We start from the raw sequence: 55918 nt of genomic DNA on the forward strand, positions 1-55918 counted from the left end.
TCCCGCAAATCTGATGAAACAGCCTTTCCCATGAAGCACCTCCTGCTCACAGAGAATCAAACCGAACATCAAATGGGAACCCGTCGATTCAAATTATTCGCCGGATGCTCTAGTGGATTAAATTTGACATTTGATACCCACGTGCGGCGGACTCGAAATCAAATGTCAAATTTGAAAAATCCACGAGAGTCATAAAGTTGCTAGTGGTCCTTTGATTTCGACATTTGCTTGCCAGGGTGCTCCAAGCGGGATGCAAATGTCGAAATCGGACCACTAGGCGATCAGATCGCAGAAGCGGTCGATCTCAGCTTCCGCGGTCGACCAGCTGGTCACCAGGCGAACCAGGGTCTCGTCATCGCCGACGAGGTCGTGCACCCCATGTGGCGGATTCCAGTCGTAGAACACGGCGCCTTTGCCGCGCAAAGTCTCGGCGAGACCGGAATCGAGAATGGCGAAGCTCTCGTTGGTATGGGTCTCCCACGCCTGTCGCGCGTGCGGGCTCGCGTCGATTCCGGCGCGCAGGCGATCGGCCATGCGATTGGCGTGGCCCGCAAGGTCGAGCCACAAATCGTCCTCGAGATAGGCCATGAACTGGGCGGCGACGAAGCGCGTCTTGGAAAATAGCTGGGCGCCGCGCTTGCGGATGTAAGGAAACTGGCGAGCCTTGTCCGGATCGAAGAAGACGACGGCTTCGGCGCACCAGCAGCCGTTCTTGGTGGCGCCGAAGGACAGGATGTCGACGCCGCGCTTCCAGGTCATCTCGGCCGGCGTCAGACCGGTGGCGACGAGGCCGTTGGCAAAGCGCGCGCCGTCCATGTGCAGCGTCAGGCCGCGGGCATGGGCGATGCGGGCGATCGTCTCGATCTCGTCGCCCGAATAGAGTGTGCCTGCTTCGCCCGGCTGGCTGATCGTCACGGCCATCGGCTGACCCGCATGGACGAAATCCGGCTTGAAGCGGGCAATCTCGCGCTGGAGGTTGAGCGGATCGATCTTGCCGTCGGCCCCGTCGATCGGTGCCAGGCGGGCGCCATGGGTGAAGAATTCCGGCGCGCCGCACTCGTCCTCGATGACATGGGCCTCGCGGTGGCAGAGCACGACGCCGCCCGGCCGGTTCACGGCGGCGAATGCCAATGAGTTGGCGGCCGTGCCGGTGCCGACGAAAAACACCGCCACCTCGCGTTCGAAAATCTCGTCGAAGCGGCGCTCGACGGTCTTGTCGAGGTCACTGGCGCCATAGGCGGCGGCCATGCCGTCGCCATGGGCGGAAAGTGCCGAATTGATCGCCGGATGGGCGCCGGACCAGTTGTCGGAAGCGAAAATCATGGCGGTGCCGTATCGCGCCGCGTCGCCAAGGGCAAGACAGGTTCATGACGAAGCTGGAGATGGCGGCGACCGCTTCCCTTGGCTTGCCGGTGGCGATGACATCCGCTCACCTTCGCGTGTCTGATCTCCGCGAGGACGGATTTGTCGTGCCCAAGCTCGCATCGGGATGCTAGCAGCACCGAATGGCGACCGCGAAATCCATGACGACTGGCAAGGGCCCGGGCATATTTCTCCGCTGGGTGCTTCCGGTGATCGGGGCCGCCGTCGCGCTCGCAACCCTGTTCTGGCTTTACCGGGGCCTTGACGTTGGTCGATTTCTGTCGGCGGTCGCGACCGCTCACATGGGCTGGCTGGTCATGCTGGCGGCAACGATCCTGCTCGAGCAACTGACCCGCGGCTGGAAATGGCGCCAGATCCTGTTCGATCTGAAGCCGATTTCGACCGTCAGGCTGTTCGGGGCGATCATGGCGGGCTACGGGGTCGCGATTGTCGTTCCGCTCGGCGTCAGCCCGCTGGTGCGCTCATGGCTCATCGCGCGGCTGGAGGGGCTACGGATGGCCAGCGTGCTCATGACATCGGCGATCGAGCGATTCCTGGACGGAATCGTCTTCGCGTTGCTCGCTGCTTTCGTGGCGCTGGCCGGCCGAACTCCGGATGTCGACGGCGATGTGAGGATGGGGCTCGCGGTCGCGGGCGGCCTGAACCTCCTGTTGTTTTCCGGGCTGTTGTACCTGCTTTTCATCGGGCGCTCGCCGCTGGGCCGTGAGAACGCTCGGCTCAGCCGCTGCATCGACTGGCTGGCCGCCAGGGGGCGGGGGCGGCTCGACGGGCTGAGGCAGGCGGTTCGCGACGGTATCGTCTGGCCGCGTGATCGCAACCGCCAGATCGGGGCGGTGCTGGCCAGCGTGGTGATGAAGCTCATCGCGGTGACGCATTTCCTCTGGGCCGGTCTGGCGGTCGGTATCGTGCTGGCTCCGCTCGACTATCTTTTCCTGATGATTTTCGCGGGTTTTGCTCTGGTGCTGGCCCGGTTTGTCCGCGTCCCCGGCGGTTTCGTCATCGGCTCCGGCTTCGCGTTGAAGCTGCTCGGGGTACCCGACGAGCAGGCGCTGGCGATGATCCTGTTCAACCACGTTCTCACCATCGCGTTGATGGTCGTGATCGGCCTGTTGTTTCTGTGGCGGAGCGGAATCGATATTCGGCAGGCGCGAGAGGCCGAGTCGAAGGTCGAGGAGATCGTCTGACATCCGCTCCCGTTGCCGACGACGAAAAGCGTCGGCCGGCTCTATGAATCGGCCAAGATGGTGTTCGGCAGGCGCACGGTTACGGTGGTTCCGTTCGAGCCGGAGCCCATAGCCATGGTGCCGCCGATCTGCTTGACGAACGCGTCAACAAAGCGTGAGCCGAGCCCGGAACTTTCACCCGCCGGGGTTATGCCGACACCGTTATCGTGAACGGTCATGACCACTTCGCCGTCCCGCAGCCGGAACCCCATCGTCAGCTCGCCTTTCCCGGCTGGAAAGGCGTGTTTGATCGCATTGGTCGACAGCTCGTTGAGGATCAGGCCCAGCGGGACGGCATGATCGGACTGGATAGAGAGCGGTTCCGCTTCGATGTGGATTCGGATGCCCGAATCCTCAGCGAGCAGGCTCGATCGAATGCTCTTTGCGATGCCATCGAGGTAGTCCGGCATCGACACGGGGCCCAATGCGCTGGAATGGGCAATTACGTCATAGAGTTCGGCAACAGCGCCAATGCGGGTTTGCATGGCGCGATAGCCTTCCCGGCAGGGCTCCGCCGCACGGCGAAGCTCGAAGGCGACGAAGGCGGAAATCAACTGCAGGTTGTTCTTGATGCGATGAGCGAGTTCGCCGGCGAGCATCTCGCGGTGGCGATCGAGAAGTGTGGCGTCGGTCGCATCCTCGAAGACCACCAGCAATCGCGTGACATGATTGCCGGGACGAAAGATCTTCCGTGCGTCGATCTTGAAAATTCGTCGGCCAAGGCCGGGAAATTCGTCCTCGAGCAGGAAGCCGTCGACGGGTGTGTCGTCCGGCACCACGCGATCAAGCAACCGCGTCAGGGCTGTCACATCCCATTGCCCTTGCCCCAGACTTCGTAGTGAACGCCCGACGACCCGATCCGCCGAGGCATCGAACAGTCGCAGGAACGCGCGACTTGCCGTCACGACCGTCATGTCGGACTCCAAGATCACCAGAGGGTCGCGGATCGTGTCGACGATGTTCTGGGCCAGTCGGAAATTCCGCTCCGCCTCCCGTTGCTGCGCGCGTAGCTCGGTGACATCCTCGATGACCAGCAGAAAGAACTCGACATCGTTACCGGGTCGATAGACCTTGCGGGCGTTCAGCCGCATGCTCTTCAGGCCAATATCGGGAAATTCATGCGCGATCTCGTAGCCTTCGACGACTTGGTTCTCGGGGATCAGCCGCTCCAGAAGGTGCCGTAGTTCGGGAATGTCCCACTGCCCGTTTCCCAGATCGAAAAGCCGCTGTCCGATTGTCCGCTCGGGCGTCGTATGGAATGTCGAATAGAAGTTTCGATTGGCGGAGGCGATTGTCAGGGAGGTGTCCAGGACCAGCAGGCCGTTGGTGATCGTATCGACGATGTCGGTGGCGGAAATGGCTTCCATATTGAGATCCTGCAAATCCTGCTTTCCCATTTGCCGCGTCTGCGCTTGTCCAGGCTTGGCCGCGCCAGCTCCATTCACCGTTAGCAGGCTGAACGTCGAATGTCCCTCGGTTTGCCGGGCCCGTTGACCCGGAACCTGGACAGGCTCTTGCCGATCCGCGATCGTTCTGCCATATTGCCGCCGATAGGACAGCACTGCTGTCATAATATGATGCAAATGTGCCGTCCGGGCGCGCGCTTCGCGCCTAAAAGACGCGGCCGGGTTCTATCCTGACGCCAGAGGTCGTGCGACAAGCCGGCTGAAATTGAATGCTCGGGCGGCGGCCGGACGCGGGGACATACCCCGAGGGCCACGCCGAACCGGGCCCAAAAGTGCGGCCGCAAATGGCCGGACGAAGACACGGGCGCGGCTGAACGCCGGCGCCGCGACGACGGGAGACGACGCGATGACGAATCTGTCCAACGCCGAAACCTTCGAGACAGCAGTCTCGACCACCGACGTCGCCGCCGCGATCAAACCGCGCACGGCGCCCGGACGGACGGGGCTCTACGACCCGCGCAACGAACACGATGCCTGCGGCGTCGGATTCATCGCCCATATGAAGAACGAAAAGTCCCACTCGATCATCGAGAAGGGCTTGCAGATCCTCCAGAACCTGACCCACCGCGGCGCGGTCGGGGCAGACCCGCTGATGGGCGACGGGGCGGGAATGCTCGTCCAGATTCCGCATGATTTCTTCAAGGAGGAGATGGCGGCTCAGAGCGTCGATCTGCCGGAGCCCGGTGAATACGGCGTGGGTCATGTCTTCATGCCGAGGGACGCCGAACAGCGGCGCCACATCGAGACGGTGTTCGAGGACGTGGCGCGCGAGGAAGGCCAGACGGTGCTCGGCTGGCGCGACGTGCCGGTGTCGAACGATCAGCTTTCCCAGGCGCCCGAGATCGTCGCGACGGAGCCCGTGCATCGGCAAATCTTTATCGCGCGGAGCGCATCGGTGACCGCCGACGATTTCGAGCGTCGGCTCTTCATCCTGCGCAAGGTCGTCTCGAACCGCGTCTATTCGGAGGCCAAGGGCGAGGACATCGGCTTTTACGTGGTGTCGCTGTCCTCGCGGACGATCGTCTACAAGGGAATGTTCCTGGCCTATCAGCTTGGCCCGTACTACGCCGACCTGACGGACCCGCGCTTCACCAGCGCGCTCGCCCTCGTTCACCAGCGGTTCTCAACCAACACGTTCCCGTCCTGGAAGCTCGCGCATCCCTATCGGATGGTCGCCCATAATGGCGAGATCAACACTCTGCGTGGCAACGTCAACTGGATGGCGGCGCGTCAGGCATCGGTCGATTCGGAGCTGTTCGGCAACGATATCTCCAAGCTCTGGCCGATCTCCTACGAGGGTCAGTCGGATACAGCCTGCTTCGACAACGCGCTGGAGTTCCTGACCGAGGGCGGCTATCCGCTCGCCCACGCCATGATGATGCTGATCCCGGAAGCCTGGGCCGGCAACAAGCAGATGGCGAAGGATACGCAGGCCTTCTACGAATATCACGCGGCGCTGATGGAGCCCTGGGACGGGCCGGCGGCCGTGGCCTTCACCGACGGAAGGCAGATCGGTGCGACGCTCGACCGCAATGGCTTGCGCCCGGCGCGTTACGTCGTCACCGACGACGATCTCGTCATCATGGCCTCGGAAGCCGGAACGCTGGAAATCCCTGAAGAGCGGATCATCACCAAGTGGCGGCTGCAGCCGGGCCGGATGCTTTTGATCGACCTCGAAAAGGGCCGGATCGTCTCCGACGACGAGATCAAACGCGAGATGGCTGGCGCGCACCCCTATCGTGACTGGCTGAAGAACACCCAGATCATCCTGGAAGATTTGAAGCCGGTGGCGCCGCGGGCGTCGCGCTCCGACGTCTCGCTGCTCGATCGCGAGCAGGCCTTCGGCTACACGATCGAGGAGACCCGAACGCTGATGGCGCCGATGGCCACCACCGGCCAGGAAGCGATCGGCTCGATGGGCACCGACACACCGATCTCGGCGATGTCGTCCAGCTCGAAGCTGCTCTACACCTATTTCAAGCAGAACTTCGCCCAGGTCACCAATCCGCCGATCGACCCGATCCGCGAGGAATTGGTGATGAGCCTGGTCTCGTTCATCGGGCCGCGGCCGAACATCTTCGATCTGGAAGGCTCCTCGCGCCGCAAGCGGCTGGAGGTTCGCCAGCCGATCCTGACAAATGGCGACCTCGAGAAAATCCGCAATATTGGCCATACCGAGGATCGCTTCGACACCAAGACGCTCGACATGACCTATGCGGCAGAAAGCGGCGCGGCGGGCATGGCGGGGGCGCTTGATCGGCTGTGCGAACGTGCCGAGGCGGCGGTCGTCGGCGGTTACAACATCATCATCCTGTCGGACCGCCAGGTCGGCCCGGACCGGATTCCGATCCCGGCGCTGCTCGCCTGCGCGGCGGTCCATCACCACCTGATCCGCAAGGGCTTGCGTACGGCGGCCGGGCTCGTGATCGAATCCGGCGAGCCGCGCGAGGTCCATCACTTCGCGTGCCTGGCCGGCTACGGGGCCGAGGCGATCAACCCCTATCTCGCCTTCGACACGCTGCTCGAGATGCACCGGCGCCAGGAATTCCCGCCGGAGGTCGATCCGAACGAGGTCGTCACCCGCTACATCAAGTCGGTGGGCAAGGGGCTTTTGAAGGTGATGTCCAAGATGGGCATCTCGACCTACCAGTCCTATTGCGGCGCCCAGATATTCGATGCGGTCGGCCTGCAGACGGACTTCGTCGAGCGGTATTTCACCGGTACGGCGACGACCATTGAAGGCGTCGGCCTCGACGAGGTGGCGCGCGAGACGGCCGAGCGCCATGCCCGCGCCTTCTCCGACGATCCGGTGCTGGCCCGGTCGCTAGAGATCGGCGGTGAGTATGTCTACCGGATGCGCGGCGAGAGCCACATCTGGTCGCCTGACGCGGTGGCGACGCTGCAGCACGCGGTGCGGACCGATTCCTGGGAGAAGTACCAGGACTACGCCAAGATGGTGAACGAGTCCGCTGTCCAAAACTCCACCATCCGGGGCCTCTTCCGCATCAAGGCCGCCGAGGAGGCGGGGCGTGCGCCGGTGCCGCTGGACGAGGTGGAACCGGCCAAGGACATCGTCAAGCGCTTCTGCACCGGGGCGATGAGCTTCGGCTCGATCTCGCGCGAGGCACACACGACGCTGGCCCGGGCGATGAACCGCATCGGCGGCAAGTCGAACACCGGCGAGGGCGGCGAGGAATCCGACCGGTTCACGCCGCTGCGCGACGGCTCGGCGAATCCGGAGCGCTCCGCGATCAAGCAGATCGCATCGGGCCGGTTCGGCGTGACGACGGAATATCTGGTCAACGCCGACATGCTGCAGATCAAGGTCGCGCAAGGGGCCAAGCCCGGCGAGGGCGGGCAGCTGCCTGGCCACAAGGTCGACGCGACCATCGCCAAGACCCGGCACTCGACGCCCGGCGTCGGCCTGATCTCGCCGCCCCCGCACCACGACATCTATTCGATCGAGGATCTGGCGCAGCTGATCTACGATCTGAAGAACGTCAATTCGGCGGCCGATATTTCGGTGAAGCTGGTATCCGAGGTCGGCGTCGGCACGGTCGCGGCGGGCGTCGCCAAGGCGCGCGCCGACCATATCATCGTCGCCGGCTACGACGGCGGCACTGGCGCCTCACCGCTGACCTCGATCAAGCACGCCGGCAGCCCCTGGGAAATGGGCCTTGCCGAGACCCAGCAGACGCTGGTGTTGAACGGCCTGCGCTCGCGCATCTGCCTGCAGGTCGACGGGGGTCTCAGGACCGGTCGCGACGTCATCGTCGGGGCGCTGCTCGGCGCCGACGAGTTCGGCTTCTCGACGGCGCCGCTGATCGCTGCCGGCTGCATCATGATGCGCAAGTGCCACCTCAACACCTGCCCGGTCGGCGTCGCGACGCAGGATCCGGTCCTGCGCAAGCGCTTCAAGGGCACGCCCGAGCATGTGATCAACTTCTTCTTCTACGTGGCGGAAGAGGTTCGCATGATCATGGCGGAGATGGGCGTGCGCCATCTGTCCGAACTGATCGGTGAGTCGCAATTGCTCGACCGCAAGGAGATGATCGACCACTGGAAGGCCAAGGGGCTCGACTTCTCCAAGGTGTTCTTCAAGCCGGACGCGCCGGCCGAGGAACTGCGCTGGACCAAGCGTCAGGAGCACCCGATCATCGATATTCTCGACCGTAAACTGATCGTCGAGGCCGAACCGGCCCTGACGGCGCGGCAGATTGTGGTGATCGAAACGCCGATCACCAATGTCGATCGCTCGACCGGGGCGATGCTGTCGGGCGAAGTCGCCAAGCGCTACGGCCTGAAGGGGCTGCGCGACGATACGATCACGGTGAAGCTCAGCGGCACCGCCGGACAGAGCTTCGGCGCGTTTCTCGCGCGCGGTATAACCTTCGAGTTGACCGGCGACGGCAACGACTATGTCGGCAAGGGGCTCTCGGGCGGCCGCATCGTCGTCAAGCCGCGCGCCAACTCCCGCGTCGTGCCGGAGGAGTCGATCATCGTCGGCAATACCGTGCTCTATGGCGCGATCTCGGGCGAATGCTATTTTCGGGGCGTCGCCGGCGAGCGCTTCGCGGTCCGCAATTCTGGCGCGATCGCGGTTGTCGAGGGTGTCGGCGATCATGGCTGCGAATACATGACCGGTGGCCTTGTGGTGATCCTTGGCGAGACCGGCCGTAACTTCGCGGCCGGCATGTCGGGCGGCGTCGCCTATGTCTACGATGCGGTTGGCGACTTCGCCGAGCGCTGCAACATGGCGATGGTCGATCTGGAGCCGGTGCCCGAGGAGGACGATCTCCTTGAGAAGCTGCATCACCATGGCGGCGACCTTGCCTATAAGGGCCGTGTCGACGTTTCCTCGGACATGACCGGCCATGACGACGAGCGGCTGTTCCAGCTGATCTCCAATCATCTCCATTACACCGGCTCGGGCCGGGCGGCGGAAATGCTGGAGAACTGGGAGGTTCACCGGCCGAAATTCGTCAAGGTGATGCCGGTCGAGTACCGCCGGGCGCTGCAGGAGATGGAGCGCATGCGCATGGGCGTGGCGGCGGAGTAGCGACTTTCTCAGCGTCTTTCCATCCAGCCGACGAACCGGTGTTGTCGCGTGTGCCAGAGCCGCACGGCACCGTCGGCAGCCCCCCGGATGGTCGACTTTCCACGGGAAATGCGGCATCAGCGCAGGCAAAGTGGCTCCGGCTCGGCGGCGCCTGTATTCAGATTGAACCGGGTCCGGAGTGGGGCGACAGCGCGCTCCTCGGGCTTCGTTCCAGGAAGTGCTCCCGGCTTGAGACGAGCTGGAAGAATGGAGTGACGGCATGGGCAAGGTAACCGGATTTCTCGAGATCGATCGGCAGACGCACAAGTATCAGCCGGCATCCGATCGCATTCGCCATTTCCGCGAGTTCACATTGCCGATGTCGGACGAGGAAGTCGGCAAGCAGGCGGCGCGCTGCATGGACTGCGGCATTCCCTATTGCCACGGGCCGACGGGCTGTCCGATCCACAACCAGATCCCGGACTGGAACGATCTCGTCTACCAGGGCGACTGGGAGACGGCGATCCGCAACCTGCATTCGACCAACAATTTTCCCGAGTTCACCGGCCGTATCTGCCCGGCGCCTTGCGAGGAAGCCTGTACGCTGAACCTCGAAGACGTGCCGGTGGCGATTAAGACGGTCGAACAGGCACTGGCCGACAAGGCGCACAAGCTTGGGCTGATCAAGCCGCAACCGGCCAAGACCAAGACAGGCAAGCGAGTCGCGATCATCGGCTCCGGGCCGGCGGGTCTTGCCGCCGCGCAGCAGCTTGGCCGCGCTGGCCATGACGTGCATGTATTCGAGCGGGAATCGCGTCCCGGCGGCCTGATGCGCTACGGCATTCCGGACTTCAAGATGGAGAAGCACTGGATCGACCGGCGCGTCGCGCAGATGGAAGGCGAGGGGGTCACCTTCTTCTGCGGCGTCAATGTCGGCAAGGACAAGCGGGTCGAGGAACTGACCGCCGAATACGACGCGGTGCTGTTCTGCGGCGGCGCCGAGCGCCCGCGCGACGCCGGGATTCCCGACGAGGGGCTGACCGGTATCTACGATGCGATGCCCTATCTCGTGCAGCAGAATCGCCGGGTCGCCAATGAGAATATCGCCAGCGTCGGCTGGCCCAGCGAGGAGATATGGGCCGGTGGCAAGCATGTCGTCGTGGTCGGCGGCGGCGACACGGCATCGGATTGCGTCGGCACGGCCTTCCGCCAGGGCGCGGTCAAGGTGACGCAGCTCGACATTCGCCCGCAGCCGCCGAAGACCGAGAATAAGCTCGAAGTCTGGCCCTATTGGGCAACCAAGATGCGGACTTCGTCGAGCCAGGCGGAAGGCGCGATCCGCGAATTCCAGATCGCGACGCTCGCATTCGTCGGCGAGGACGGCATTCTGACCGGCGTCGAGTGCGCGGAAGTCGACGAGCAACGCAAGCCGCTGCCCGGAACCGAGTTCGTCATCAAGGCGGATCTCGCCTTCATCGCCATCGGCTTCGCCGGTCCGTTCATGGACAGCTTCATGCGCGACGCGGGCGATGCCCTGGCGACCCGCACCGACCGGCGCGGCAACGTCTCGATCGCGGCCGACGACGACCGCTATCTGACGTCGGTGGACAAGCTCTACGCTGCTGGCGATACGCGGCGGGGCCAGTCCCTGGTCGTCTGGGCGATCCGGGAGGGCCGGCAGGCGGCGCGGGCGATCGATCTCGACCTGATGGGCGAGACAACCCTGCCGCGGTGACGGCGAAAAATGGCCTCGATACCCTGTGATCTATCGCGCGCGTCACTCGCCGCGCCGCGCTTCGTTGATCGCAGTCAGTTGGCCGGGGCGTCGCCCTTGGCGGCCTGGTTATCGTCGGCCCAATCCTGGATGATCGCATCGACGATCGACGGCATTTCTTCCGGCGGCTTGATGCCCTCGGAGGCGCGAACGGCGTTCAGGTCCAGCGAGCCGCGATAGGCAATCGGCGGCCCCTCCGGCACCACGGCGCGGGTCTTTTCGTTCCAGGCGAAATTGTCGGCGCGGCCTTGCACGTCTCCGGTTCCGTTGCCGGCGATGAGGCGGTCGCGCGGCGATGGCTCCAGCGTGAAGCCGCTGGTCGCTCCGCCGCCCAGAAGCGTTTCGGCCCCAGCGAGTGCCGGGTCATCGATGGACATGGGCGCCGCGCTCACCGCGTTGGCGGCATTGCCGAGCGGCGGCAATTGCATGTTCGGCAACTGTTCGTCTGACAGGCTGATCAAGGGAGAGGCGGAGTTCTTCAAGACGCGGGCGATGGCGCGCTCCACGAAAAAGGCCATCTTGTCGTCGCCGGCGTCGGTCATAGTGATGCCGTCGGAATTGCGAAGCTGCACCTGTTGGCCGCTGACCCCTGGACCCGAATAGACGAAGCTGCCATTCGCGTCGACGAAGCCTTCCCAGATATCGACGAACTGGCCGGAAACCTTCGTCGCGCCCTTGCGGTAGAGATCGTTGAGAAAGACCATGTCCTCGCTCATCCGCTCAAATTTGAACGACGGCATTCCGACCCAGATCAGAGGCACATTGCGGTTCTTCACGATCTCGGCGATTTCACCGATGCGCTTTTCGTACTCCGTCGTCCAAGTCTCGGATCGTGGCGACAGCGTTCCCGATCCCATTTCGATCGGCTGCCGGTCGTTGGACCCGATCATCATGACGAGCACCGCCGGCTTTTCTTCGTCGATGATCGGACCCAGATTGTTCGGCCAGTCATAGAAGTCGTCACGCACCAGCCCGGACGAGCCGTTGATCCGGGATTCGACCGTGACCATTTCGTTGTCATCATAGATCGCGTTGAGGCCATCAGCGAGGGAATCGGCAAGGAAATCGCCGACTACCAGCACCTTCTGGGCATTGGCGTCCTTGGGTGTCTGCTCGCTCTCGGCGACCTGCGAGATACTGGCAGGCGTCGTCGCCTTCTGGCTCGCACGTTGCGGCTTTTTGGGTGAACTCGGTCGCGCCTTCCGCTGAACCTTGGCCTTTCTGCTGGCCGTGGCCGGTTTGCGCGCCGAGGGTTTCTTCTTACGGATCACCTTCTTGCGAATGACGCGGCGTTCCGGCACGGCGCGCGTACCACCGCCGAACAGCATCTCCAGGACGGTCCGTGGGCGCTCTTGGGCCGAGGCGGTGCTTGCGGGTGCCAACCCGGTGATCAGGATCGCGAGACCGGCCAAGCTTGCGACGAAGGCCAAGCGCGCCCGCCGCCATCCTGCCATCGTCGCCTGCCGTGCCATCATGGGGCCTCTACTTCCCGCTCTGGGGTCAGTTGCGTCGGAGGAACTCCAACAGTGCCTTGGACGCATTGCCATCCTGCGCCATGCCGGCCCTACCTTGTAACGACATGATCGCCGATTTCGATCCGGAACCGATCTTACCATCGATCTTGCCGTCATAAAGGCCTCTGGAGGCAAGATGCTTTTGGAGTTCGTAGCGCTCCTGGCTGGAAAGCGGCGTGTAACCACGCGGCCAGTCGCGATAGAGCCCACCATATCCGCCGATCCGGTCGCCGAGCATGCCCACGGCGAGCGCATATTTGTCGGCGTTGTTGTAGCTTTTCAGGACGAAGAAGTTCTTCGTCATCAAAAACGCCGGTCCGTTGTCGCCGGCCAGACGAACCAGATTGGCATTGTCCGAGGGATTGGGGAAACCCTTCCCGTTCGGCCGCAGAAATCCAAGGCTTTGCCATTCACCCAGGCTGCGGTTGTCGCGCTCGAGCTTGCCCCGATAGCGGTCCGGAACGACCACTTCGTAACCCCAGGTCTTGCCAGGCTGCCAGCCATTCTTGCGCAAGAGATTGGCAGCCGTGGCGAGCGCGTCGGGGACCGATTCCCAGATGTTCGCGCGACCGTCGCCGTCGATGTCAGCGGCGTAGGCGAGGTAACTGGTTGGGATGAACTGGGTGTGGCCCATGGCACCAGCCCATGAGCTGATCAGCTTGTCCGGAGCGACTTGGCCGGCCTGGGCGATCTTCAACGCCGCGATGAGCTGCTGACGCGCGAATTTGCCGCGGCGCTTGTCGAGATAGGCAAGCGTGGCAAGCGAGCGCGGCAAGCTCTTCATCACGTCGTCGCGGGTGAGAATCTGACCGTAATTTGTCTCCATCGACCAGATCGCCAAAAGGATGTCGCGATCGACGCCGAAACGCTTTTCGATGCGATCGAGCCAGCTGTCATATTTGGCGCGCATCGCATGGCCCTTGGCAACCTGCTCGTCGTTGACGCGGTTGTCGACGTAGTCCCACACCGTGTCCTTGAACTCAGGCTGGTAGCGCGCTTTCTCAAGAACATCCGGATCGGGCGACGTGACGCCCGCGAACGCGGCGCGATAGACGTTGCGGCTGACGCCATTCTTCGCGGCAACGCTCTCGAAATTCTGGATCCACCGCTGGAAACCGGCATCGGCGAAGGCCGGGGCCGCGAGAAAGATCGAGACGACCACCGCGACGAGGGCCGATCCGAGCCATCTCAAGCGGGGTCCGGTCATTCGTTGCATGTGTCTTCTCCTTGGTCATTTCATTCGGCTGAGCGAGGTTGGAAGACTACGGCGAGGTCGTTAAGAGTTCGTTCACCACTCCGCAGGGTCGCGAACCGGCGGTCGACTGGTTTTGCCGAGTTGTTTCGCTATTTCACGGCGAAAAGGCGGCGGGATGCTCAAATAACGACGTCCACCCAGCGGCCTATTCGCGACATGTCGCCACGAATCCGAGGACCAAGCCATCATGAAAAAAGTCAGAAAAGCCGTCTTTCCTGTCGCTGGTCTTGGCACGCGCTTCCTGCCGGCGACGAAATCCATTCCGAAGGAAATGCTGACGGTCGTCGATCGGCCGGTCATCCAGTACGTCGTCGATGAGGCGTGGGAGGCCGGGATCGAGCACCTGATCTTCGTCACCGGCCGCAACAAGGGGGTCATCGAGGACTATTTCGACATCCAGGTCGAGCTTTCCAACACCCTGGCCGAACGCGGCAAGTCGGTGGAACTGGCGCTGCTTGACGATTTGCAGCCGAAGCCAGGCACGGCGAGTTTCACCCGCCAGCAGGCGCCACTCGGCCTCGGGCACGCGGTCTGGTGCGCCCGCGAGCTCGTCGGCAACGAGCCGTTCGCGCTGCTTTTGCCGGACATGATCATGCAGGCGGAAAAGGGCTGTCTGGCGGCGATGGTCGAGCTTTACGAAACCGCCGGCGGCAATGTGATCTCGGTCGAACAATGCGATCCGAACGAGACGCAGAAATACGGCATCGTCGGCGAGGGCGAGGCGGTCGGGGCCGGTTTCCGTGTCGACGGCATGGTGGAAAAACCCCAGCCCGCCGACGCGCCGTCGAATTACTACATTTCGGGCCGCTACATTCTGCAGCCGGAAATCTTCGACATCCTGAAGACCCAGGAAAAAGGCGCCGGCAACGAAATCCAGCTCACCGACGCAATGCTGAAACTGGCGGGCCGCCAGGAATTCTCGGCGTATCCGTTTGCCGGCCGGACCTTCGACTGCGGGTCGAAGGAAGGTTTTGTCGAGGCCAACGTCGCCTTCGCCCTGTGGCGCCCGGATATCCGGGAAAAGGTGATCGATAATATCGAACGGCTGATTCATACGGTGGAGCCGAACGGCGAGGCCGTCGCGGCAAAATAGTGGATGTCGCTCGTCTGGCCTCTTAGCGCTGCAGCTTCACACCGAGACGAATCGTATCGGCGCTGTAGTCGCCGCCAGGCGATTGCGCATAGACTTCCTGATGGTTGTAGAGGCCGGTGAAGGCGAGGGTTCGGTTGAGCCAGTAGGTGATGCCGGTCTCGCCGGTCAGGGTGGTCTCGTCGGCCTGGGGAAGCGTCGAATCGCTGTATTCGGCGCTCAGGGCCGCAGTGAGGTCGGCCCGCGCCGTCAGCACGCGCCGCAGGCCGATGGACCCTTCGTAGGATGTCGTGGTGGACTGGCCTGTGGTGTCAGGATCGAAAGCGGTGCGGGCGGCGATCGTGATGTCCGTCCCGCGTCGCGGCGACCAGACGAGATTGGCGTCGAGGGTTGGCGTGCCGGTCGCCTCGACGGCCGGATCGTCCGGCAGGTTCCAGGCGTAACCTGCGGCGATCTCACCAGTCAGCTTCTCGGTGAGGTTCAGCGCCAGACCCGCGCGCAGCGAGGGAAGCAGCGAATCCCGCTCGACATCGTTCGGCCCCCCGTTGTTCGAATCGTCGAACAAACGCCAACCGACGCTGCCCTCGATGAAGGGCGTGAGCGCCGGCGACAGTTCGTAGCCTGTTCTCAACCCCGCCGTGAGCGTCGTGTAGCTCTGGTCGGGGGAACCCGAGGGCAGGCCAAAATAGGCCTCGCGGGCGGCGGTTCCGGTGCCGGTGACGCGCAGCCGGCCGAAATCGCGCTGAAGTTGCGCCGAGGCCGAGGCGTTGAGGACCTCGGGGCGGTCGGAATTGCGCAGGGTGGTGTCGATTTCGCTAACATCCTCGCGGCGATACGCCACCGCGCCCCTCAGCGTTGCGGTCGTGACGCGGTCGAGGTCGAACCGCAATCGACCATCGACCGCCGCCTCCGGGTCGTCGCGGGTCTCGCCGGAGAAATTTCGGCGGAAGGTGAGACGCGAGTTCAGCTCCGCCTCGTCATGCGACCAGTCGGACAGGAGCCGCGCCGAGATGGTCGTCTCGCTGAAAACGCCGCCTTCTCCGCCTGCGATCTTGTCGAGATTGGTCGAGGCGCCAAGGGTCTGGATCAGCTCGGGATAGAGTATCAGGCTGCCGGCGCGGATGCCGACGGGCGCAAAGGGATCGGCCTCGTGGCGGCGGATAATGCGGCCGATGGCCTCGGCCGGCCGGTTGGTCCGCAGGCTGGAATCAGCGGCCAGAGCTTCGCCGGCGACGCCCGCGGCGAGCGGCGGGTTGCTTGGTTGAAGGCGGGTCGACGGACGGCGGTTCTGCCGGCGCAGTTCGTCTTGCGCGGCTTGATCTTTCGCAGCGTCGTCAACGCGGACGGATCGCGAATCCACGGGCTTGACCGGTTCGGCCGGGCGCGCGCGAAGGATCGTAGTGTCGAGTGCGTCCGCCTTGGTCGCAGGTCCGTCGAACAGGTTGAACTCCCGGATCGACCTCGGGGGCTCGCTGGCCGGAGGCTCCAAGGCCTCGTCGAGCAACGGACGGTCTCGCGGACGCAATGTTGGAGCCGGGGCATTCAATTCTTGGGACGCGCTGCCGAGGGTGCGGGTATTGGTTCGCAAGCCATCGAGACCCCGCGATCCGAGCAGTTCCCCATCGGTCCGAAGTTCCGGCATGGAAAGCGTCTGCCCGAAAGCCGCCACCGGGCCTAGCCCGGATGGGAAAGACGAGGCAAGGCCAAGAGCGGCGGTGGCCAGCGTCAATCGGAATCGGTGGAATGTCCAAACCATCGCGGCGTCGTCTGCACCTTCTGCGAGCACGCGCGGCAAAACCCGAGCTTGCCGATTGGTAAATTTTCATGGTTAAGAAGGCGTTACCGGGGGGGGGGGCGCACCCCGTCGTGGACTTGGAATGCCCGCACATGTCATCATCTGGCCCCAACGGTCTGCGATCGACGGTGATGGAGCCGTTATGGCGGAGCCCGACAGGAGCATGCGACGAACGTGATTCCCAAACCCGAGCCTGACAACGTCGGCGCGCGCCTCGGCGCGCAGTCCGCCGTGCGCACGATCGAGACCGAAGCCGAGGGGCTGATGACGCTGGCGGGTCTGTTGAAGACCGGCATGGCGGCGCCGTTCGAGCGCGTTCTCGATATCATTCAAGGCATCAAGGGCCGGCTGATCGTCACCGGCGTTGGTAAGAGCGGGCATATCGGCGCCAAGATCGCGGCAACCTTCGCCTCGACCGGTACCCCGGCGTTCTTCGTCCATCCGGCCGAGGCCAATCACGGCGATCTCGGCATGATCGGTCGGGACGATGCCATCCTCGCCATGTCGTGGTCCGGGGAGACCGCCGAGCTGAAGGGGATCGTTGCCTATTCACGGCGCTTCCGTATTCCGCTCGTCGCGGTCACGTCCCGCTCCGATTCGACGCTCGGACGCGAGGCCGACGAGGCGCTGACATTGCCGCGGGTCGCCGAAGCCTGTCCGCACGGCCTGGCTCCGACTACCTCGACGACGCTGCAAGTGGCGCTCGGCGACGCCCTTGCCGTCGCGCTGCTTGAGCGTCGCGGCTTCACGCCGGGCGACTTCCGGGTCTTCCATCCCGGTGGTCAGCTGGGTGCGAGCCTGATGCATGTCGGCGACATCATGCATGTCGGCGAGGCGATGCCGCTGGTTCCGTCCGGCACGCCGATGTCGGAAGCGATCATCGTGATGTCGCGCATGGGTTTCGGTTGCGTGGCCGTGGTCGATCCAGATGGGTGCCTCACCGGCATCGTCACCGACGGAGATCTGCGCCGGCATCTGGGCGACGACCTTCTCAGGCAGACGGTCGACGCGGTGATGACCCGCGACCCCAAGACGATCGAGCCGGAAACCCTGACCGTCAAGGCGCTGGACATCGTCAACAGCCTCAACATCACGGCTTTGATGGTGGTGCGCCAAAAGCGACCGGTCGGGATCGTGCATCTGCACGATTTGTTGCGGATCGGCGTCGCCTGACTGCGGGGCACGGCAAACGGCCCGTCAGAGTGGCTGGACAGGCTCCACCGTCAGAACCGATCCCGTCGCGCCGATAATGCGCACGCGGCTGGCCTCGGGCAGATCCGGGCCCTCGACGCTCCACCAGCTATCCTCGATGGCGACGCGGCCGCGACCGTTGACGATCGCCTGGGTCAATACCGCCTCGCGGCCGATCAGACGGCGGGTTCGGCGGTTGAGCAAACCGGATCCGCCGGCCTCGCTTTTCGAGCCGTACCAGCGCCGCCCGAGATAGACGCTGATGGCCGACAGCACGACGAAGGCGAGAACCTGCTGTTCCCAGCCGAACCAGCCGCCGGTGCCGAGAAACAGGGTGTTCATGCCGACGATCAGCGCCGCGATGCCGAAGAAAAGCAGATAAACACCCGGCAGGACGACTTCGAGCGCGAGCAGAACGAGGCCGAGAATCCACCAGCCATAGTCCGACAGTGCCTCGATGATGACGCTCACGCTTCGCTCCGTCCCATCGGCGAATCTGGAGCCCGGTTACCGCTTGCGGGTACGCGCGGGGTAGTTCGCGAAGCGGCCTGGCCGGACTCGCCGAAGGTGGCGCGGGCGACCTCCGCGATGCCGGCGATCGAGCCGATCAGAGACGAGGCTTCCAGCGGCATCAGCACGACACGCTGATTGGGCGCCGAGGCGATCTTGGCGAGGGCTTCGGTGTATTTCTGCGCGACGAAATAGTTGATCGCCTGGATGTCGCCGGCGGCGATCGCCTCGGAGACGACGCGGGTGGCGGTCGCCTCGGCCTCGGCCAGCCGCTCACGCGCCTCGGCTTCGCGCCATGCCGCCTCGCGCTTGCCTTCGGCCTGCAGAATCTGCGACTGTTTCTCGCCCTCGGCCCTCAGGATCGCGGCATTGCGCGAACCTTCGGCTTCCAGGATTTCGGCGCGCTTCTCACGTTCGGCCATCATCTGCCGGGCCATGGAATCGACGAGGTTCTTCGGCGGGTTGATGTCCTTGATCTCGATGCGGGTGATCTTGATCCCCCAACTGCTGGCTGCCTGATCGACAACCCGCAGGATCTTTTCCGAAATCGCGTCGCGGTTCGACAGAAGGTCGTCGAGATCCATCGAGCCCATGACCGAGCGCAGATTGGTCATGACGAGATTGAGAATGGCGTTTTCGAGCCCGGAGACCTCGTAGGCGGCGGCCGCCGCGTCGAGCACCTGATAGAAGGCGACGCCGTCCGCCGCGACCGAGGCGTTGTCGCGGGTGATAACCTCCTGGGTCGGCACGTCCAGCACCTGCTCCATCATGTTGAGCTTGCGCCCGACGCGCTCGATGAACGGCAGGATGATGTTGAGGCCCGGCGTCAGGGTGCGGGTGTAACGGCCGAATTTCTCGACCGTGTAGTTATAGCCCTGCGGCACCGTCTTGACCGTCGAAAACAGGACGACGATCGCGAAGAACAGAAGAACGAGGACGAAAATTCCAGAGCCCGAGAGCATGTCACCTCCATCCGCTCGGGACGGTGTCGCTCGGCGCGGACCCGTATCACCGACCGGTGTGCGACTATCGCGTCAGGCGGTGCGCGACGCAAGCGATCTTCCGCCCATGCGGCCAATCGGGCTCAGTCGAGCCAGCCCCTCAGTTCCCGCCGCACCATCGCCTCGATGACGTCCATGCCCGGTTCGGAATCGTTGAGGCAGGGGATGTGGCTGAACTTCTCGCCGCCGGCCTCGTGGAAGATCTCGCCAGCCTCGCCGGCGATCTCCTCCAAGGTCTCAAGGCAGTCGGAGACAAAGCCCGGATTGAGCACCGCGATGCGCTTGATCCCCTCCTTGGCCAATGCCTCGACGGTCTTGTCGGTATAGGGCTGCAGCCATTCCTCCGGCCCGAAGCGGGACTGGAAGGTGGTCATCAGCCGGCCGGGCTGCCAGCCGAGCCGCTCCTCCAGTAGCCGCGAGGTCTTCTGGCAGTGGCAGTGATAGGGATCGCCCTTGCGGAAATAGCTCTGCGGAATGCCGTGATAGGAGGTGATCACGCGTTCCGGCTCGAAATCGAGACCGGCGAGATGGGTTTCGATCGAGCGGGCGAGCGCGTCGATATAGACTGGCTCGTCGTGATAGGCTGGCACCGTGCGCACGGCCGGCATCCAGCGCTTACCCATCATGTGCTGGAAGAATTTGTCGTTCACCGTTGCCGTCGTCGAGGCGGCGTATTGCGGATAGAGCGGATAGACCAGGATGCGCTCGCAGCCCTGGTCCAGAAGGGCGTCGGTGCGCTCGGCGATCGAGGGCTGGCCGTAGCGCATGGCCCAGTCGACGACGACCGAGGCGTCGCCGGCCATGCGCACCGCCAGCTTCTCGCCCTGGGCCCGCGTGAAGGTCCGCAGCGGCGATTCGTTGCGTTCCTTGTTCCAGATCTGGGCATAGGCGGCGCCGGATTTCTTCGGCCGCGTGTTGAGCACGATGCCGTAGAGGATCGGATACCAAGCGGCGCGCGGCCACTCGATGACCCGCTTGTCGGAGAGGAACTCCTTCAGATAACGCCGCATCGGCTTGAAATCGGTGCCGTCGGGCGTGCCGAGATTGACCAGGAGAACGCCGACCTTCGGCTGTTTGACCTGCGGGTGGCCCGCCGGGAGGGGGCCGATCGCCCGCTCGGCGATCGTCTTGGTCAGGGCAGTCATCGTCGCGTCCTTGCACAGTCTCGCGGGAGCAAAATCTTGCTTGGCTCATCGCCTGGCCAACCGCACGTAGCCGCGACCGTGTCACCCGGTAAACGGCCCCGGTATGGTTGCGGCCTGCGGACGGCCCTCGGTGGAGACCGGGATATAGGAAATTTTGCCGGAGGGTGAAGCGGGTCGAGGCCGTTTGCCCCTGCGACAAATTCCTCAGGCGCGGGCGAGATCGAAGCGGTTGCCGCTGGACGTCGCGCAGGAAAGGCGATTCGCGTCGACCTGATTGCAGTTGGCCGAAACCTGCTGGTTGCGCGTGGTCGATGTGTAGAGCAGATTCACTTGGCCGGGACCGAGATCGGTATAGTTGCCGGAGGCCAGGAGACCGTTGGTCGCCCGCTCGACCGAGGTGAAACGGCCATTTTGGAAGGTTGCCGTATAGGCGACCGGGCCGCCGATCGAAGCCCAGCGCCCCTCGATGCCCTGCGGCTGAGCCGGCAACACTTGGGCCCGCTGCTCGGTCTGGCAGGCGCTGAGAGCAAAAGTCGCGAGCAGGAGCGAAACAGCGAGACGACGCATCAGAAGAACCCCAAAATTTAGGCGCGGCACCCTCCAGGCCGAGAATCAAGCGCCGAACCGAACCCCAACGGGGGCAAACCACGAAACCAGTCGTGAAAGCCTAGTCGTGAAAGCCTAGTCCACGCGTCGATTAAAAGTCTATCGCATTTTGTTCAAATGAATTGCTTTCGATCAAAGGGCCGGAGCGTCGCCGGTGACATCATCCCTGTTCGCACGCACGCAGCAAAGGAGATTACGATGTTCGCGCAACTGGCCGCCCCGAGCCATGTTTTGGCATTTCGGCTGAGTGGCAAGGTCATCGGAGAGGATATCAAGCGTTACAAGGAACTGCTCGAGACGATGCTGGGCTGGCATGGCGACATCAGCCTGTGCGTCGACGTCACCGGCCTTTCGGACATGGATGCCGACGCTCTGCTCGAGGGAATGAAAGCCGATCTCGAATTTTTGTCCCATATCCGTCAATTCAGGCGCGGCGCCGTGATCTCGGACAAGGAATGGCCCCGAGCGGTGACCGGCTTCTTCAGCCCGTTGTTCCCGAACTTCGAAATGAAGAGCTTTGCTCCGGAGCAGGTTGAAGAAGCGCTGAAATGGGCCGCCGAGCTTCCCGCGCTGCCACAAGCCGATACCCCGGCGGTGCGGTTCCTGCCGACATCGCGGGACGACGTTCTCGCTTTCGAGGTCGACGGCGTGATCTCGGAGTCGGAGTTCCCGACCGTACTCGCTGAGATCAACGCCTTGTTCGACCGTCACGACAAAGTCCGCCTGCTCGGTCGCATCAAGCATCTGGGCGGCTTCGATCCGGCCATCCTCATGCAGAGCGGTCTGATCCCCATGAAGCTCGGGGCCATGCGGAAGGTGGAGCGCTACGCCATCGTCGGCGCGCCCGGATGGATGTCCAAGATGATTTCGACGATGAATCCGCTGTTCGATGTCGACATGCGAACGTTTCCGGCGGAGCGGGAGGCGGAAGCCTGGGCCTGGGTCGAGGCCGAGCCAATCTTGTAGCGTAACGTGCTTTGCCGTCGCTTTAGCTGACGGGTTCGGCCTTGCGGGACGGGATGACGGAATGAATCGAACCGATCGTCTCGATCGACCGTATGCGGTTGTCGCTGGTGAAGGTGAACCAATACATGGTCGTCCCGGTGATCAGCGTCCCGGTCTTATCATCCCGGCGTGACCAGTCGCATCGGCTGGCCGCTTCGTCCATCTCGCACACCAGACCGCGCAACTCGTAGGAGAGATAGGTGGTGCGCTTGAACATCTCGTCGAAGAACGCCCGCGCCTGTTCCTCGCCCTGAAGCTCGAATTCGCCCTCCATCCGCCCGAACCAGGGCATGTCAGACTGTTCGGCGTTGCTACGCTGGGACACTTTGGCGCCGGGAGCGAAATGCCGGGCGATCGTCCCGCCCGCTCCCGCCATCACCGCTTCCATCACCTCTTCGACGACCGCGCGCTTCGCGTCGGTATCAGCCATGCTTTGCTCCGGGAGGGACCGGATCCAAGCCCGATCCCTCAAATTGTAGGCATCATACGTCCCGACGCCGCATCGCCGGTCGATACGCATTAGCGCAACCGGACGTTAAATGCTCAGCGAACGAGGATGTTCCGGAACTGCCAGGGGTCTTTTTCGTCAAGGTCCTCGGGGAAGAGGCCCGGACGATCGGTCAACGGCGTCCAGTCGGTGTAATAGCCCTTCACAGGACCGAGATAGGGAGACTGAACCTCGAGGCAGCGCTTGTAGTCCATCTCGTCGGTCTCGACGATGCCGGCTTCGGGATGTTCCAGCGCCCAGACCATGCCCGCCAGAACAGCGGAGGTCACCTGCAGGCCGGTGGCGTTCTGGTAGGGCGCGAGCTTGCGGGTTTCCTCCAGCGAGAGCTGCGAGCCGTACCAATAAGCGTTCTTATCGTGGCCGTAGAGCAAGACGCCGAGTTCGTCGATGCCGTCTGTCAACTCGCTTTCGTCGAGGACATGATGCTCCGGCTGGATCTTGCCGGCCGCGCCAAACAGTTCATGCAGCGACAATACCGCGTCGTTGCAGGGGTGATAGGCGTAGTGGCAGGTCGGCCGGTAGGTCACTTCGTCGTCGCGGTTGCGATGGGTGAAGAAGTCCGCGATCGAAACGGACTCGTTGTGGGTGACGAGGAAACCGTATTGCGCGCCCGGCGTCGGGCACCAGGTCCGCACGCGCGTATTGGCGCCCGGCTGCTCCAGATAGATCGCCGACTGGTGGCCCTTCTTGTGCTTGTTGGCGTTCTTCGGCATCCACTTCTCATGGGTGCCCCAGCCAAGCTCCGCGGGCTGCATGCCTTCCGACAGGAAACCCTCGACCGACCAGGTGTTCCAGAACACGTTCATCGGCTTCGGCGCCTTGGCGAGCTGCGTGTCGCGCTCGGCGATGTGGATGCCCTTGACGCCGGCCTTCTTCATCAGCTTGGCCCAGCTGTCGCGGTCGTCCTGCGCCGGCTCCTCGAAATCGAGGCCGACCTCGCGGGCGACGTCGACCAGGGCCTGTTTGACGAACCAGGAGACCATGCCCGGATTGGCGCCACAGCAGGAAACCGCGGTTGTCCCGCCCGGATTCTTGCGCTTTTCCTTACGGACGGTCTCGCGCAGGGCATAGTTGGTGCGATCGGCGTTGGAGAGAGACTCGTCGAAGTAAAAGCCGAGCCACGGCTCGACCACGGTGTCGATGTAGAGCACGCCGAGTTCACGGCAGAGCTTGATCAGGTCGAGCGACCCGGTATCGACCGACAGATTGACGCAAAAGCCCTGGCCGTCGCCCTCGGTGAGTAGCGGCGTCAACAGATCCCGATAGTTTTTCCGGGTCACGGCCTCGTTGACGAAGCGGATGCCGCGTTCGTCGAGAAGATGCTTATCGGCATCGTTCGGATCGATGACCGTCATTCGCTGTTTGTCGTAGTCGAAATGGCGTTCGATCAGCGGCAGGGTGCCCTTGCCGATCGAGCCGAAACCGATCATCACGACCGGGCCGGTGATCTTGGCGTGGACCGGGTGGTTCTTCTTGGCCATGCGGCATCCCTTTCGATGATTGTTGCGCCGGAACGTTGCGCGAAGCCGCTAGAGCAGTTCGACGACGAATGGAAGAGCGGGGTGAGAGAGCGCGATGATCGAGCGGCATGATCGAAGGGGCGAAACGGCCGTTGTCGACACGGCCGCGAGACCTTCGAGATCACAATTGCGACAGGCCGTACGATGCAACTTCCCGCCGCGTTGAGACAGGCGCTCGACGCACGGCTCGACCGCCATGCGATCGACGACTTGCGGAGCGGGGGCGAACGGCTGTCGGGGCGCTACCGCGCTGAGATCCGCGACGGGCGTCAGCACCTCGATGGCGAGCCGGCGGTGCTCGCCTATCTGGCCGCCCGGATGCCGGCGACCTTCGCCGCCATCCGGGCCAGCCTGGAGGAGGTCGCGCTGCGGCGTCCGGATTTCGCGCCCGAAACCCTTCTCGATATCGGTGCGGGGCCGGGCACGGTGCTTTGGGCCGCCAGCGATGCCTTCGACAGCTTGTGCGAGGCGACGCTGATGGAGGCGAGCGCACCGGCGCTCGCCGTTGGCCAGGCGCTGGCGCAAGAGGGATTGGCGGTGGCGACGCGCTGGGTGCGTGGCGATGCGACAGCGGATCTGGCGGAACGCGCGCCGGCTGATCTGGTGACGCTCGCCTATGTCCTGGACGAATTGCCGCCAGAGGCTCGGGCGCCACTGGTCTCGCGGCTGTGGCGGCTCACGCGCGATGTTCTTGTGATTGTCGAGCCAGGTACGCCGGCCGGCTGGCGGCGCATCCTCGCCGCGCGCGAACAGTTGCTGGCCGAGGGCGCACATCTGCTGGCGCCGTGTCCGCATGCCAAAGTCTGTCCTGTCGCCGCGCCAGACTGGTGCCATTTCGCCCAACGGGTCGCCCGCTCGCGCGCCCACCGTCTCGCCAAGCGCGGGACGGTTCCCTACGAGGACGAGAAATTCGCCTATCTGGCGGTCGCCCGCCAACCGGCCGTGCCGTTGACCGCGCGTGTTCTGGCCTCGCCCCGAAGCGGCAGCGGCAAGGTGCGGTTGAAACTCTGTACGCCCGACGGGCAGATGCGGGAGCGGCTGGTGACCAAACGCGAGGGCGAAATGTTCCGCGCCGCCCGCCGCCTCGACTGGGGCGATGCCCTCGAATGAGGGGGGAACCCGTGGATTGGCGAAACGATCGACAAACCGTGGCATGGGCTGGTCTTCTGTCCGCTATTAGCGTATGATGATCGATCATGACGGAGCCGTTCGATCCGAAAAAGGACCGCCGCAACCGCACGGAGCGTGGTCTTTCTCTCAAACTCGGCTTCGACATCATCGCCGGGCGTGTCATCGAATTCGAGGATACGCGCTTCGAGTACGGGGAGCGTCGAATCGTTTGTTTCGGCCGTATCGATGGTCGGCTTTACGTCTGCGTCTATACGGTGCGCGAAGCAGGTCCCCGGATCATCTCCGTACGCAAGGCAAACCAACGGGAGCGAGCACGCTTTGGCTGACAATCCGACTACTCCCGATGCAAATCCTGACTGGAGCGCGTTCGATGCCGCGCCCCTGGACAGCGCTTTAAAGCTTCAGGCGACGCGCGCGCGCCTGAAACTGAGCCAGCGCGACTTCGCGGCGCTTTTGCGCGTTCCGTGCGCGACGCTCCAAAACTGGGAACAGCGCCGGACCGAGCCGGACGCGTTCGCGCAGCACATGATCAACATCATCTACGACGATCCCGATGGCATGCGGCAGCGCTTGGAGCGGCAAAGCGCGGCCTAAGGCGCCGAACCGTTGCGAGGCTGAGCGAAAAAGCGGGCGTCGCAGTGGGTCGGTCCTTCGCCGGCCGCCCCGATCAATCGTCCATCGCCTCCAATTCGTCGATGAAGCCGGAAATCATCGCCAGACCCTTCGACCAGAAGGCGGGATCGGAGGCGTCGAGGCCGAAGGGCTTCAAAAGCTCGGAATGGTGCTTGGTGCCGCCGGCCTTCAGCATCTCGAAATACTTCTCCTGAAAGCCCGTCTCGGAATTGCGGTAGACCGCGTAAAGCGAGTTCACCAGGCAGTCGCCGAACGCATAGGCATAGACGTAGAAGGGCGAGTGGATGAAGTGCGGGACATAGGTCCAGTAGGTGTCGTAGCCATCGCCGAGGCGCAGCGCCGGGCCGAGGCTGCGGGTCTGGACCTCCAGCCAGATTTCGCCGATCCGCTCGGTCGTCAGTTCGCCCTGCCGACGCTCTTCGTGCAGTGCCCGCTCGAACTGATAGAAGGCGATCTGCCGGACCACCGTGTTGATCATGTCCTCGACCTTGGAGGCCAGCAGCGTCTTGCGCTCGGCCTTGGTCTTGGCCTGCTCGAGCAGCGAGCGGAAGGTCAGCATCTCGCCGAACACCGAGGCGGTCTCGGCCAATGTCAGAGGCGTCGCCGCCATCAGCGCGCCCTGCCGGCCGGCGAGTACCTGGTGGACGCCGTGGCCCAGTTCATGGGCCAGCGTCATGACGTCACGCGGCTTGCCCATGTAGTTGAGCAGCACATAGGGGTGGACGCTCGGCACCGTCGGATGCGCGAAGGCACCCGGCGATTTGCCGGGGCGGTTCGCCGCGTCGATCCAGTCATTGGCGAAGAAGCGGTCGGCGATCGTCGCCATCTCCGGGGCAAAGCCGGAATAGGCCGACAGCACGGTCTGGCGCGCTTCGTCCCAGGAAATGTCGCGGCGGGTGGAATCGGGCAGGGGGGCGTTCCGATCCCAGTATTCCAGAACGTCCAGTCCCAGCCATTTCGCCTTCATGGCGTAGTAGCGATGGGAAATCGCCGGATAGGCATCGCTCACAGCCTCCGACAGCGCGTCCACGACCTCGCGCTCGACCCGGTTGGCGAGATGGCGCGAGTCGGCGACATCCTCGAAACCCCGCCAGCGATCGGAGATCTCCTTGTCCTTGGAGAGGGTATTGGTGATCAGGGTGAAGACGCGCAAATTCTCGCTGAAGACATTGGCGAGGGCGCTCGCCGCCTTGCGCCGCTTCTCGCGCTCGGGGTCCTGCAAGAGGTTCAATGTGGCTTCGAGCGCCAGATCGTCGCCGTCGACGGTGAAGCGCAGCGAGGTCAGCGTCTCGTCGTAGAGACGATTCCAGGCGCCGCGGCCGGTGATCGCCTTTTCGTGAAACAATTCCTCGACGCGATCCTCGAGCTGGAACGGCTTGTCTTTCCGCAGGTCGACGATCCAGGGGCGATAATGCGCCAAGGCGGGGTCCCGCTCCATGGCTGCATCCATCTCGGCATCCGCGATTCGGTTGAGCTCCAGCGGGAAGAACAGGAGCCGCGAGGAGATGTCGGTGACGCTCGACTGGATATCGCCGTAGAACTTCGCTCGCGCCGGGTCCGAGGTGTCGCCGGAATAAACCAGCCCGGCATAGGAGATGATCCGGCCCAGCAGTTCTTCCAGCGTCTCGAATTCGACGACCACCGCCGCCAGGCCTTCGCCTTCGCCGCGAGCGGCCTCGGCAAGCCGGCCGCGCCAGCGGTTCTGGAAGGTCTCGGCCTTGTCTCGTGCCTTTTCCAGATCGCTCTTGAGTTCGGCGCTATCCATCGCCGGATAGAGATCGGCCAAATTCCACTCCGGCAGCGCGTCAGCGTCTGCGGCGGCTGCTTCGGTTGCCGAGCGGGTCGGGGAAAAGCTTTGGGTCATGAACATCGATCTCGTTGGCGAAGGGTAGGGCTGGGCGACGGGGAGGGCCGGTAGCTGCCATGTCGTTCAAATCAGACTGAAATCAACAGCGCTTCGTTAGTCTTGCTTGTTCAGTCGAATTTTAGCGGCGCGTGTCAGATTGGGTCATTCTCGCGACAAGACGAGACCGGAGGCCGACATGACCCAATCCGTACTCATCGTCGATGATGATCCCATACAGCGACGCCTGCTCGATGCTCAAGTGGCACGTGCGGGACTGCGGCCGGTGTCGTGCGGCGGCGGACGCGCAGCCCTCGATGCACTGGCAAACGGTGAGGCAGGGCAGATCGGCGCGATCGTCCTCGATCTGATGATGCCGGACATGAGCGGCATCGAGGTGATGGCCGAGATGCGGCGCCGGGGGATGGATATTCCGGTCATCGTCCAGACCGCCAAGGGATCGGTCGACACCGTGGTCGAGGCGATGCGTGCCGGTGCCTTCGACTTCGTCGTCAAGCCGGTCTCGCCGGAAAAGCTGCGGGCCGCTCTCGACAACGCATTGCGGATGCGCGCCGCGACCCGGCGACATGGCCAGACAGATACTGCCGTGGCCGCCGCGGCGCCGAGCCTCGGCGGCTCAGCCGCATCCGCGGCGCTGCGTCCCGTGCTGGCGAGCGCGGCAAAGGCTGCGGCGTCCAATATACCGGTCCTGATCGAAGGTGAGACCGGCGTCGGCAAGGAATGGCTTGCCCGCGCGGTCCAGGCGCATGGGGACCGCGCCAAGGCTGCCTTCGTTCCCGTCAATTGCGGCGCGATGCCAACCGATCTCGTCGAAAGCATCCTGTTCGGCCATGCCAAGGGCGCATTCACCGACGCGACCGCGCGCCATGAGGGGAAATTCATCGAGGCCGACGGAGGAACGCTGTTTCTGGACGAGGTCGGTGAATTGTCCGCCAGTGCCCAGGTCAAGCTCTTGAGGGTGCTGCAAGACGGCGAGATCGACCCGGTCGGAAGCAAGACGCCGATAAAGACAGATGTCAGGATCATCTCCGCGACCAATCGCGATCTCGCGGCAGCGGTTGCTGCGGGGCGGTTTCGCGAGGATCTTTACTATCGCCTCAACGCATTCGAACTTCGCGTCCCACCGCTGCGCGAGCGTCGCGGCGAAATTTCGGCGCTGGCGCGTGGCTTCGTCGCGCACTTCGTCGGTCTAGAGCGCGGCACCCGGGTCCGCCGTCTGTCCGAGGAGGCCATCGCGGTTCTGTGCCGCTACGACTGGCCGGGCAATATCCGCCAGTTGGAAAATACCATCCATCGCGCCGTGGTGTTGAGCGACAACGAGACCCTCCTCGCGGTCGACTTTCCGCAGATCGCGGCGCTTCTCGCTGCCGATCCGGCGAAGCCGGCTTGGTCCGAGGACCCCGGCACGGACCATCGGGAACCGCCGGCATCTGAACAGATGGAGAAACCCTGGAGCGGTAACGAACGGCGGCGCGACGCCCCGGCTTTCCCGCTCCGCGACGCGAACGGACAAATCCGCCGCATGGAGGAGGTGGAGGCAGACCTGATCCGGCTCGCCATGGCTCAATACGGGGGCAGGATGAGCGAGATCGCGCGGCGGCTCGGCATCGGGCGCTCGACGCTCTACCGAAAGCTGCGTGCCTATAATATCGCGGTAGACTGATGTCTCTGCGTCATCTGGTCGCCGCCGAGTTTAGCGGCGCAAACCCGCGGCCCGTCCTTGGGCGGGCAAGTTAAACTTAATCCAAGCTTAACGCTTTCCCCTCAAAATCCATAGAAAGTTCGATGGCTGTCATTTTCATGCCGCAGTTTGAGCAAAACTAGACGAGCGTGGAAACAGTTTCTAAGACGGTGCCAGCCCCGGGGGATTTTTTACGGGGACGGACGCCATCATTGAGGGGAAGACCGCATGTTCGGACATACCGCTCGTGTCGGCCGCAGGGCCTGGCGCATCGCGACGTTCGCAGCTTTGTCCCTTCTGGCCGTCAGCACGGTCACCGCGGCGCAGGCGGAAACCAGGGTTCTCAAATTCTACAATCTCCATACCAAGGAAAAAGCGAGCTTCGCCTATAAGCGCAATGGTCGTTACGACCGTTCCGAACTAAAGAAGATCAACTGGTTTCTCCGGGATTGGCGCAAGTCCGAGCCGACGAACATGGACCCCCGCTTGATGGACGTGATCTGGGAGGCGTATCGCCAGTCCGGCTCGCGCGCCAACATCAACGTGATCTCCGGCTATCGATCGCCCGGCACCAACTCGCTACTGCGCTCACGGTCCTCAGGCGTCGCCAAGAAGAGTCAGCACACGCTTGGCAAGGCGCTCGACTTTCAAATTCCCGACGTTCCGCTGGCGAGGATGCGTGAGATCGGCCTGAAGATGCAGGTCGGCGGCGTCGGTTACTACCCTCGATCCGGTTCGCCGTTCGTGCATTTCGACGTTGGCAACGCCCGGCACTGGCCGCGCATGAACCGCAAGCAGCTGCTAGCGGTCTTTCCGAATGGCAACACCGTTCATGTTCCCTCGGACGGCAAGCCGCTGCCCGGCTACCAGCAGGCGCTGGCGTCGTACAAGCAGCGCCGCGGGGCCTCTGAAATCCAGGTCGCCAACGCCAGTTCCGGCTCGTCCGGCGGCGGCAAGACGCTGCTGGCCATGCTGTTCGGTGGCGGCAGCGACGAAGCAGAAGACGATGCGGAAGCAGTGGCGGCACCGAGCCGCGCCGCTCCGAACCGCGCGGCTCCCGCCCCGGCGGTCGCGTTGGCTTCCGCCGTTCCGCAGTCCCGGCCATCGCTGCCCGGTGGCGTCACCATGCCGGTCGGCGATCGCTTCGACACCGGAACGCCGGCGAATATGAGCGCGCCGGAAGCGTCGACCGTCGTCGCATCCCTCGACGCGGCGCGAATTCCGGTTCCTACCTGGGCACCCGTGCGCGCCACCGCGCAAACGCTGACATCCGGCTCGGAGGCGCCCGCCTCGCCGGCCGCTGGACCCTCGTCGGATTCTGTTTCCACTCTGGTCGCGGCTCTCGAGGCACAAGCGGCGGAGACGGCGGCCAGCGGTCAACTGGCCTATGTCGTGCCGACGCCGCGCGACCGGCCGGTGTTCGACGATTTGTTGAAGACCGACAAAGCTCCTTCCGCTGCGACGCGGCAAGCGATCGAGAGCGTCGTCGCGGCGGCGATGCCCGTGGCGCGACCGGTGATCGAGCCGAAGACGGCGCAGCCTGCGGCGATGATGAAAGTCGCGGCGGTGACGCCGACGCCTCCGGCTCGCTCCCGGCCGAAGGCGATGACGACCTCGCGAGACGTCAACACCTCTGGCGACGGCAAGGGTGATCGGGTTATGCGGGTTGCGGCGAAGCCGACCGCGAAGTCGACGCGCGTCGACCCGCAGCAGGCGATCAATTCGCGGATCGAAATCGCTTCGCTCGTGTCCGATCCCAATCGTCGAGCCGAACAGATTGCGACGAGCAATCCCGATACGGGCCGGCTCGTCGGTGATCTGCCACGGACGCTATTCGCGGCCGGCTTCACGCCCTCCACCGCGACAGGCAAGACCGATCGCTTTTCCGGCTCCGCCGTGAATTTCCTGCCACTGGTCAAGCTCAAGCAGTAACCGCACGGTTATCCGGTCAAGAAACCTGGACGATCCGGCGATATCGACACTCGACCGGGTCAATTCAGCCGCGCGGGTTCTTCGTGACCGTCTGATTCTCTGGTGCGCGGAGCCGTACTTGCGAAAGCCCGCGTACGACCAGAAAAGCATGCGCCACGCGCGGCGTTGGTTCGAAGATATGTTTGCTTAACAGGGCTTGCCGCAATGGCCGGCTGACAATTAGGGGGCTACCAGGCGTCGCCGGAGGGCCCGATCGGCTTCCATATCTGTCATAGCGAAGTTTCTCACGGGTAGGTTGCAAGAATTTCTTTGCTCCCTCCGAACCTTGTCAATCCTTACGCCGTTGTAATGATCCCCCTCGTCCTTGTTGATTTCAGCTGTTTACGTTCGTCAAAAGCGGACAAAAATCTTGGGATTGTAACCAAGCATATTGACATTAAGTATATGCCTATAAATACATGGATGTGAGTGGCAAGGTCGGATAAAGCAGCGCCACCGTTCAATTATCTGTTTTACGAACGATATCGGAACATAGACATTCCGCTGTGGCTTGACCGGCGGGCTACTGAGCACAATGGGGCAAAACATGGACCAGATCGCAAACATCGAAAACAACGAAATGCTGATGGAATTGACGGCCGAAGTGGTCGCCGCCTATGTCAGCAACAACTCGCTTCCGGTGTCGGAACTGCCGGGCTTAATCTCGGATGTGTATGGGGCGCTTGGCAGCACTACGAACGCTCCTCAGGCTGTTCAGGCCGAGAAGCCGAAGCCGGCCGTCCCGGTGAAGAAGTCGGTGACGGACGATTACATCATCTGCCTCGAGGACGGCAAAAAGTTCAAGTCGCTGAAGCGTCATCTGATGACCCACTACAGTCTCTCGCCGGAAGAGTATCGCGAGAAATGGGATCTTGCGCCTGACTATCCGATGGTCGCGCCGAATTATGCTGCGGCCCGCTCGCGTCTGGCCAAGCAGATGGGTCTCGGCCACAAGCGTCGCCGCGCCACCGCCCGCTAGGCAAAGGTCAGCCGACCCGCTTCTAGGTCGCGCCGTAATACCAACCTGCGGTGATAGAGACCTATTCGATGGTGCTGGACGGGCTTGTCCGGCCAGGAGCGCCGCGCGGTTCGATGCGGCGCATCGGGCAAGCGGTGCGACGCCGTCCGGCAAGCCCGTACAGCCCACCGAAGGCCGGGCGCTCGCCGCGCCTGCATTCGTCGCGGGCCTCGCCCGATGCGCCGCATCGTGCGTCGTCCCGCTCCTCGCCACGCATCGGCGATCGTCCCGGTCGAAGGGGTTCCTATCACCGCAGGTTGGTATAAGCCATCAAGGCATCGCAAAAAGCCCGCCGGATCGTATCCGGCGGGCTTTTTGTAATTGAAGCCGAACAGGGCGCTGGTCGACATCAGTCTTTCGGCAGATCGGCTGCCATGCCGAGCGCCTGCAGATAAAGGTCGAGGATGGCCTCCTGCTCCTGGCGTTCGTTCTGATCCTGCTTGCGCAGCGAGACAACCCGACGCAGCACCTTGGTATCAAATCCGTTGCCCTTGGCCTCTGCGTAGACATCCTTGATGTCGTCGCTGATCGTCTTTTTTTCTTCCTCAAGTCGCTCGATCCGCTCGACGAAGGAGCGCAGTTGATCCTGGGCGACACCATTCACGTCGGACATGTTTCCGTCTCCGTAAGGCGCATTCATGGGATGAGTCCGCCGCACCTAGCAGACCTCGGTGATTCGTTGAATGGGTGAACAGGCCAGTTATGCCAACCAATGGCGATAGGAATCCATTCGACCGGCCATTGCCTCGACCTTGTCGCCGATGCGCCGCATCGAACCGCGCGTCGCTCCTGGCCAGACAAGCCCATTCAGCACATCAAACAGGTCTTACTCACCGCAGGTTGGTGTCGGGCGCGACCGCACTTTTGTCAGTCGCGCGGCCGAACTTTCTCGAAATGCTGTTGCGCGGCCGGGCCGGCCTCGGTCTGATGTTGCGAGCGCCACTGCTCGTAAGGCATGCCGTAGACGATCTCCCGGGCTTCGTCCTTGCTGATCGCCACACCGTCTGCTTCGGCTGCCTCGCGATACCAGTTGGACAGACAGTTGCGGCAAAAACCGGCGAGGTTCATCAGGTCGATGTTCTGGATGTCCGCCCGCTGCCTTAGATGATCCCGCAACCGGCGAAACGCCGCCGCTTCGTATTCCAGGCGTTGCCTTGCGCTGATCTCGTCCATGTTTCGCTACTCCTCACGTTGGGTGGCGCCTTCGGCCCCGCCCCGACATATCGAGCCGAACCGAACCGGCATCAAGCCCGCGGCATCGAAGATGATGGTATCGCGCCGCACGGGGCTCGAAAGCCACGCCGGGATAGTCTACTGGCAAGAGCGCCCGTGTAAGCCAGCCGGATCGCCGGGTCCACCTCGTTGACAGGTTCGGCCGCTATGCCAAGACTGAAATCATGAGAACAACCGCCTGTTTCGAGGATGGCACGATGATATCAAGATCCCTGCGCCGGCTGCGGAGCGCGGCCATGCTGTGCCTGTTTGCCGCCGGGTTTTTCCTGGCATCAGCTCCAATCGTCGCGGGCGCCGCGCAAGCGGCGTTCCGCGTATGCAACGGCACCCAGTCTCTGGTGGGCGTTGCCATCGGCTATCGCGCCGATGCGGGCTGGACCACGGAGGGCTGGTGGCGCATTCCGGCAACCACATGCAAGACGATCATCGAGGGACCGCTGTCGTCGCGGTATTACTATGTCTATGCCGAGGACGCGGAGGGGCAGGGGCGATGGGCCGGCTCGGTCGACCTTTGCATCGCCGAGAACGAGTTCAAGATCGCGGGCGTGACCGACTGTTTCAAACGGGGCTATCAAAAAATAGGCTTCCGGGAGTATGACACGGGCGAGCAGGCCAGTTGGATGGTTCAACTGACCGAGGCGCCGCGCGAAGGTACGGGGAAACAATGAGACGCAATCGCAGGGTCAAGATCCTCGCAACTCTCGGCCCCGCGTCGTCATCGGAAGAGATGATTCGCAAGCTTCATGAAGCCGGTGCCGACGCCTTCCGAATCAATATGAGCCATGCCGACCACGATTTGATGCGTGAGCTGGTCCGGCGCATCCGCAAGGTCGAAACCGATGTCGGGCTTCCGATCGGGATTCTCGCCGATCTGCAGGGACCGAAATTGCGTGTCGCGCAATTTATCGGAGGCAAGGCCGAGCTCACGGTCGGCCAGGATTTCACCCTCGACGACAATTCCGAGCCGGGTGATTCGACCCGCGTCTTCCTGCCCCATCCCGAAATCCTCGAAGCGGTTGAAGTCGGCCATCGGCTGCTGATCGATGACGGACGGTTGCAGCTGGTCTGCACGGAGACGGACAAGCACCGCATCAAATGCCGCGTCGTCGCCGGCAACAAGATCTCCGACCGCAAGGGCGTCAGCCTGCCCGACACGACGCTCGCCACCGGCGCTTTGACCGACAAGGACCGGCGCGATCTCGACGCCGTGCTGGCGGAAAACGTCGATTGGGTCGGGCTGTCCTTCATCCAGCGGCCGGACGATCTTGCCGAGGCGCGCAAGATCTCGCGCGGCCGGGCGTTCCTGATGTCCAAGATCGAGAAGCCCCAGGCGGTCGAGCGTCTCGACGAGATCATCGATCTGTCCGACGGCATCATGGTCGCGCGTGGCGATCTGGGCGTCGAGATGCCGCTCGAAGCGGTTCCCGGCATCCAGAAGCGTATCACGCGCGCCGCCCGCAAGGCCGGCAAGCCGGTCGTCGTGGCGACCCAGATGCTGGAATCGATGATTTCGGCACCGGTTCCGACCCGCGCCGAAGTCTCCGACGTTTCGACGGCCGTCTACGAAGGCGCGGACGCCGTCATGCTCTCGGCCGAATCGGCCGCCGGTCAATATCCGGTCGAAGCGGTCGCGACCATGGACCGGATCGCCGTGCAGGTGGAAAAGGATCCGCTCTATCCGGGCATCATCTTTGCCCAGCGTCCGGCACCGGAAGCCACCGGCGCCGACGCGGTGTCGCTGGCGGCACGGCAGATGGCCGAAACGCTGGGGGTGGCGGTCATCGTCACCTATACGGCGACCGGGACGACCGGGCTCAGGACGGCGCGCGAGCGGCCGAACATCCCGATTCTGGCGCTGTCGCCCGTGATCGAGACGGCGCGGCGGCTGTCGCTCGTCTGGGGTCTGCACTGCGCGGTGACGGAAGATGCCCAGGATCTCGACGACATGGTCGATCGTGCCTGCCGCATCGCCGTGGAGCATCGCTATGCCCGGGCGGGCCAGCGCTTGATCGTCACCGCCGGCGTGCCGCTCCGGACGCCTGGCGCGACCAACATGCTGCGCATCGCCTATATCGGCTCGGACGGCCTCTCGGCCGTGTGAGGTTGACAAGCATCGGCGCAACCAAACCGTAACAGCAACGGCAATCTGTTTCCCACGGCGCCCATTTTAGCCGTGACCGTGCCGGTGGTGCAGGTCGGGAAAATGCGGATGTTCGTGCCGCATGGGCGCGTGCCGATGCCAGTGCGAATGGGGCTCGCTCACCGGCCCGTCGTGATCATGACCATGGTGCGGATCATGCGTATGGGCGTGATCGTGTTCCAGAACCTCGTGGGCATGCTCGTGATCATGACGCTCGTTCAGATGCAGCCATAGACCAAGAGCCATCAGCGCTCCCGCGATGGCGAATTGAGCGGAGATCCCCTCGCCCAGCAGGATGATGGCCAGAGCGGCTCCGATGAAGGGCGCGAGCGAGAAATAAGCCCCGGTTCGAGCCGTTCCCAAGTGGCGAAGTCCGAGCATGAACATCACGAGGCTGACCCCGACGCCGAAAAAGCCGACGATAGCGCCAGCCGCGACATAGCCGGGCGAAGGCAGCGCCGCGCCGAGCCCGAAAGCCAGAGCCAGATTGACGAAGCCCGCAACGAGGCCCTTGATCATGGCGATCTGAACTGGATCGGCGGACGAGAGTTTGCGGGTCAGGTTATTGTCGATACCCCATGCGAGGCACGCCCCGGCAATCAGCAGCGCGCCCGTATCGAGTTGTAGGCCCTGGCCGTTCCATGTCAGCAAGACTGCCCCGGCCAGAATGGCGAAGGCGCCGAGCAGCAGGCGCCGGTCGACATTTTCCCGAAAGACCAGCCAGGCGATCGCCATCGTCGCCAGACCTTCGAGATTGAGGAGGAGGGAGCCGGACGCAGCGGACGTCAGGGAAAGGCCGAACATCAGTAGAATAGGCCCCACGCCACCGCCGATGACGACGACAGCGGCCAGCCATGGCAGATCGGCTTTGCGTAAAGGAGCTTCGACTCGCGGCAGTCCGATCGCCTGTCGTGCAAAATGGATCGCGGCCAGCCCGAGGCCCGCGCCCACGTAAAGAATTCCGGCCAGCAGCCACGGATCGACCGTGCCAAGCAACAGTTTGGAGAAGGGAGCGGACGCCCCGAACAGCACGGCCGCGCCGAGCGCAAGCGGAACGCCGGGCCAGCGATGGGAATGCAAGTTTTTCATACCTGAAATTAGCACATGCGGACGGCGCCAAGCACCGCCGTGGCGTGATTTTCCAGAACGCAATCACAGGGGGCAGTTTCAATTCGCGAACCCGTTCCTTAGATCGCCGGGCCGACGAGTTCCTCTGACAGCCGCCCGGCCGCGTCCTGAGCCGATTTCAGGGCCGGATAGACCGCAAGCACCCGCAAATAGGTCTCCAGCGCCTTGTCCTTGCGGCCGGTTCGCTCGAGAATCATCGCCAAGCCCATCAAGGCACCCCAGTGACGCGGCTCGCGCGCAAGGGTCTGTTCGATGTCGGCCAGCGATTTACCCCAGGCTCCGGTGGTGAAATTGAGGGTCGCCCGGCGGTTCCAGGCTTCGGCATAGCCCGGATCGAGGACCAGCGCCTGATCGAGCACGTCGAAAGCGGCGGTGTTCTTCTGCTCGGCCATCGCCTCAGCGGCGCGCAGCATCAAAAGATCGACCGTCGCACTGCCGCTCTTGCGCCACAGCCTTTCGATGCCGGCGGCGATCCGCCGTGCCTTGCTGTCCGACGGCTCCTTGCGCAGTTCCGCGAACAACCGATCGCGCTTTTCCGCTGGCGTCTCGTCAGCGGCGCGGCCCTCCGGCTCGTCGGTGGATTCGCTCTCGGCCGTCGGGGCGCCGCCGAAGGCCTCCGGCGCGTCGGTCGCCTCCTCGTCGGGAGGCGGGATCACCATGGGGGGCTGGTCTTCGGGGTGAGGGGCGGTGTCGGGGGATGCCTCAGGATCGACCTGGAAGTCGAACAATGGCGGGGCGGCGTCCTGGGCTGCCGCGGGCAGGGCGAGGAAGCCGGTAACCGCGAGGCCGATCGCACCGGAGATGACAAAGCTGCGCATGCGGAGAGGGTAATTCTCCACAGCGCAGCGTCAATCAGAATTTTCGTGATCGTCGGGGAAGGAGCGGACGCTCGGCTTCCTTTAGAATCAGCCCTGGCGCGCCTTGAAGCGTGGCGCCACCTTGTTGATGATATAGACGCGGCCCTTGCGGCGCACGAGACGATTGGCGCGATGGCGCGAGCGCAGGGACTTGAGCGAGTTCTTGATCTTCATGACATCACCGGATCGTCTGGTGCGACGATCGGATACCCCGCTCCGCCGCAAAATGAGCGGCGCGCCATCGCTGACGCGCCGAAAAGATTGGGGTCGAGATAGCTTCACCGGGCGCGCTTGTCAATGTTGGCGGCCGTGCGGCGGCTGCTTCGACGTCGTGCGAACTGGCTCTTCCGCTCAGACGTTTGCTGGGCCGGTCAACCGCGTGAAGTGCCCCATCTTGCGGCCGGCCCGCGCCTCCGCCTTACCGTAGAGATGAACCAGGACGGCCGGCTCGGTGAGGAGGCTTGTGGCGCGCTTCACATCGTCGCCTATCAGATTTTCCATGACACAGTCGGAATGGCGGGCCGGCGCGCCGAGCGGCAGGCCGGCAACAGCCCGGATGTGCTGCTCGAATTGCGAGATTACGCAGGCGGCTTCGGTCCAGTGGCCGGAATTGTGAACCCTGGGCGCGATCTCGTTGACGAGCAGGCCGCCGTCGGCGCCGACGAAAAACTCGACGCCGATGACGCCGACATATTGCAGCCGTTGGAGAATACGGGACGCGATACCCTTGGCTTCGCGCGCCACGTCCTCGGTGATTTGGCCCGGCACGGTAGAGCGCTGGAGAATGCCAAGCCCATGCACGTTTTCTGCCGGATCGAAGACCGCGATGGTCCCGTCGGTGCCGCGCGCGCCGATGACCGAGCATTCATAAGCAAAGGGGATGCGCCGTTCCAGAATCGACGGAACGCCGCCGAGGCTTTCGAAGACATTGGCAAGCGGCGCGTCCTTGCGGATCGTCGCCTGGCCCTTGCCGTCGTAGCCGAAGCGCCGCGTTTTCAGGATTGCCTCACCGCCAAGCTCGATCATCGCGTGGTTCAGTTCCGCGACGCTGTCGATCGCCCGCCATTCCGCGGTCGCGACGCCGATGCCGTTCAGAAATGCCTTTTCGACTACCCGATCCTGGGCGATTTCCAGCGCGTCAGCGGAGGGATGCAGTGGAACGGCCTGCACCGCGACGCGGAGCGGTTCGACCGGCACGTTCTCGAATTCATAGGTCACGATGTCGCAACGCCCGACCAGTCTGCCCAAAGCGGCGACGTCGTCATAGGCGGCGACCAGCGTCTCGTTCGCCAACTGCGCCGCCGGGCAGGCCGGATCCGGATCGAGCACGATTGTGCGGTAGCCGAGACGGGCGGCCGCCATCGCCAGCATGCGGGCCAGTTGGCCGCCGCCGATGATGCCGATGGTGGAGCCCGGCGGTAGCGGAGCCGAATTCATTCCGCATCCCTTGGAGCCAACGCAACCGAATCGGTCTGCGCCTTGCGCCAGTTGTCGAGCCGGGCGGCCAGTGCCTCGTCCGACAGGGCGAGGACGCTGGCGGCGAGCAAGGCGGCGTTGACCGCGCCGGCCCGCCCGATCGCGAGCGTCCCGACCGGAATGCCCGCCGGCATCTGCACGATCGACAACAGGCTGTCCTTGCCGGAAAGCGCACGGCTTTCAACCGGCACCCCGAAGACCGGCAAGGGGGTCAGGGCGGCGGTCATGCCTGGAAGATGGGCGGCGCCCCCGGCGCCCGCGATGATGACCTTGAAGCCCGCGGCCTTCGCTCCCTGGGCAAATTCGTAGAGCCGCTGCGGTGTGCGGTGGGCGGACACGATACGAGCCTCAAAACCAATGGCGAGCGCGTCGAGCGTGTCGGCGGCGTTCTTCATCACGGCCCAATCCGACTGGCTGCCCATGATGATCGCGACCGGAACGGGGCCTTCCTGTCGCGTCATGCGCTGATATCCGGAATGATCTCGTCCTCGAGATCCTGCAAGCGGTCCTTGATCGTCAACTTCTTCTTCTTCATTCGCTGCACCTGCAAACGGTCGCAGCCGGTCGCTTCCATGGCGTTCACCGCTGCGTCGAAATCGGCGTGCTCCTGGCGCAAGCGCGCGACTTGCAGCCTCAGGCCCGCCTGTTCCTGATCCTCCATTCCCATCCTTTCATGCGGCCGTGGACGCAACCGAATCGGGCCCTGAGGACTTACTGCCCAAGGCACTTCGCCGAGGATTAGCAAAAAGCCCATTCCGGCGATACCGGCCCGATCTTGCCGTTCGACAGTGTGGACGCATTGTGCCACTTTCGAACAGTCGAGGCCACGGCTCTCGAGGCACGCCGTGGCAAACCTTGAAGGGAGACGCACATGTCCTTGGATACTCATCTCGCAACGTTGGAACAACGCCATACGGCGCTTGATCACGAGATTTCGGCGGCACGGATCTCAAAACCGGCGATGAGCGATGCGGACCTCAGGGAGATGAAGCGAAAGAAATTGCAGTTGAAGGACGAAATCGAAAGGCTTCGTCAGACCAAGAATTGAATCAGTCCAATCAAAACCGGGCGCGCTGTTCAGCGCGCCCGGTTTTGTGCGTTCGGCCTGCGACGACGGTCGTCAGCCCACCATCTTGCGCAGGACGTATTTCTGAATCTTGCCGGTCGAGGTCTTCGGCACCTCCTCGAACCTGATCTCCTTCGGACATTTGAATCTCGCCAACGTCGCGCGGCAGTGGGCGATCAGGTCTTCGGCCGAGACGCTCTGCCCGGGCTTGAGCTCGACGAAGGCCAGTGGGGTCTCGCCCCATTTGTCGTCGGGCTTGGCGATTACCGCGGCGGTCTGGACCGCCGGATGCAAGTAGAGGGCGTTCTCCACCTCGATCGAGGAGATGTTCTCGCCGCCCGAGATGATGATGTCCTTGGCCCGGTCCTTCAGTTCGATGTAGCCATCTTCGTGCAGGACGCCGAGATCGCCCGAGTGGAACCAGCCGCCACGAAACGCTTCTGCGGAAGCGGCCGGGTTCTTGAGGTAGCCGCGCATGACGATATTGCCGCGAAACATCACCTCGCCGATCGTCTCGCCGTCCGACGGGGTCCGCTCCATGGTCCGGGAGTCCATCACCGCGAGGTCCTCCAGCGAGGGGTAGCGAACCCCCTGTCGCGCGGTCTGGGCGGCGCGGGCGGGCCCGTCGAGCGCGTCCCATTCGTCCTTCCACTGGTTGACCACCGCAGGGCCATAGGTCTCGGTCAGTCCGTAGAGATGCGTCACCTCGAAGCCGGCGTCTCGCATGCCGGCCAGCACGGCCTGCGGCGGCGGGGCGGCGGCGGTGTTGAAGGTGACTGTCTGGTCGAAGGGGCGCTTGTCCGCCTCCGCCGCGTCGATCAGGATCGCCATGACCACGGGCGCGCCGCACAGATGGGTGACACGATGATCAGCGATGGCGTCATACATGGCCTTCGCCCGTACCCAGCGCAGGCAGACATGGGTGCCTGCCTCGACGGCCAAGGTCCAAGGAAAGCACCAGCCGTTGCAGTGGAACATCGGCAGCGTCCACAGATAGACCGGATGCCGGCCCATGCCCGAGGCGATGACGTTGGAATAGCCCATCAGCGCGGCGCCGCGATGGTGATAGACGACGCCTTTCGGATTGCCGGTGGTGCCCGAGGTGTAGTTCAGCGAGATGGCGTCCCATTCGTCGCCGGGCATTTGCCAATCATAGTCGGGATCGCCCTCGGCCACGAGCGCTTCGTATTCGATCGTTCCGATCGCGTCGCCCTTCTTGGCGGGTGCATCCTCGGCAAAGTCGGGGTCGTCGTAGTCGATGACGATCGGCGTGAGGTTCGCCTTGGCCAGCGCCTGCGCCATGACGCCGGAAAACTCGCGGTCGACGATGACCATCTTGGCTTCCGCGTGTTCCAGCAGGAAGGCGATGATATCGGCGTCGAGCCGGGTGTTGATCGACAGAAGCACGGCGCCGGCCATCGGCACGCCGTGATGGGCTTCGAGCATCGGCGGCGTGTTGGCCAGCATGACGGCCACGGTCTCGCCCCGCTTGATGCCGCGCTTTTCGATCGCCGAGGCGAGCTGCCTGGAGCGGCGATAGAAATCGCCGTAGCTGCGGCGCAGCGATCCGTGAATGATGGCGGTCCGGTCGGGATGGATCAGCGCCGCGCGCGACAGAAAGGTCAGCGGCGTCAGCGGTTGATAATTCGCCGCGTTGCGGTCGAGATGCTCGTCGTAAATGCCCATCGGTCCTCCCCAGTCGGCGCGGTTCGTCGACGCGCCAGCGCATGAGCTATAGAAGATCGCGCGCCCTGCGTCACGGCAAGCAAGGATCAGGGGAGCATAGCGGCGGCGCCGTCGAAAACGAGCTTGAGGCCCACCGGAACGAGCAGGGCATAGGTGAAAATGTAGAACGCGGCGGGATCGACCTTGCGGACGAGCCAGACGCCAATGAGCGTTGCCACCGGGGCGAGCGGCAAAAGCACGGCGGAGGTCATGAGATTGCCGGTCGAAAACTGCCCCAACAGGGAATAGGGCAGCAGCTTGACCGCGTTGACGCCGGCGAAAAACACCGCCGACGTGCCGGCATAGATCTGCGGCGAGAGCCGCAAGGGCAATACGTAGATCTGATACGGCGGGCCGCCCGCATGGCTGACGAAGCTCGAAAAGCCGCTGATGGCGCCCCAGACATTTGCCCGGAGCGGGCGGCTTTCCTTCGACTCGCTTCTGTGGCGCGAACGGAAAAACCAGTCGGCGGCGAACCACAGGGCCAGGAGCCCGAGAAGAAGCCGAACGCCGTCGGCCGAGACGAACGCGGCTGTCAGATAGCCAAGGCCAACTCCGCCGATCGCAGCCGGCAGCATGGAGAGGAGCAGGGTGCGATCGAACCTGCCGCGCCAGGCGTAGAGGCTGATGGCATCCATGACGACCATGATCGGCAGGAGAATGCCGGCAGCGGCGACCGGTGAGATGATCATCGCCATCAGCGGGACGCCGACCAGCGATATGGAGCCGCCGAAGCCGCCCTTCGACAAGCCGATGAGCAGAACCGCGGGAATGGCGGCGAGGTAAAAGATAGGGTCTGTGATCACGTTGCGCTCAACCGGTCTTCGTGCGCCGTTCGGCCATTCGGACGCGCAAAGGATGCTCTACCACTTTGATTGAGCATCGGACCAAAAACCGGATTCCCGCTGACCCTCGAACTGTCGGCCGGCTCGACCGTAGCGCCGCTACACTCGTCGCCATGCTCCACGGGGATCGTCTCGGCGAACCGAGTAATAGAACTGCGTCCCTATTATCGTCCGATGCTCTGGGAAGGCGGTCCGGTCAATTGCGCTGAACGAAAGCGGCCTCCCGTCCTTCGACGGGAGGCCGCTGCGATGTCTTGATCCTGCTTCGGAATGCTGCCGGTCGGCGCTCCCCGACTGGAACCGATCACTTTCATGACGTCGGATCGACTCGATCCGACGTCACCGCGATCTAGTGTTCCGCGCCGCCCTGCTTGAGATCCTCGCGCATTCTCTGCGCCTTGATGATGGTCCGGGCATACTGCTCCCAGGTCGAGCGGACCCAGACCAGATTCGCGGTCAGCGCTTCGGCGACGCTTTCGAGTTCATCCAGCGAGTTCAGGTTCTTGTTGAACTGAGTCGCCAGGTCGCCCGAAATATCGCCGGTCTTCGTCGTGTCCAGCAACGCTTTCAACGCGCGGCCGTTTTCCTGAACCTCCGGGACGATCCGGGCAAGAGCCTCGTGCAGCCTGGCATGTTCCGTTTCGGCAGATTCAAGCTGGGGCCGCTGCTGCTCCAAGAGGCGGACCGTATTCCTCCAGTCGCGGGCCCGGCGATCCAAGTCGTCGCCCACGCCCTGAAAGCCACCTGCGATGCGACGGGGCAGACGCGCAGTCGTGTCCGACGCACCTTGCGGCGCGGTGTTTTGCACCGCAGTGCCTTGCGTGACGGGCATGGGAGCGCTCGGGACGTTGCGATCGATTTCTCCCGCTGATCCCTTGATAGGCTTGCTGCGCAATATGTCACTGATGCCTGCGTTGAATTCGTCCACCGCATTTGTCGCCATGATACTCTCTCCGACTACTAATCTCGCGACGTGCTTTCACGTTCGACTTTACATTTGCACGAAGCGCCGTGACGGGCCACCGCTATGTTAACAAGTGGTTAAGACCGCCGCAGTCTTCGCGCCCGACGCAATGAATTCGGAGTTCGGAGATGGATTTCGATCGCGGGGTCGTCGGGCCGCTGGCGTCGTTTTTGAACCCCGGAAGGTAAGGCTTTGGCGGGGAGAGATAATCCAGCTTATCCACCGCAAAATCATGCCCGTGCGACCCTCTGTTCACCATGCTGTGTTATTCGGAACGCCTGAGAGGGAGTTGGGGATGCAGATGGAATTGCGCACCCGCGCGGAGGCGTTGGGCGATCTTGCCGGGCAGTTTGAATTGCGGGCGGACGGCCTGTGGAAACTGGGCAGGGACTTCGATCGCTGGGGTTTGGGCGAAGAGGCGATAGAGGCGCGAGAATGCGCCTGCGCCATGCGGGTCGGTGCCCTGATCAACCGGGCCAAGGCTGCTGGTCTCAGCGCCGAGTTCGCGGCCCCGGATGATTCGTTTTACTGATCACGGCATCTCACGGAATTCGCTTCCGGTCCCTGCTGATGACCGTCTGGCATGGGCAAGGACCGGGATGTTTTCTTCACGTGGGTGATGCGACCGGCTGAAGGCACCGGTTCGGTTCGCGCGGGCCGCCCCTTGGTCTCTGCGTTTATCTAACATCGAAGGTTTCGCTGCCCCCGGTCAATTTGCTAGAAGGGCCGGGAAGACGGGCTGCCGTCGCCGAAATCGGATCGCCAGAACCATTCCATGACCGTCGACCTTGTTATCCGTCCGAGACTTGTCCTCTTGACCACCGCGCTTGGCGATGCCGGCGCGGAAGCGGCAATGCGCGCGGCGCTCGCGGGCGGTGATGTCGCCTCCGTCATCATCGACTCCGCCGGACGCGACTCCGCCTCGTTCCAGCTCTTCGCCGAGGGCCTGGTGCCGGTGATTCAGGCAGCTGGAGCGGCTGCCATCATCGCCGACGACAGCCGTTGCGCGGGCCGGGTCGGAGCCGATGGCATCCATCTGAGCGCGGGCGATCTTCGAGCCCTGGACGAAGCGATGGAGCGATATTCGCCGAAACTGATCGTCGGCGCTTCCGGTTTCGAGACCCGGCATGACGCTCTGGAAGCCGGTGAGCGTTTGCCGGATTATCTGTTTTTCGGTCGCTTCGGTGGCGACGTCGCCGATCCGCCGCATGAAAAGAACCTGGAAATGGCGGAATGGTGGGCCGAGATCGTCGAGCTTCCCTGTATCGTCATGGCGGGCCGGAGTGTGGACAGCGTAAGCGCCGCGGCGGACACGGGGGTCGAATTCATCGCGCTTTCCGGGGCGGTGTTCGACAAACCGCAGGAGGCCGGCGCCATGGTCGCGCGGGCGAACGCGATCATCGATAGCTGGATGGAGAGCGAGGCAGCCTAATGCCGTGGTCTTTTCGCCCGCCGATCCGACTCGTCGCAGCCCTGGCCCTGGTTCTCGGCAGCTTGTCCGGAGCCTTGGCGGCCGGGCCCAGCGCTGAGGAAGCAGCAACGGACGCCGACACGTCAGGCTCGGTGCTCGATGGCGCGAGTGGCACAGATCTGCCGGCGCCTTCGGACGCCGCGTCGGAATCCGGCGCGGCAAATGGGGCGGACGATGGCGCGGCGCCCTCGAAAAGCGAATTGGCCTATGGCGCCTTCCAGCGCGGCTTTTATCTGTCGGCGCTGAAGCTTGCCGAGCCGATCGCCAATCTCGGCGATTCCGCGGCCCAGACGCTGCTCGGAGAAATCTATTCCCGTGGTCTGGGAGTCGCCCAGAACCTGAAGGAGGCGGCGCGCTGGTACGAGGCCGCCGCCGCGTCGGGCAGCCCGGAGGGGCAGTTCCGCTACGCGATGATGTTGCTGGACGGTACGGTGGTGGCCCCTGATGTCGCCAAGGCCCGCGATCTGATGAAGGCGGCGGCCGACGAAGGCTTGCCGCTCGCGCAGTACAATTACGGGCAAATGCTGATCGAAGCGGCTCCGACCGCGGGCTTCCAGGAGGCGAAGGACTATTTCGCCAAGGCAGCCCATGCAGGCGTCGCCGACGCGCAATATGCCATGGCTCAGCTTTATGTATACGGGCGAGGGGTTCCGGCCGACCCCATCAAGGCGCGCGCATGGCTGAAGGCCGCGGCCATCAACGGCCAAGATACCGCCCAGGTGGAATACGGTATCTGGCTGGTCAACGGCAAAGGCGGCCCCGCCAAGCTCGAGGACGGGTTCCAGTTTCTCAAGCGTGCCGCCCTGCGCGGCAATCCCATCGCCATCAATCGCATCGCGCATCTTTACAAGGACGGCATCGGCACCGCGCCTGACCGGATGGAGGCGGCCAAATGGTCGGTCCTGGCCAAGCGGGTGGAGAACACCGACCCGGTTCTCGACGATTTCTTTCGTGGCCTCGATCCTGCGACGCAAAAATCTGCCCTCGAAGCGGCAAACCGCTTTCGCTTGAGCTGACGTCGGATCGCGACGGCCGGCCGCCTTGAGCGGCGTTCGGGGCCGACCGGCGGCGCGTCGAGGCTTGAATGGATCGGGGATTTATGGTCTTGAGCGCCAACCGGCAGATACAGCGCACCTATTTATCGTCCGACGCCCTCGCGGCGTTGCTGTCGACCATCTCGCCAATCACTGACGCCGCCACGCTCGGACCTCCCGCCGCCGGCGCCGAAACCTTCGAGAGCTTCGATGAAGATCAACGGAAACGAAATTCGCCCGGGCAATGTGATCGAGCACAATGGCGGCCTGTGGGCGGCTGTCAAAACCGCCCATGTCAAGCCGGGCAAGGGCGGTGCCTTTGCCCAGGTGGAGCTCAAGAATCTCATCGACGGCACCAAGCTGAACGAACGCTTCCGGGCTTCCGAGACCGTCGAGCGGGTGCGCCTGGAGCAGAAGGACTATCAGTTCCTCTATGCCGAAGGCGAGATGCTGGTGTTCATGGACACCGAAACCTACGAGCAACTGGAGTTGCAGAAGGAGTTCGTCGGCGAGCGGGCGGCCTTCCTCCAGGACGGCATGATGGTGACCGTCGAAAGCCACGAGGAGAAGCCGATTGGCATCAAGCTGCCCGATCAGGTCGTGCTGTCGATCATCGAGGCCGACCCGGTGGTGAAGGGTCAGACGGCCACCTCGTCCTATAAGCCGGCTGTGATGGAAAACGGTATGCGGGTGATGGTGCCGCCGTTCATCGATTCCGGCGAGAAAATTCTGGTCGACACGAACGAAATCACCTATCTGCGCCGCGCCGACTGAGGCGCTCGACTTTGGGACTGCGCTGCGGCGCACGTCCCAAGATACCGAATGACACCATGTTTGGCGGCACTCATACCCGACGCCTGACGCCGCTCCGGCGGCCACGCCGCATCTGACGAAAGCAACCAATGGCCCGTTCCGCGCTTCTCAATGTGATGACGCAGGCTGCCATGAAGGCCGGCCGAGCCCTGACCCGCGACTTTGGCGAGGTGCAGAATCTCCAGGTGTCCATGAAAGGGCCGGCGGACTTCGTCTCCAATGCCGACCGCCGGGCGGAGGAGATCGTCTACCAGGAGCTGTCTCGTTCCCGTCCGGACTGGGGCTTCCTGATGGAGGAGCGCGGCGTCATCGAGGGCAAGGACCCCCAGCACCGCTGGATCGTCGACCCGCTCGACGGCACCACCAATTTCCTGCATGGCATCCCGATGTTCGCCGTCTCCATCGCTCTGGAGCGTGACGGCCAGATCGTCGCAGGCGTCGTGTTCAACCCGGCGATGGACGAGCTCTATACGGCGGAAAAGGGCGGTGGGGCGTTTCTCAACGACCGGCGTTTGCGGGTGGCAGGGCGCCAGCGACTGCCGGACGCCTTGTTCGGCACCGGAATTCCGTTCCTCGGGCGCGGCGATCATGCCGGCTTCCTCTACGAATTGCGGCAGATCATATCGGAGACCGCCGGCATCCGGCGGATCGGCGCTGCGTCCCTCGACATCGCCTATGTGGCGGCCGGCCGCCTCGACGGCTTCTGGGAGCGGACGCTCAAGCCGTGGGATCTCTCGGCGGGGGCGATCCTGGTCCGCGAAGCCGGTGGGTTCGTCACCGGCATGGATGGCAAGAAGTTCGACCACATCGCCGGCGACATCGTTTGCGGCAACGAGTTCATGCACAAGGCTCTGATCGACCAGTTGCAGCAGGCGGAGGCAAAACGCCAGGCGGTCATGACCAACTCAGCCGCGCCAGTTTAACGATGAATTAATTCAAAGGCGTTCCGGTAACCGTCGCGGACGTTTGAAAGTGCCGTATTATTCCTTATCCTGCTTCAGGGATCTGGCCGGAATGCGAACCGGTCGACTCACGAGGACGCGGGGCAGAGGGACGAGGCGCCCGGGCCGGCTCGCGGAAGCGGTCGAGGCCGGTGGCCGTGCCAACTGCCGCAGGAGTTGATTGGAACGTAATGCAGGTCTTCAGTTCGCCGAACGACAAGACGGTAAGACCGGACGATTTTGACCCGAATCGGCTTTCGAGTCCCATGGTTTTCTTGTGGTCGATGCTCGTGTTCCTGGCACTCGCCGGGTTTGTCGCGGCGATCCTCAGCCGCCAGATTTCCTCGGCCTTCGCCACCAATCCCGGCCTCAACGGGCTGATCATCGGCGTCCTCGCCGTCGGTATCTTTCTGGCGATGCTGCAGGTCCTGCGTCTCGCGCGGGAAGTGCGCTGGGTCAACGCCTATCGCGAGGGCGCGGCGGATTTCGAGACGCTGAAGGACCCGGTGCTGTTGGCGCCGATGCGCGGGCTGCTCGGTCGGCGGCGATCGATCTCGCTGTCGACCCATTCGATGCGCTCGATCCTCGATTCGATCGCGACTCGCCTCGACGAGACCCGTGACATCGCCCGTTACCTGATCGGCCTGCTGGTCTTCCTGGGCCTGCTGGGAACATTCTGGGGCCTGTTGCGCACGATCGGATCGATCGGCGCGACGATCCAGGGGCTGGACCCCGGCGCCGGCGATACGGCGAGTGTCCTCGACTCGCTGAAAGCCGGTCTCGCGGCTCCGCTGTCCGGCATGGGGACGGCATTTTCCTCATCGCTGTTCGGTCTGTCCGGGTCGCTCATCCTCGGTTTCCTCGACCTGCAGATCGGCCGCGCCCAGAACCGCTTCTACACCGAGCTGGAGAACTGGCTCTCGTCGGTGACCGACGTCGGGTCGGACATGGTCCTGGCGCCGCATGCTGGCCAGAGTCCCGCCCAAGGCGAGCAATTGCGGGTCCTGTCGGATCAAGTCACCAAGCTCGTCCACGACCAGGGCGCCAGCCCGCGCACCAGCGCCGCCATGGCCAATCTCGCCGAAAGCATTCAGGGGTTGGTCACGCACATGCGCAGCGAGCAGCAGCTCTTGCGCGATTTCGTCGAGACGCAAGCCGGCGAGCAGCGCGAGTTGCGCCAGGTGCTCGACCGTCTTTCCCGCCAGATCGGCGACATGAGCAAGGACCGCTGAGCGATGGCGCTGGCGCGTAACCGCAGGAGCGAACGCACCGTCGATTATTGGCCGGGCTTCGTCGACGCGCTGTCGACGTTGCTTTTGGCGATCATGTTCCTGCTCTCCGTCTTCGTACTGGTGCAGTTTCTGCTCAGCCGCGAAATCTCGGGCAAGGACGAAGTGCTCGACCGGCTGAACACGCAGATCAATGAACTGACGCAGCTCTTGGCGCTCGAACGCTCGACCGGGCAGGACTATCAGGATCAGATCGCGACGCTGCGCGCCTCGCTGTCCTCCACGGAAACGGAAAAGAGCCGGCTGCAACGTGCGCTGGAATCGGACTCCGGTTCGGCTGCGGCGGCAAGCGCCGAAGTCGAGGGTCTGCAATCGGCCCTCGACGACGAACAGCAGTTCTCCCAGCGAGCGCGATCGCAAGTCGAATTGCTCAATCAGCAATTGTCGGCCCTGCGCCAGCAGATTGCGGCCTTGGAGAACGCGCTCGGCGCGTCGGAGAGCCGTGATCAGGAAAGCCGAACCAAGATCGCCGATCTCGGCCGCCGTCTCAACGTGGCATTGGCGCAGCGGGTGCAGGAATTGTCACGTTATCGTTCGGATTTCTTCGGGCGGCTGCGGGAGATCCTGTCGGACCGCGAGAATATCCGCATCGTCGGCGACCGTTTCGTTTTCCAGTCGGAGGTGTTGTTTCCCTCAGGCTCGGACGTGTTGCAGCCGGCCGGCACCGAGGAGATGGCCAAGCTCGCCACGGCGATCAAGGAGCTGGCGCGCGAGATTCCTTCCGACATCAACTGGATCCTCCGCGTCGATGGACACACCGACAATATTCCCATTACCGGCGGGCGCTTCGAGGACAATTGGGAACTCTCGACCGAGCGGGCCGGAGCCGTGGTGAAATATCTGATCAGCCAGGGCGTGCCGCCAGAGCGTCTGGCAGCGACCGGCTTCGGCGAGTTCCAGCCGCTCGACACCGACGACACGCCCGAGGCGCGTGACCGCAACCGCCGAATTGAGCTGAAGCTCACCGAGCGCTAGAACGCCGCGCACAGACTCCGCCGTGTCCCAGAAGGGGCGACTGCCCCGAGCCGCTGTCGTTACAAGTGTAACGATTGACGATGCCGCCGCAGCCATGCGAGCCTTTCCTCGAAGGGAAGGGCACCCCTTCTTGACGACCGCGCATCAAGCGCGGCTGGGAGGAAAAATATGAAACGTCTACTACTCAGTAGCGTGGCCGCGCTCGGCCTGATTGCTGCCACGCACGCCGTGGCACAGACCGACGACAATATGGAAAAACTCCAGGGAATGCAGTCGACCGGCACCTCGATGGATTTCCAGACCATCGAACAGACCGGCGAATACGCGGATCAGCTGCGCAAGAATCTCGAGAGCGTCAAACTACCGGACGGGTTCAAGATCGAACTCTATGCGGTCGTGCCGGATGCGCGGCACATCGCCATCGGGTCGCAGGGCGTTGCCACCTTCGTGGGCACGCGCAAGCAGAACGTCTGGGTGGTCACCGATCGCGACAAGAACCGCGTCGCCGACGAGGTCAAGGAGTTCGCCCCGTCGATCGATTTTACCATTCCCAATGGCGTCTGCTTCTCCAAGGACGGATTCCTTTACATCGCCGAGCAGAACCGGGTGCTGGTGCTGCCGGCCGCCGAGTTCTTCTATGAAAGCCCGGATGTCGCCGTCGGAATCGTGGTGGAACAGGGCAAGCTGGTTCCGACATCGGAAGAGTCGTTCAACCACACCGCCCGTGTCTGCCGGATCGGCCCGGACGACAAGCTCTACATAGCGCTCGGGCAGCCATTCAACGTGCCGCCGCCGGAAAAGGCGGATCTCTATCAGCGCGAGGGCATTGGGGGGATCATCCGCATGAACCGAGACGGCTCGGGCCGTGAGGTTTATGCCACCGGTATTCGCAATTCCGTCGGTATGCAGTTCAACCCGGCAAATGGCGATCTCTGGTTCACCGACAATCAGGTCGACGGCATGGGGGACGACATTCCTCCCGGCGAGCTGAACCGCAGCACGGGATCGGGTCAGAATTTCGGCTTCCCCATCTATGGCGGCGGCAGTGCGCGCACCAACGAGTACAAGGATGCCGAGTTGCCGACCGACGCGGTCATGCCGGAAGTCGAGATGGTCGCGCATGCCGCCGACCTCGGCATGGACTTCTACACTGGTACAAGCTTCCCGCGTCAGTATCGGGGCGGCATCTTCTCGGCTCAGCATGGCTCATGGAACCGCACCGAACCGGTGGGCGCGCGCGTCATGTTCACTCCGGTCAACGATGACGGCACAGCCGGGGAAACGGAAGCCTTCGCGGAAGGCTGGCTGACGCCGAGCGGCGAATATATCGGCCGGCCCGTCGACGTGGAGGTGATGAAGGACGGATCGCTGCTGGTCTCCGACGATCTGGCTGGCGCGCTCTATCGCATCTCCTACGAGAAGTAGGGAATGCCGACTTGAAAACCGGGCGGTCGTCAGGCCGCCCGGGAACTTGCGTGGAGGGCGCACGTTCCGCCCCGCGAGCTATGCGACGAGGACGTCGCTACGATATCGTTTTCAATTGAGGCGCCTGGATAAATTTTTCGCGCCCTTTTCCCGGAATTCCCCATGATCAATACCGTGACCTGGATCCTCTCGGTGCCACTTTTTCTGGCGAGCTTCGTCCTGCCTGGGCAGGCGGGGGAACTGGCAGCCGGTAAGGACAAGGCCGGCATGTGCGCGACGTGTCATGGGCTCGACGGCATCGCTAAGGCGCCGAATGCGCCCAATCTGGCCGGGACGAATGTTTTCTATATCACCGAACAGCTGAAAGCCTTCCGGTCCGGCGCGCGCCAGCACCAGCAGATGTCGATCATCGCCCAGGGCCTCAGCGACGAGGACATCGCGGACCTCGCCGCCTGGTATTCGGCGATCGAGGTCACGGCGACGATGCCGGCGGTCGAATAGACGGGCACCGCTCGGCCCGCCTTCGCTACTCCGCTGCGCCGAGCAGCGTCCCGGCATGACCGGCCTCAAATTGCAGGCGGGCGAGGCGGGCATAGATTCCGTTCTTGGCAATCAGCGAGGCATGGGTGCCTTCCTCGACGACCCGCCCGCCGTCGAGTACCAGAATACGGTCGGCCTTGAGGACGGTGGCAAGGCGGTGGGCGATGACGAGCGTCGTGCGCCCCTCCATCAGCTTTTCCAGCGCCTTTTGCACGAGCTTCTCGCTTTCCGCGTCGAGCGCCGAGGTGGCTTCGTCCAGTAGCAGAATCGGTGCATCGCGCAGGATCGCCCGGGCGATCGCGATGCGCTGGCGCTGGCCGCCCGACAGAGTGATGCCGCGCTCGCCGATGGTCGTGCGATAACCGTCCTCCATCGCCTCGATGAAGCCGTCGGCCAGCGCCGATTTCGCGGCCGCTCTGATTCGATCCTCGGAGGCGTCCGGGTCGCCAAAGCCGATATTGTCCGCCGCGCTCGCGGCGAAAATCGTCACGTCCTGCGGCACGAGCGCGATGCGCTGGCGCAGATGCTCGAGATCGGCTTGCCGCGCATCCACGCCGTCGATGAGAATCCGTCCGGCATCCGGATCGTAGAAGCGTTCGATCAGCGAGAAGATCGTCGATTTTCCGGCGCCCGACGGGCCGACGATGGCAACGGTCTCGCCATGCCGGATCGTGAAGGACAGGTCGTGGACGGTCGAAACGCCCGGACGGCTCGGATAGGCGAAGCTGACGCGCTCGAACACGACTTCGCCGCGCGCCGGGACCGGCAGCGCGACCGGATCGCTGAGCGACTGCACCGCCGCCTCCTCGCCGAGCAGTTCGGTCAGGCGCTCGGCAGCGCCGGCGGCCTGGGCGAGTTCGCCCCAGACCTCCGACAGCTGGCCGAGCGCGCCGGCGGCGAAGACGGCATAGAGCAGGAACTGGCCGAGCGTGCCGCCACTCATGGTCCCTTCCGCCACCTGCTGGGCGCCGATCCACAGGACCGCGACGACCGAGGCGAAGATCAGGAAGATCGCGAAGGCGGTGAGAAAGGCGCGTGCCTTGATCGAGGAACGCGCAGCTTCGAAGGCCCGGTCGACGGCCGAGGAGAACCGACCGCTCGTCGCCGCCTCGCTGGTGAAGGCCTGGACGGTGCGCACGGCGCCGATCGCCTCCGTGGCATAGGCGGTGGCGTTGGCGAGCGTGTCCTGAGCGAGGCGCGAGCGCCGGCGGACCGAGCGGCCAAAGGCGACGAGCGGCAACACGATCAGCGGGATCGCGCCGATCACGATCAGCGACAGGCCGGGGCTCGTCACGATCATCATCGTCACGGCGCCGAAGAAAAGGATGACATTGCGCAAGGCGAGCGACGCGGTGGAGCCGACGGCGGATTTGATCTGCGTCGTATCGGCGGTCAGCCGCGAGATGATTTCGCCGGTCAGCGCCTGATCGTAGAAGCTGGGCGACAGCCGCGTCACATGGGCAAAGAGGTCCTTGCGAAGGTCCGCGACGACCCGTTCGCCCAGCGTGATGACGAAGTAATAGCGGCCGGCGCTGGCCACGGCGAGGAGGGCGGCGAGCACCAGGAGCATGCTGAAATAAGTATCGATGAAGGCGGTGTCTGATGCCGAGAAGCCCTTGTCGATCACGCGCCGCACGGCCAGCGGCAGCGACAGGGTCGTCAGCGCGGCCATCGCGAGGAAGAACACCGCGCCGGCGACCTTGCCCTTGTAACGCTTCAGATAGGGAACCAGCCGTGCCAGGGGTCTCAGATTGCGTCGCTTCCGCTCTGTCTCGCGGTCGACCGGTGTCATTTCGCGCAAACGCGCCTCCCCTTTATGCGTGGCTCCGGTCGCCCCTTGTGCCCCTACCGGCCCTCATGTATAGGCTCCTCCTCGAATTTGGAAGCGATTGCGCCGACCCTTTCCCCACGGCAATCGAGTCGCGCAAGCGGCTTGGCCGCCTCGGCGTCGGCGTGTCGGAGAAGCCGGCAAGACCAAGGATCGAAGACGATGAAGAAAGAAATTCACCCCGATTACCACGCGATCACCGTGGTGATGACCAATGGTACCGAGTATCAGACTCGCTCGACCTGGGGTTCGGACGGCGACAAGATGAATCTCGACATCGACCCGACCAGCCATCCGGCCTGGACCGGCGGCAACCAGCACCTTCTCGACCGCGGTGGCCGCGTGTCGCGCTTCAAGAAGCGCTACGAAGGCCTCGGCATGTAATCTGTCGCTTGCGGCTGGAGCATTGCTCCGGTCGTGGCAACGACATCGGCTCGGCCGCGATGAGCGCGCCGGGCTTTTTGCGTCGGGTCAGTCGGCGGAGAGGGTGCCGCTCAGGCGAAGATGCGCGTCTGGCGGTCGGAAAGATCGCGAAAGCTCTCCGACACATGCTGTGCCAGAGCATCGGCCGCCGGACCGACGCCGTCCCGCTTCATCATGAAAACGCGATAGCTGCCGAGCGGCGGTAGCCGTAACGGATCGTTCAACCGGACCAAGGTCGACGACAGCACGCTAGCGGGCAGGGGGGCGATCGCCAGATCGGCTTCAACGGCCGCAATCTGGCCCTGACAAAGCTCGCTTGAATAGGCGATGCGGTAGTCCCTTCCGACGCTGTCCAGCGCATCGAGCGCCCGACCGCGCCAGGAGCAGCCCTGATCGGCCAAGGCCAGAGGCAGGGGCGTCTGCTCGGCCGCGCGGCCCTTGCGCAGCCCGACCCAGACAAGCGCCTCGCTGTAGATCTCCTCGCTCGAAGAATTGGGTTTGTCGCCGCAACTGACGATCGCCACGTCCAATTCTCCCGCTGCGCAGCGACGCCGGAGTTCGGCACTGGAATCGAGCCTGACATCCACCGCGACCTGCGGATGAGTCGAGGCGAAGCGCTTCAGAATGCCGGGAATGGCGAAGATGCCCGAATCGTTCGGCGCGCCGAAACTCACCCGCCCCTCGATCTGCGGAACCAGGAAGCGCGCCATCGCCTCGTCGTTCAGCCGCAAGAGCCTGCGCGCATAGCCGAGCAGCATCTCGCCATCGCCGGTTGGCACGACGGCTCGCGGCTCGCGGCGAAACAACGCGCGGCCGACCATGTCCTCCAGCTTCTTGACCTGCAGGCTGACGGCCGACGGCGTGCGGTGCACGAGCTCGGCGGCTCTGGAGAAGTTGCCGCTTTCACAGATGGCGACAAAGGTGCGGGCCAGATCCATGTCGAGATTCGGTAGCGATGCCAGGGGGCGGCTCATGGCGGATTCCTCGCGAATGGAGTTTTCTATTCGAAAATCTCATAGCAAGCCTAACATCTTCTCGTTCGACTCATCAATAGCGTTTCGGCAGGGTGTGGTCTCGGACAAAGGAGACCACCATGCTGCGATCCGCATTTCTTCCGAAACACGTCGACGAGGCTTCGGCACAGACGTCATCGAACGGCTTCGCCTGGCTGCGGTCATGGAGTCTGGAGCGCCGCCGCCAGCGGCTGCGGCGCGAGGCCTTCGATACCTTGCTCAGGGTCGATGCCGACATCCTCGAAGACGTCACAGGGCTCCAGCGCAAGCAGCTGGAACACGCCGCACGCCTGCCGCTGTCGATCGATGCGCTGAAAGCGCTCCGCTCGATGCAAAGGCAGGAGCCCGATTCTCAATAAAAGTGGTGGGGAGGCTTCGTGCGTCCGAACGGCGCACGAAGCTCTCATACG

51 protein-coding genes and 1 pseudogene are annotated in these 55918 nt (G+C 63.6%); 26 read left to right on the top strand and 26 right to left on the bottom strand.

Annotation, left to right across the window (positions count from 1 at the left end; genetic code table 11):
* Positions 1-273: 273 nt before the first annotated feature.
* Positions 274-1323, bottom strand: coding sequence for a threonine aldolase family protein (locus VQ045_RS09705; protein WP_331829959.1), 1050 nt, complete (start codon positions 1321-1323; stop codon positions 274-276).
* Between the two features lie 182 nt (positions 1324-1505).
* Here VQ045_RS09705 and VQ045_RS09710 point away from each other — a divergent pair, with 182 nt between their 5' ends.
* Positions 1506-2567: a lysylphosphatidylglycerol synthase transmembrane domain-containing protein gene (locus VQ045_RS09710; protein ID WP_331829960.1), complete on the top strand. Its 1062-nt coding sequence runs from the start codon at positions 1506-1508 to the stop codon at positions 2565-2567.
* A gap of 41 nt (positions 2568-2608) precedes the next feature.
* On the opposite strand, the gene VQ045_RS09715 is transcribed toward VQ045_RS09710, so the two are convergent.
* Entirely contained in the window at positions 2609-3973 is a 1365-nt protein-coding gene (locus VQ045_RS09715) for a sensor histidine kinase (RefSeq protein ID WP_331829961.1), read from the bottom strand.
* Between the two features lie 535 nt (positions 3974-4508).
* Here VQ045_RS09715 and gltB point away from each other — a divergent pair.
* Both gltB and VQ045_RS09725 read left to right on the top strand, forming a co-directional pair.
* Positions 4509-9131, top strand: a pseudogene (gene gltB / locus VQ045_RS09720) (glutamate synthase large subunit); the annotation flags it as partial.
* A 259-nt stretch (positions 9132-9390) separates the two neighbouring features.
* Positions 9391-10845 carry a glutamate synthase subunit beta gene (locus tag VQ045_RS09725; protein ID WP_327623383.1) on the top strand — a complete coding sequence of 485 codons (1455 nt, stop codon included), beginning with the start codon at positions 9391-9393 and terminating at the stop codon, positions 10843-10845.
* Positions 10846-10919: 74 nt separating this feature from the next.
* On the opposite strand, the gene VQ045_RS09730 is transcribed toward VQ045_RS09725, so the two are convergent.
* Both VQ045_RS09730 and VQ045_RS09735 read right to left on the bottom strand, forming a co-directional pair.
* Positions 10920-12359 carry an SGNH/GDSL hydrolase family protein gene (locus VQ045_RS09730; RefSeq protein ID WP_331829962.1) on the bottom strand — a complete coding sequence of 480 codons (1440 nt, stop codon included), beginning with the start codon at positions 12357-12359 and terminating at the stop codon, positions 10920-10922.
* Positions 12360-12384: 25 nt separating this feature from the next.
* Positions 12385-13605, bottom strand: coding sequence for a lytic murein transglycosylase (locus VQ045_RS09735; protein ID WP_331829995.1), 1221 nt, complete (start codon positions 13603-13605; stop codon positions 12385-12387).
* Between the two features lie 235 nt (positions 13606-13840).
* Here VQ045_RS09735 and galU point away from each other — a divergent pair, with 235 nt between their 5' ends.
* Positions 13841-14746 carry a UTP--glucose-1-phosphate uridylyltransferase GalU gene (gene galU, locus VQ045_RS09740; RefSeq protein ID WP_327623381.1) on the top strand — a complete coding sequence of 302 codons (906 nt, stop codon included), beginning with the start codon at positions 13841-13843 and terminating at the stop codon, positions 14744-14746.
* Positions 14747-14768: 22 nt separating this feature from the next.
* On the opposite strand, the gene VQ045_RS09745 is transcribed toward galU, so the two are convergent.
* Positions 14769-16247 (bottom strand): outer membrane beta-barrel protein, encoded by a 1479-nt coding sequence (locus tag VQ045_RS09745; RefSeq protein ID WP_327623380.1) that lies wholly within the window; start codon positions 16245-16247, stop codon positions 14769-14771.
* A gap of 468 nt (positions 16248-16715) precedes the next feature.
* Between VQ045_RS09745 and VQ045_RS09750 the strand changes: the two genes are divergently transcribed.
* Entirely contained in the window at positions 16716-17711 is a 996-nt protein-coding gene (locus VQ045_RS09750) for a KpsF/GutQ family sugar-phosphate isomerase (protein ID WP_327623460.1), read from the top strand.
* A 24-nt stretch (positions 17712-17735) separates the two neighbouring features.
* Here VQ045_RS09750 and VQ045_RS09755 read toward each other — a convergent pair whose 3' ends face one another.
* The 4 genes from VQ045_RS09755 to VQ045_RS09770 all read right to left on the bottom strand — a co-directional run bounded on the left by VQ045_RS09755 (position 17736) and on the right by VQ045_RS09770 (position 20952).
* Complete coding sequence (locus VQ045_RS09755; protein WP_327623379.1) at positions 17736-18200, bottom strand: NfeD family protein; 465 nt, start codon at positions 18198-18200, stop codon at positions 17736-17738.
* The gene (locus VQ045_RS09760) at positions 18197-19201 is read right to left on the bottom strand and encodes an SPFH domain-containing protein (protein WP_327623378.1); all 1005 of its coding nucleotides are present in this window, start codon (positions 19199-19201) and stop codon (positions 18197-18199) included. The genes VQ045_RS09755 and VQ045_RS09760 overlap by 4 nt, the downstream gene beginning before the upstream one ends.
* A 122-nt stretch (positions 19202-19323) precedes the next feature.
* Entirely contained in the window at positions 19324-20385 is a 1062-nt protein-coding gene (gene hemH, locus VQ045_RS09765) for a ferrochelatase (RefSeq protein WP_327623377.1), read from the bottom strand.
* Positions 20386-20589: 204 nt separating this feature from the next.
* A complete protein-coding gene (locus VQ045_RS09770) occupies positions 20590-20952 on the bottom strand; it encodes a hypothetical protein (protein ID WP_327623376.1) in 363 nt (120 codons plus the stop codon).
* Positions 20953-21189: 237 nt separating this feature from the next.
* On the opposite strand from VQ045_RS09770, the gene VQ045_RS09775 reads away from it, so the two are divergent.
* Entirely contained in the window at positions 21190-21957 is a 768-nt protein-coding gene (locus VQ045_RS09775) for an STAS/SEC14 domain-containing protein (RefSeq protein ID WP_327623375.1), read from the top strand.
* Positions 21958-21979: 22 nt separating this feature from the next.
* On the opposite strand, the gene VQ045_RS09780 is transcribed toward VQ045_RS09775, so the two are convergent.
* Positions 21980-22426, bottom strand: a complete 447-nt coding sequence (locus tag VQ045_RS09780; RefSeq protein ID WP_327623374.1) for a nuclear transport factor 2 family protein — start codon at positions 22424-22426, stop codon at positions 21980-21982.
* A gap of 113 nt (positions 22427-22539) precedes the next feature.
* Complete coding sequence (locus tag VQ045_RS09785; RefSeq protein ID WP_331829963.1) at positions 22540-23985, bottom strand: homospermidine synthase; 1446 nt, start codon at positions 23983-23985, stop codon at positions 22540-22542.
* A 183-nt stretch (positions 23986-24168) separates the two neighbouring features.
* Here VQ045_RS09785 and VQ045_RS09790 point away from each other — a divergent pair, with 183 nt between their 5' ends.
* From VQ045_RS09790 to VQ045_RS09800, 3 genes are all read left to right on the top strand, one after another.
* On the top strand, positions 24169-25134 hold the full coding sequence (locus VQ045_RS09790) for a small ribosomal subunit Rsm22 family protein (RefSeq protein WP_331829964.1): 966 nt from the start codon (positions 24169-24171) through the stop codon (positions 25132-25134).
* A gap of 86 nt (positions 25135-25220) precedes the next feature.
* Complete coding sequence (locus tag VQ045_RS09795) at positions 25221-25481, top strand: BrnT family toxin (protein WP_331829965.1); 261 nt, start codon at positions 25221-25223, stop codon at positions 25479-25481.
* Positions 25474-25749 (top strand): helix-turn-helix domain-containing protein, encoded by a 276-nt coding sequence (locus VQ045_RS09800; RefSeq protein WP_331829966.1) that lies wholly within the window; start codon positions 25474-25476, stop codon positions 25747-25749. The genes VQ045_RS09795 and VQ045_RS09800 overlap by 8 nt, the downstream gene beginning before the upstream one ends.
* 73 nt (positions 25750-25822) lie before the next feature.
* Here VQ045_RS09800 and VQ045_RS09805 read toward each other — a convergent pair whose 3' ends face one another.
* Positions 25823-27652 carry a M3 family oligoendopeptidase gene (locus VQ045_RS09805; RefSeq protein ID WP_331829996.1) on the bottom strand — a complete coding sequence of 610 codons (1830 nt, stop codon included), beginning with the start codon at positions 27650-27652 and terminating at the stop codon, positions 25823-25825.
* Positions 27653-27830: 178 nt separating this feature from the next.
* Between VQ045_RS09805 and VQ045_RS09810 the strand changes: the two genes are divergently transcribed.
* The 3 genes from VQ045_RS09810 to VQ045_RS09820 all read left to right on the top strand — a co-directional run bounded on the left by VQ045_RS09810 (position 27831) and on the right by VQ045_RS09820 (position 32283).
* On the top strand, positions 27831-29315 hold the full coding sequence (locus VQ045_RS09810; RefSeq protein WP_331829967.1) for a sigma-54-dependent transcriptional regulator: 1485 nt from the start codon (positions 27831-27833) through the stop codon (positions 29313-29315).
* Between the two features lie 246 nt (positions 29316-29561).
* The gene (locus VQ045_RS09815) at positions 29562-31265 is read left to right on the top strand and encodes a DUF882 domain-containing protein (RefSeq protein ID WP_331829968.1); all 1704 of its coding nucleotides are present in this window, start codon (positions 29562-29564) and stop codon (positions 31263-31265) included.
* Between the two features lie 586 nt (positions 31266-31851).
* On the top strand, positions 31852-32283 hold the full coding sequence (locus tag VQ045_RS09820; protein ID WP_327626409.1) for a MucR family transcriptional regulator: 432 nt from the start codon (positions 31852-31854) through the stop codon (positions 32281-32283).
* 61 nt (positions 32284-32344) lie between these two features.
* On the opposite strand, the gene VQ045_RS09825 is transcribed toward VQ045_RS09820, so the two are convergent.
* The 3 genes from VQ045_RS09825 to VQ045_RS09835 all read right to left on the bottom strand — a co-directional run bounded on the left by VQ045_RS09825 (position 32345) and on the right by VQ045_RS09835 (position 33495).
* Positions 32345-32539: a hypothetical protein gene (locus VQ045_RS09825; RefSeq protein ID WP_331829969.1), complete on the bottom strand. Its 195-nt coding sequence runs from the start codon at positions 32537-32539 to the stop codon at positions 32345-32347.
* Between the two features lie 132 nt (positions 32540-32671).
* The gene (locus tag VQ045_RS09830) at positions 32672-32935 is read right to left on the bottom strand and encodes a DUF2312 domain-containing protein (RefSeq protein ID WP_327626408.1); all 264 of its coding nucleotides are present in this window, start codon (positions 32933-32935) and stop codon (positions 32672-32674) included.
* Positions 32936-33189: 254 nt separating this feature from the next.
* Entirely contained in the window at positions 33190-33495 is a 306-nt protein-coding gene (locus tag VQ045_RS09835) for a DUF1244 domain-containing protein (protein WP_327645846.1), read from the bottom strand.
* 296 nt (positions 33496-33791) lie between these two features.
* On the opposite strand from VQ045_RS09835, the gene VQ045_RS09840 reads away from it, so the two are divergent.
* Entirely contained in the window at positions 33792-34223 is a 432-nt protein-coding gene (locus VQ045_RS09840; RefSeq protein WP_327645944.1) for a DUF1036 domain-containing protein, read from the top strand.
* Positions 34220-35656 (top strand): pyruvate kinase, encoded by a 1437-nt coding sequence (gene pyk / locus VQ045_RS09845; protein ID WP_331829970.1) that lies wholly within the window; start codon positions 34220-34222, stop codon positions 35654-35656. Before VQ045_RS09840 ends, pyk begins: the two co-directional genes overlap by 4 nt.
* A gap of 66 nt (positions 35657-35722) precedes the next feature.
* On the opposite strand, the gene VQ045_RS09850 is transcribed toward pyk, so the two are convergent.
* The 6 genes from VQ045_RS09850 to VQ045_RS09875 all read right to left on the bottom strand — a co-directional run bounded on the left by VQ045_RS09850 (position 35723) and on the right by VQ045_RS09875 (position 39817).
* Positions 35723-36784: a DMT family transporter gene (locus VQ045_RS09850; RefSeq protein ID WP_327645848.1), complete on the bottom strand. Its 1062-nt coding sequence runs from the start codon at positions 36782-36784 to the stop codon at positions 35723-35725.
* A gap of 98 nt (positions 36785-36882) precedes the next feature.
* Positions 36883-37641 carry a tetratricopeptide repeat protein gene (locus VQ045_RS09855; protein ID WP_327645850.1) on the bottom strand — a complete coding sequence of 253 codons (759 nt, stop codon included), beginning with the start codon at positions 37639-37641 and terminating at the stop codon, positions 36883-36885.
* A gap of 87 nt (positions 37642-37728) precedes the next feature.
* The gene (gene ykgO, locus VQ045_RS09860) at positions 37729-37854 is read right to left on the bottom strand and encodes a type B 50S ribosomal protein L36 (protein WP_206452832.1); all 126 of its coding nucleotides are present in this window, start codon (positions 37852-37854) and stop codon (positions 37729-37731) included.
* Positions 37855-38031: 177 nt separating this feature from the next.
* Entirely contained in the window at positions 38032-39117 is a 1086-nt protein-coding gene (locus VQ045_RS09865) for a 5-(carboxyamino)imidazole ribonucleotide synthase (RefSeq protein WP_327625199.1), read from the bottom strand.
* On the bottom strand, positions 39114-39617 hold the full coding sequence (purE, locus tag VQ045_RS09870; RefSeq protein ID WP_331829971.1) for a 5-(carboxyamino)imidazole ribonucleotide mutase: 504 nt from the start codon (positions 39615-39617) through the stop codon (positions 39114-39116). The genes VQ045_RS09865 and purE overlap by 4 nt, the downstream gene beginning before the upstream one ends.
* A complete protein-coding gene (locus VQ045_RS09875; protein WP_442872843.1) occupies positions 39614-39817 on the bottom strand; it encodes a YdcH family protein in 204 nt (67 codons plus the stop codon). Before VQ045_RS09875 ends, purE begins: the two co-directional genes overlap by 4 nt.
* A 210-nt stretch (positions 39818-40027) precedes the next feature.
* Between VQ045_RS09875 and VQ045_RS09880 the strand changes: the two genes are divergently transcribed.
* Positions 40028-40204 (top strand): YdcH family protein, encoded by a 177-nt coding sequence (locus VQ045_RS09880; RefSeq protein ID WP_327625210.1) that lies wholly within the window; start codon positions 40028-40030, stop codon positions 40202-40204.
* 72 nt (positions 40205-40276) lie between these two features.
* On the opposite strand, the gene VQ045_RS09885 is transcribed toward VQ045_RS09880, so the two are convergent.
* The 3 genes from VQ045_RS09885 to VQ045_RS09895 form a co-directional block, all read right to left on the bottom strand.
* On the bottom strand, positions 40277-41908 hold the full coding sequence (locus VQ045_RS09885; protein WP_331829972.1) for an acyl-CoA synthetase: 1632 nt from the start codon (positions 41906-41908) through the stop codon (positions 40277-40279).
* An 86-nt stretch (positions 41909-41994) separates the two neighbouring features.
* Positions 41995-42753, bottom strand: coding sequence for a sulfite exporter TauE/SafE family protein (locus VQ045_RS09890; protein ID WP_331829973.1), 759 nt, complete (start codon positions 42751-42753; stop codon positions 41995-41997).
* Positions 42754-43141: 388 nt separating this feature from the next.
* The gene (locus tag VQ045_RS09895; RefSeq protein WP_331829974.1) at positions 43142-43735 is read right to left on the bottom strand and encodes a hypothetical protein; all 594 of its coding nucleotides are present in this window, start codon (positions 43733-43735) and stop codon (positions 43142-43144) included.
* 322 nt (positions 43736-44057) lie between these two features.
* Between VQ045_RS09895 and VQ045_RS09900 the strand changes: the two genes are divergently transcribed.
* From VQ045_RS09900 to VQ045_RS09940, 9 genes are all read left to right on the top strand, one after another.
* Positions 44058-44288, top strand: coding sequence for a hypothetical protein (locus VQ045_RS09900; protein WP_331829975.1), 231 nt, complete (start codon positions 44058-44060; stop codon positions 44286-44288).
* Between the two features lie 243 nt (positions 44289-44531).
* Positions 44532-45188, top strand: coding sequence for a thiamine phosphate synthase (locus VQ045_RS09905; RefSeq protein ID WP_331829976.1), 657 nt, complete (start codon positions 44532-44534; stop codon positions 45186-45188).
* The gene (locus tag VQ045_RS09910) at positions 45188-46243 is read left to right on the top strand and encodes a tetratricopeptide repeat protein (protein ID WP_331829977.1); all 1056 of its coding nucleotides are present in this window, start codon (positions 45188-45190) and stop codon (positions 46241-46243) included. The genes VQ045_RS09905 and VQ045_RS09910 overlap by 1 nt, the downstream gene beginning before the upstream one ends.
* A gap of 228 nt (positions 46244-46471) precedes the next feature.
* Positions 46472-47035, top strand: a complete 564-nt coding sequence (efp, locus tag VQ045_RS09915) for an elongation factor P (RefSeq protein WP_327625191.1) — start codon at positions 46472-46474, stop codon at positions 47033-47035.
* Positions 47036-47163: 128 nt separating this feature from the next.
* The gene (locus tag VQ045_RS09920) at positions 47164-47997 is read left to right on the top strand and encodes an inositol monophosphatase family protein (protein ID WP_327625190.1); all 834 of its coding nucleotides are present in this window, start codon (positions 47164-47166) and stop codon (positions 47995-47997) included.
* 209 nt (positions 47998-48206) lie between these two features.
* Complete coding sequence (locus VQ045_RS09925; RefSeq protein ID WP_331829978.1) at positions 48207-49247, top strand: flagellar motor protein MotA; 1041 nt, start codon at positions 48207-48209, stop codon at positions 49245-49247.
* A gap of 3 nt (positions 49248-49250) precedes the next feature.
* Positions 49251-50279, top strand: coding sequence for a peptidoglycan -binding protein (locus tag VQ045_RS09930; RefSeq protein WP_327625188.1), 1029 nt, complete (start codon positions 49251-49253; stop codon positions 50277-50279).
* Positions 50280-50447: 168 nt separating this feature from the next.
* Complete coding sequence (locus VQ045_RS09935; RefSeq protein ID WP_331829979.1) at positions 50448-51704, top strand: PQQ-dependent sugar dehydrogenase; 1257 nt, start codon at positions 50448-50450, stop codon at positions 51702-51704.
* Between the two features lie 162 nt (positions 51705-51866).
* Entirely contained in the window at positions 51867-52205 is a 339-nt protein-coding gene (locus tag VQ045_RS09940) for a c-type cytochrome (protein WP_327625186.1), read from the top strand.
* A 25-nt stretch (positions 52206-52230) separates the two neighbouring features.
* Here VQ045_RS09940 and VQ045_RS09945 read toward each other — a convergent pair whose 3' ends face one another.
* On the bottom strand, positions 52231-54036 hold the full coding sequence (locus VQ045_RS09945; RefSeq protein ID WP_327625209.1) for an ABC transporter transmembrane domain-containing protein: 1806 nt from the start codon (positions 54034-54036) through the stop codon (positions 52231-52233).
* Positions 54037-54234: 198 nt separating this feature from the next.
* Between VQ045_RS09945 and rpmE the strand changes: the two genes are divergently transcribed.
* Positions 54235-54456, top strand: coding sequence for a 50S ribosomal protein L31 (gene rpmE, locus VQ045_RS09950; RefSeq protein ID WP_327625185.1), 222 nt, complete (start codon positions 54235-54237; stop codon positions 54454-54456).
* A gap of 110 nt (positions 54457-54566) precedes the next feature.
* On the opposite strand, the gene VQ045_RS09955 is transcribed toward rpmE, so the two are convergent.
* Positions 54567-55469, bottom strand: coding sequence for a LysR substrate-binding domain-containing protein (locus tag VQ045_RS09955; protein ID WP_331829980.1), 903 nt, complete (start codon positions 55467-55469; stop codon positions 54567-54569).
* A gap of 119 nt (positions 55470-55588) precedes the next feature.
* Here VQ045_RS09955 and VQ045_RS09960 point away from each other — a divergent pair, with 119 nt between their 5' ends.
* Positions 55589-55867, top strand: coding sequence for a hypothetical protein (locus tag VQ045_RS09960; protein WP_327645869.1), 279 nt, complete (start codon positions 55589-55591; stop codon positions 55865-55867).
* Positions 55868-55918: the final 51 nt, after the last annotated feature.

The organism is Aurantimonas sp. E1-2-R+4 (assembly GCF_036549515.1).
In the GTDB taxonomy this organism is placed as follows: Bacteria; Pseudomonadota; Alphaproteobacteria; order Rhizobiales; family Rhizobiaceae; genus Aurantimonas; species Aurantimonas coralicida_A.

What these genes read in the sequence shown, in the direction of transcription:
- VQ045_RS09895 (WP_331829974.1), bottom strand. Translation starts at nt 43,735, where the DNA reads ATGGCGACAAATGCGGTGGACGAATTCAACGCAGGCATCAGTGACATA.
- VQ045_RS09790 (WP_331829964.1), top strand. Translation starts at nt 24,169, where the DNA reads ATGCAACTTCCCGCCGCGTTGAGACAGGCGCTCGACGCACGGCTCGAC.
- VQ045_RS09795 (WP_331829965.1), top strand. Translation starts at nt 25,221, where the DNA reads ATGACGGAGCCGTTCGATCCGAAAAAGGACCGCCGCAACCGCACGGAG.
- VQ045_RS09810 (WP_331829967.1), top strand. Translation starts at nt 27,831, where the DNA reads ATGACCCAATCCGTACTCATCGTCGATGATGATCCCATACAGCGACGC.
- VQ045_RS09805 (WP_331829996.1), bottom strand. Translation starts at nt 27,652, where the DNA reads ATGACCCAAAGCTTTTCCCCGACCCGCTCGGCAACCGAAGCAGCCGCC.
- hemH (WP_327623377.1), bottom strand. Translation starts at nt 20,385, where the DNA reads ATGACTGCCCTGACCAAGACGATCGCCGAGCGGGCGATCGGCCCCCTC.
- VQ045_RS09835 (WP_327645846.1), bottom strand. Translation starts at nt 33,495, where the DNA reads ATGGACGAGATCAGCGCAAGGCAACGCCTGGAATACGAAGCGGCGGCG.
- VQ045_RS09705 (WP_331829959.1), bottom strand. Translation starts at nt 1,323, where the DNA reads ATGATTTTCGCTTCCGACAACTGGTCCGGCGCCCATCCGGCGATCAAT.
- VQ045_RS09815 (WP_331829968.1), top strand. Translation starts at nt 29,562, where the DNA reads ATGTTCGGACATACCGCTCGTGTCGGCCGCAGGGCCTGGCGCATCGCG.
- VQ045_RS09780 (WP_327623374.1), bottom strand. Translation starts at nt 22,426, where the DNA reads ATGGCTGATACCGACGCGAAGCGCGCGGTCGTCGAAGAGGTGATGGAA.
- VQ045_RS09945 (WP_327625209.1), bottom strand. Translation starts at nt 54,036, where the DNA reads ATGACACCGGTCGACCGCGAGACAGAGCGGAAGCGACGCAATCTGAGA.
- VQ045_RS09885 (WP_331829972.1), bottom strand. Translation starts at nt 41,908, where the DNA reads ATGGGCATTTACGACGAGCATCTCGACCGCAACGCGGCGAATTATCAA.
- VQ045_RS09900 (WP_331829975.1), top strand. Translation starts at nt 44,058, where the DNA reads ATGGAATTGCGCACCCGCGCGGAGGCGTTGGGCGATCTTGCCGGGCAG.
- rpmE (WP_327625185.1), top strand. Translation starts at nt 54,235, where the DNA reads ATGAAGAAAGAAATTCACCCCGATTACCACGCGATCACCGTGGTGATG.
- VQ045_RS09840 (WP_327645944.1), top strand. Translation starts at nt 33,792, where the DNA reads ATGCTGTGCCTGTTTGCCGCCGGGTTTTTCCTGGCATCAGCTCCAATC.
- VQ045_RS09725 (WP_327623383.1), top strand. Translation starts at nt 9,391, where the DNA reads ATGGGCAAGGTAACCGGATTTCTCGAGATCGATCGGCAGACGCACAAG.
- VQ045_RS09875 (WP_442872843.1), bottom strand. Translation starts at nt 39,817, where the DNA reads ATGGAGGATCAGGAACAGGCGGGCCTGAGGCTGCAAGTCGCGCGCTTG.
- VQ045_RS09710 (WP_331829960.1), top strand. Translation starts at nt 1,506, where the DNA reads ATGGCGACCGCGAAATCCATGACGACTGGCAAGGGCCCGGGCATATTT.
- VQ045_RS09850 (WP_327645848.1), bottom strand. Translation starts at nt 36,784, where the DNA reads ATGAAAAACTTGCATTCCCATCGCTGGCCCGGCGTTCCGCTTGCGCTC.
- VQ045_RS09735 (WP_331829995.1), bottom strand. Translation starts at nt 13,605, where the DNA reads ATGACCGGACCCCGCTTGAGATGGCTCGGATCGGCCCTCGTCGCGGTG.
- VQ045_RS09715 (WP_331829961.1), bottom strand. Translation starts at nt 3,973, where the DNA reads ATGGAAGCCATTTCCGCCACCGACATCGTCGATACGATCACCAACGGC.
- VQ045_RS09880 (WP_327625210.1), top strand. Translation starts at nt 40,028, where the DNA reads ATGTCCTTGGATACTCATCTCGCAACGTTGGAACAACGCCATACGGCG.
- VQ045_RS09910 (WP_331829977.1), top strand. Translation starts at nt 45,188, where the DNA reads ATGCCGTGGTCTTTTCGCCCGCCGATCCGACTCGTCGCAGCCCTGGCC.
- VQ045_RS09935 (WP_331829979.1), top strand. Translation starts at nt 50,448, where the DNA reads ATGAAACGTCTACTACTCAGTAGCGTGGCCGCGCTCGGCCTGATTGCT.
- VQ045_RS09785 (WP_331829963.1), bottom strand. Translation starts at nt 23,985, where the DNA reads ATGGCCAAGAAGAACCACCCGGTCCACGCCAAGATCACCGGCCCGGTC.
- ykgO (WP_206452832.1), bottom strand. Translation starts at nt 37,854, where the DNA reads ATGAAGATCAAGAACTCGCTCAAGTCCCTGCGCTCGCGCCATCGCGCC.
- VQ045_RS09855 (WP_327645850.1), bottom strand. Translation starts at nt 37,641, where the DNA reads ATGCGCAGCTTTGTCATCTCCGGTGCGATCGGCCTCGCGGTTACCGGC.
- VQ045_RS09955 (WP_331829980.1), bottom strand. Translation starts at nt 55,469, where the DNA reads ATGAGCCGCCCCCTGGCATCGCTACCGAATCTCGACATGGATCTGGCC.
- VQ045_RS09925 (WP_331829978.1), top strand. Translation starts at nt 48,207, where the DNA reads ATGCAGGTCTTCAGTTCGCCGAACGACAAGACGGTAAGACCGGACGAT.
- VQ045_RS09930 (WP_327625188.1), top strand. Translation starts at nt 49,251, where the DNA reads ATGGCGCTGGCGCGTAACCGCAGGAGCGAACGCACCGTCGATTATTGG.
- purE (WP_331829971.1), bottom strand. Translation starts at nt 39,617, where the DNA reads ATGACGCGACAGGAAGGCCCCGTTCCGGTCGCGATCATCATGGGCAGC.
- VQ045_RS09830 (WP_327626408.1), bottom strand. Translation starts at nt 32,935, where the DNA reads ATGTCCGACGTGAATGGTGTCGCCCAGGATCAACTGCGCTCCTTCGTC.
- VQ045_RS09905 (WP_331829976.1), top strand. Translation starts at nt 44,532, where the DNA reads ATGACCGTCGACCTTGTTATCCGTCCGAGACTTGTCCTCTTGACCACC.
- VQ045_RS09865 (WP_327625199.1), bottom strand. Translation starts at nt 39,117, where the DNA reads ATGAATTCGGCTCCGCTACCGCCGGGCTCCACCATCGGCATCATCGGC.
- efp (WP_327625191.1), top strand. Translation starts at nt 46,472, where the DNA reads ATGAAGATCAACGGAAACGAAATTCGCCCGGGCAATGTGATCGAGCAC.
- VQ045_RS09730 (WP_331829962.1), bottom strand. Translation starts at nt 12,359, where the DNA reads ATGATGGCACGGCAGGCGACGATGGCAGGATGGCGGCGGGCGCGCTTG.
- VQ045_RS09920 (WP_327625190.1), top strand. Translation starts at nt 47,164, where the DNA reads ATGGCCCGTTCCGCGCTTCTCAATGTGATGACGCAGGCTGCCATGAAG.
- pyk (WP_331829970.1), top strand. Translation starts at nt 34,220, where the DNA reads ATGAGACGCAATCGCAGGGTCAAGATCCTCGCAACTCTCGGCCCCGCG.
- VQ045_RS09820 (WP_327626409.1), top strand. Translation starts at nt 31,852, where the DNA reads ATGGACCAGATCGCAAACATCGAAAACAACGAAATGCTGATGGAATTG.
- VQ045_RS09960 (WP_327645869.1), top strand. Translation starts at nt 55,589, where the DNA reads ATGCTGCGATCCGCATTTCTTCCGAAACACGTCGACGAGGCTTCGGCA.
- VQ045_RS09940 (WP_327625186.1), top strand. Translation starts at nt 51,867, where the DNA reads ATGATCAATACCGTGACCTGGATCCTCTCGGTGCCACTTTTTCTGGCG.
- VQ045_RS09770 (WP_327623376.1), bottom strand. Translation starts at nt 20,952, where the DNA reads ATGCGTCGTCTCGCTGTTTCGCTCCTGCTCGCGACTTTTGCTCTCAGC.
- VQ045_RS09825 (WP_331829969.1), bottom strand. Translation starts at nt 32,539, where the DNA reads ATGCGTGGCGAGGAGCGGGACGACGCACGATGCGGCGCATCGGGCGAG.
- VQ045_RS09775 (WP_327623375.1), top strand. Translation starts at nt 21,190, where the DNA reads ATGTTCGCGCAACTGGCCGCCCCGAGCCATGTTTTGGCATTTCGGCTG.
- VQ045_RS09760 (WP_327623378.1), bottom strand. Translation starts at nt 19,201, where the DNA reads ATGCTCTCGGGCTCTGGAATTTTCGTCCTCGTTCTTCTGTTCTTCGCG.
- galU (WP_327623381.1), top strand. Translation starts at nt 13,841, where the DNA reads ATGAAAAAAGTCAGAAAAGCCGTCTTTCCTGTCGCTGGTCTTGGCACG.